At 45.9% G+C, this 57671-nt stretch carries 53 protein-coding genes, 1 tRNA gene and 1 pseudogene (1 of these 55 running past the window's edge); 9 read left to right on the plus strand and 46 right to left on the minus strand.

What is annotated here, in order from left to right:
- Positions 1 to 48: 48 nt before the first annotated feature.
- Positions 49 to 582: a YceI family protein gene (locus tag HP548_RS01710; protein WP_175380697.1), complete on the minus strand. Its 534-nt coding sequence runs from the start codon at positions 580 to 582 to the stop codon at positions 49 to 51.
- Positions 583 to 806: 224 nt separating this feature from the next.
- On the opposite strand from HP548_RS01710, the gene HP548_RS01715 reads away from it, so the two are divergent.
- The gene (locus HP548_RS01715) at positions 807 to 1529 is read left to right on the plus strand and encodes a YheC/YheD family protein (RefSeq protein WP_175380698.1); all 723 of its coding nucleotides are present in this window, start codon (positions 807 to 809) and stop codon (positions 1527 to 1529) included.
- Between the two features lie 85 nt (positions 1530 to 1614).
- Here HP548_RS01715 and HP548_RS01720 read toward each other — a convergent pair whose 3' ends face one another.
- The 4 genes from HP548_RS01720 to HP548_RS01735 all read right to left on the minus strand — a co-directional run bounded on the left by HP548_RS01720 (position 1615) and on the right by HP548_RS01735 (position 6420).
- Positions 1615 to 1953: a hypothetical protein gene (locus HP548_RS01720; RefSeq protein WP_076287210.1), complete on the minus strand. Its 339-nt coding sequence runs from the start codon at positions 1951 to 1953 to the stop codon at positions 1615 to 1617.
- 203 nt (positions 1954 to 2156) lie between these two features.
- The gene (locus HP548_RS01725) at positions 2157 to 4280 is read right to left on the minus strand and encodes a 5'-nucleotidase C-terminal domain-containing protein (RefSeq protein WP_175380699.1); all 2124 of its coding nucleotides are present in this window, start codon (positions 4278 to 4280) and stop codon (positions 2157 to 2159) included.
- A gap of 184 nt (positions 4281 to 4464) precedes the next feature.
- Positions 4465 to 5391, minus strand: coding sequence for a polysaccharide deacetylase family protein (locus HP548_RS01730; RefSeq protein ID WP_217504580.1), 927 nt, complete (start codon positions 5389 to 5391; stop codon positions 4465 to 4467).
- Between the two features lie 369 nt (positions 5392 to 5760).
- Positions 5761 to 6420, minus strand: coding sequence for a hypothetical protein (locus HP548_RS01735; protein WP_246317866.1), 660 nt, complete (start codon positions 6418 to 6420; stop codon positions 5761 to 5763).
- Positions 6421 to 6816: 396 nt separating this feature from the next.
- Between HP548_RS01735 and HP548_RS01740 the strand changes: the two genes are divergently transcribed.
- Together HP548_RS01740 and HP548_RS01745 are read left to right on the plus strand one after the other, a co-directional pair.
- The gene (locus tag HP548_RS01740; RefSeq protein WP_175380702.1) at positions 6817 to 7794 is read left to right on the plus strand and encodes a YndJ family transporter; all 978 of its coding nucleotides are present in this window, start codon (positions 6817 to 6819) and stop codon (positions 7792 to 7794) included.
- A gap of 172 nt (positions 7795 to 7966) precedes the next feature.
- Positions 7967 to 8416: a HEAT repeat domain-containing protein gene (locus HP548_RS01745; protein ID WP_076287205.1), complete on the plus strand. Its 450-nt coding sequence runs from the start codon at positions 7967 to 7969 to the stop codon at positions 8414 to 8416.
- A 740-nt stretch (positions 8417 to 9156) separates the two neighbouring features.
- On the opposite strand, the pseudogene HP548_RS01750 reads toward HP548_RS01745, so the two are convergent.
- Positions 9157 to 9285 (minus strand): annotated as a pseudogene (locus HP548_RS01750) (ATP-binding cassette domain-containing protein); the annotation flags it as partial.
- Between the two features lie 252 nt (positions 9286 to 9537).
- Between HP548_RS01750 and HP548_RS01755 the strand changes: the two are divergent.
- Entirely contained in the window at positions 9538 to 10566 is a 1029-nt protein-coding gene (locus HP548_RS01755; protein ID WP_175380703.1) for an NAD-dependent epimerase/dehydratase family protein, read from the plus strand.
- 126 nt (positions 10567 to 10692) lie between these two features.
- On the opposite strand, the gene HP548_RS01760 is transcribed toward HP548_RS01755, so the two are convergent.
- The gene (locus tag HP548_RS01760) at positions 10693 to 11223 is read right to left on the minus strand and encodes a DedA family protein (RefSeq protein WP_076287203.1); all 531 of its coding nucleotides are present in this window, start codon (positions 11221 to 11223) and stop codon (positions 10693 to 10695) included.
- A gap of 254 nt (positions 11224 to 11477) precedes the next feature.
- On the opposite strand from HP548_RS01760, the gene HP548_RS01765 reads away from it, so the two are divergent.
- Entirely contained in the window at positions 11478 to 13547 is a 2070-nt protein-coding gene (locus tag HP548_RS01765; RefSeq protein WP_409347642.1) for a serine hydrolase, read from the plus strand.
- 126 nt (positions 13548 to 13673) lie between these two features.
- On the opposite strand, the gene HP548_RS01770 is transcribed toward HP548_RS01765, so the two are convergent.
- Together HP548_RS01770 and HP548_RS01775 are read right to left on the minus strand one after the other, a co-directional pair.
- Positions 13674 to 15476, minus strand: a complete 1803-nt coding sequence (locus HP548_RS01770; protein WP_175380704.1) for a helix-turn-helix transcriptional regulator — start codon at positions 15474 to 15476, stop codon at positions 13674 to 13676.
- Positions 15477 to 15588: 112 nt separating this feature from the next.
- Entirely contained in the window at positions 15589 to 16179 is a 591-nt protein-coding gene (locus tag HP548_RS01775; protein WP_076287202.1) for a sensor domain-containing protein, read from the minus strand.
- 173 nt (positions 16180 to 16352) lie between these two features.
- Between HP548_RS01775 and HP548_RS01780 the strand changes: the two genes are divergently transcribed.
- Complete coding sequence (locus tag HP548_RS01780; protein WP_175380705.1) at positions 16353 to 16739, plus strand: aldo/keto reductase; 387 nt, start codon at positions 16353 to 16355, stop codon at positions 16737 to 16739.
- A gap of 328 nt (positions 16740 to 17067) precedes the next feature.
- Here the strand turns inward: HP548_RS01780 and rlmH are convergent, their stop codons facing one another.
- From rlmH to HP548_RS01800, 4 genes are all read right to left on the minus strand, one after another.
- Positions 17068 to 17547 (minus strand): 23S rRNA (pseudouridine(1915)-N(3))-methyltransferase RlmH, encoded by a 480-nt coding sequence (rlmH, locus tag HP548_RS01785; RefSeq protein WP_062327777.1) that lies wholly within the window; start codon positions 17545 to 17547, stop codon positions 17068 to 17070.
- A 300-nt stretch (positions 17548 to 17847) separates the two neighbouring features.
- Entirely contained in the window at positions 17848 to 18015 is a 168-nt protein-coding gene (locus HP548_RS01790) for a CxxH/CxxC protein (protein WP_063870633.1), read from the minus strand.
- A gap of 324 nt (positions 18016 to 18339) precedes the next feature.
- Entirely contained in the window at positions 18340 to 18861 is a 522-nt protein-coding gene (locus HP548_RS33220) for a hypothetical protein (RefSeq protein WP_246317868.1), read from the minus strand.
- A 298-nt stretch (positions 18862 to 19159) separates the two neighbouring features.
- Positions 19160 to 20437, minus strand: a complete 1278-nt coding sequence (locus tag HP548_RS01800) for a S1C family serine protease (RefSeq protein ID WP_063567361.1) — start codon at positions 20435 to 20437, stop codon at positions 19160 to 19162.
- Between the two features lie 731 nt (positions 20438 to 21168).
- Between HP548_RS01800 and HP548_RS01805 the strand changes: the two genes are divergently transcribed.
- Positions 21169 to 21381 carry a hypothetical protein gene (locus tag HP548_RS01805; protein WP_053781978.1) on the plus strand — a complete coding sequence of 71 codons (213 nt, stop codon included), beginning with the start codon at positions 21169 to 21171 and terminating at the stop codon, positions 21379 to 21381.
- Here HP548_RS01805 and HP548_RS01810 read toward each other — a convergent pair.
- From HP548_RS01810 to rpsF, 27 genes are all read right to left on the minus strand, one after another.
- Positions 21350 to 22156 carry an MBL fold metallo-hydrolase gene (locus HP548_RS01810; RefSeq protein WP_062327768.1) on the minus strand — a complete coding sequence of 269 codons (807 nt, stop codon included), beginning with the start codon at positions 22154 to 22156 and terminating at the stop codon, positions 21350 to 21352. The two genes, HP548_RS01805 and HP548_RS01810, sit on opposite strands and share 32 nt — an antisense overlap.
- 6 nt (positions 22157 to 22162) lie before the next feature.
- Positions 22163 to 22906: a two-component system regulatory protein YycI gene (gene yycI / locus HP548_RS01815; protein WP_091001357.1), complete on the minus strand. Its 744-nt coding sequence runs from the start codon at positions 22904 to 22906 to the stop codon at positions 22163 to 22165.
- A gap of 232 nt (positions 22907 to 23138) precedes the next feature.
- Positions 23139 to 24419, minus strand: coding sequence for a YycH family regulatory protein (locus tag HP548_RS01820; RefSeq protein ID WP_175380706.1), 1281 nt, complete (start codon positions 24417 to 24419; stop codon positions 23139 to 23141).
- The gene (gene walK, locus HP548_RS01825; protein WP_076287197.1) at positions 24403 to 26253 is read right to left on the minus strand and encodes a cell wall metabolism sensor histidine kinase WalK; all 1851 of its coding nucleotides are present in this window, start codon (positions 26251 to 26253) and stop codon (positions 24403 to 24405) included. The genes HP548_RS01820 and walK overlap by 17 nt, the downstream gene beginning before the upstream one ends.
- Positions 26253 to 26975: a response regulator YycF gene (gene yycF / locus HP548_RS01830; RefSeq protein ID WP_062327757.1), complete on the minus strand. Its 723-nt coding sequence runs from the start codon at positions 26973 to 26975 to the stop codon at positions 26253 to 26255. The genes walK and yycF overlap by 1 nt, the downstream gene beginning before the upstream one ends.
- 263 nt (positions 26976 to 27238) lie before the next feature.
- Positions 27239 to 28771 (minus strand): peptidoglycan DD-metalloendopeptidase family protein, encoded by a 1533-nt coding sequence (locus HP548_RS01835; protein WP_175380707.1) that lies wholly within the window; start codon positions 28769 to 28771, stop codon positions 27239 to 27241.
- Positions 28772 to 29382: 611 nt separating this feature from the next.
- Positions 29383 to 30168 (minus strand): hypothetical protein, encoded by a 786-nt coding sequence (locus HP548_RS01840; protein ID WP_175380708.1) that lies wholly within the window; start codon positions 30166 to 30168, stop codon positions 29383 to 29385.
- Between the two features lie 226 nt (positions 30169 to 30394).
- The gene (locus tag HP548_RS01845) at positions 30395 to 31681 is read right to left on the minus strand and encodes an adenylosuccinate synthase (RefSeq protein ID WP_076287194.1); all 1287 of its coding nucleotides are present in this window, start codon (positions 31679 to 31681) and stop codon (positions 30395 to 30397) included.
- 444 nt (positions 31682 to 32125) lie between these two features.
- On the minus strand, positions 32126 to 33487 hold the full coding sequence (dnaB, locus tag HP548_RS01850; protein WP_062327745.1) for a replicative DNA helicase: 1362 nt from the start codon (positions 33485 to 33487) through the stop codon (positions 32126 to 32128).
- A 1-nt stretch (position 33488) separates the two neighbouring features.
- Positions 33489 to 33932: a 50S ribosomal protein L9 gene (gene rplI / locus HP548_RS01855; RefSeq protein ID WP_024629550.1), complete on the minus strand. Its 444-nt coding sequence runs from the start codon at positions 33930 to 33932 to the stop codon at positions 33489 to 33491.
- Positions 33929 to 35917 (minus strand): DHH family phosphoesterase, encoded by a 1989-nt coding sequence (locus HP548_RS01860; RefSeq protein ID WP_076287193.1) that lies wholly within the window; start codon positions 35915 to 35917, stop codon positions 33929 to 33931. The genes rplI and HP548_RS01860 overlap by 4 nt, the downstream gene beginning before the upstream one ends.
- Positions 35918 to 35928: 11 nt before the next feature.
- Positions 35929 to 36840: a DUF2232 domain-containing protein gene (locus HP548_RS01865; RefSeq protein ID WP_076287681.1), complete on the minus strand. Its 912-nt coding sequence runs from the start codon at positions 36838 to 36840 to the stop codon at positions 35929 to 35931.
- 5 nt (positions 36841 to 36845) lie between these two features.
- Positions 36846 to 37148, minus strand: coding sequence for a MazG-like family protein (locus HP548_RS01870; protein WP_024629547.1), 303 nt, complete (start codon positions 37146 to 37148; stop codon positions 36846 to 36848).
- 260 nt (positions 37149 to 37408) lie between these two features.
- On the minus strand, positions 37409 to 37834 hold the full coding sequence (locus HP548_RS01875; RefSeq protein WP_063567369.1) for a CBS domain-containing protein: 426 nt from the start codon (positions 37832 to 37834) through the stop codon (positions 37409 to 37411).
- A gap of 185 nt (positions 37835 to 38019) precedes the next feature.
- On the minus strand, positions 38020 to 39054 hold the full coding sequence (locus HP548_RS01880; protein ID WP_063567370.1) for an LCP family protein: 1035 nt from the start codon (positions 39052 to 39054) through the stop codon (positions 38020 to 38022).
- Positions 39055 to 39374: 320 nt separating this feature from the next.
- The gene (locus HP548_RS01885; protein ID WP_175380709.1) at positions 39375 to 40967 is read right to left on the minus strand and encodes an MFS transporter; all 1593 of its coding nucleotides are present in this window, start codon (positions 40965 to 40967) and stop codon (positions 39375 to 39377) included.
- A gap of 232 nt (positions 40968 to 41199) precedes the next feature.
- Positions 41200 to 43620 carry a S9 family peptidase gene (locus HP548_RS01890; protein WP_246317870.1) on the minus strand — a complete coding sequence of 807 codons (2421 nt, stop codon included), beginning with the start codon at positions 43618 to 43620 and terminating at the stop codon, positions 41200 to 41202.
- A gap of 121 nt (positions 43621 to 43741) precedes the next feature.
- A complete protein-coding gene (locus HP548_RS01895) occupies positions 43742 to 44632 on the minus strand; it encodes a D-alanyl-D-alanine carboxypeptidase family protein (protein ID WP_076287189.1) in 891 nt (296 codons plus the stop codon).
- Between the two features lie 251 nt (positions 44633 to 44883).
- Complete coding sequence (locus HP548_RS01900; RefSeq protein ID WP_076287188.1) at positions 44884 to 46710, minus strand: oligopeptide ABC transporter substrate-binding protein; 1827 nt, start codon at positions 46708 to 46710, stop codon at positions 44884 to 44886.
- Positions 46711 to 46729: 19 nt separating this feature from the next.
- Positions 46730 to 47635 carry an ABC transporter permease gene (locus HP548_RS01905; RefSeq protein WP_076287187.1) on the minus strand — a complete coding sequence of 302 codons (906 nt, stop codon included), beginning with the start codon at positions 47633 to 47635 and terminating at the stop codon, positions 46730 to 46732.
- Positions 47636 to 47664: 29 nt separating this feature from the next.
- Entirely contained in the window at positions 47665 to 48627 is a 963-nt protein-coding gene (gene opp4B / locus HP548_RS01910; RefSeq protein ID WP_076287186.1) for an oligopeptide ABC transporter permease, read from the minus strand.
- A 7-nt stretch (positions 48628 to 48634) separates the two neighbouring features.
- Positions 48635 to 49567, minus strand: a complete 933-nt coding sequence (locus tag HP548_RS01915; protein ID WP_076287185.1) for an ABC transporter ATP-binding protein — start codon at positions 49565 to 49567, stop codon at positions 48635 to 48637.
- A gap of 4 nt (positions 49568 to 49571) precedes the next feature.
- Positions 49572 to 50612, minus strand: coding sequence for an ABC transporter ATP-binding protein (locus HP548_RS01920; protein ID WP_217504581.1), 1041 nt, complete (start codon positions 50610 to 50612; stop codon positions 49572 to 49574).
- A gap of 690 nt (positions 50613 to 51302) precedes the next feature.
- Positions 51303 to 51896: a M15 family metallopeptidase gene (locus tag HP548_RS01925; RefSeq protein WP_076287184.1), complete on the minus strand. Its 594-nt coding sequence runs from the start codon at positions 51894 to 51896 to the stop codon at positions 51303 to 51305.
- Between the two features lie 216 nt (positions 51897 to 52112).
- The gene (gene rpsR / locus HP548_RS01930) at positions 52113 to 52385 is read right to left on the minus strand and encodes a 30S ribosomal protein S18 (RefSeq protein ID WP_062327715.1); all 273 of its coding nucleotides are present in this window, start codon (positions 52383 to 52385) and stop codon (positions 52113 to 52115) included.
- 55 nt (positions 52386 to 52440) lie between these two features.
- Positions 52441 to 52926 carry a single-stranded DNA-binding protein gene (ssb, locus tag HP548_RS01935; protein WP_024629535.1) on the minus strand — a complete coding sequence of 162 codons (486 nt, stop codon included), beginning with the start codon at positions 52924 to 52926 and terminating at the stop codon, positions 52441 to 52443.
- Between the two features lie 48 nt (positions 52927 to 52974).
- Positions 52975 to 53268, minus strand: coding sequence for a 30S ribosomal protein S6 (rpsF, locus tag HP548_RS01940; RefSeq protein WP_024629534.1), 294 nt, complete (start codon positions 53266 to 53268; stop codon positions 52975 to 52977).
- A 201-nt stretch (positions 53269 to 53469) separates the two neighbouring features.
- On the opposite strand from rpsF, the gene HP548_RS01945 reads away from it, so the two are divergent.
- The gene (locus HP548_RS01945) at positions 53470 to 53664 is read left to right on the plus strand and encodes a YjzC family protein (protein ID WP_053781958.1); all 195 of its coding nucleotides are present in this window, start codon (positions 53470 to 53472) and stop codon (positions 53662 to 53664) included.
- 398 nt (positions 53665 to 54062) lie between these two features.
- On the opposite strand, the gene HP548_RS01950 is transcribed toward HP548_RS01945, so the two are convergent.
- The 4 genes from HP548_RS01950 to HP548_RS01965 form a co-directional block, all read right to left on the minus strand.
- Positions 54063 to 54153: transfer RNA gene (locus tag HP548_RS01950), tRNA-Ser, on the minus strand.
- 112 nt (positions 54154 to 54265) lie between these two features.
- Positions 54266 to 54475, minus strand: coding sequence for a DUF951 domain-containing protein (locus HP548_RS01955; protein WP_063567381.1), 210 nt, complete (start codon positions 54473 to 54475; stop codon positions 54266 to 54268).
- On the minus strand, positions 54465 to 55400 hold the full coding sequence (locus tag HP548_RS01960) for a mechanosensitive ion channel family protein (protein WP_175380712.1): 936 nt from the start codon (positions 55398 to 55400) through the stop codon (positions 54465 to 54467). Before HP548_RS01960 ends, HP548_RS01955 begins: the two co-directional genes overlap by 11 nt.
- Positions 55401 to 55414: 14 nt before the next feature.
- Positions 55415 to 55678, minus strand: coding sequence for a DUF3343 domain-containing protein (locus tag HP548_RS01965; RefSeq protein WP_175380713.1), 264 nt, complete (start codon positions 55676 to 55678; stop codon positions 55415 to 55417).
- A gap of 116 nt (positions 55679 to 55794) precedes the next feature.
- On the opposite strand from HP548_RS01965, the gene yyaC reads away from it, so the two are divergent.
- Positions 55795 to 56400, plus strand: a complete 606-nt coding sequence (gene yyaC, locus HP548_RS01970) for a spore protease YyaC (RefSeq protein ID WP_099857731.1) — start codon at positions 55795 to 55797, stop codon at positions 56398 to 56400.
- Here yyaC and HP548_RS01975 read toward each other — a convergent pair.
- Positions 56375 to 56875 carry a DUF4446 family protein gene (locus HP548_RS01975; protein WP_099857729.1) on the minus strand — a complete coding sequence of 167 codons (501 nt, stop codon included), beginning with the start codon at positions 56873 to 56875 and terminating at the stop codon, positions 56375 to 56377. The genes yyaC and HP548_RS01975 overlap by 26 nt on opposite strands.
- Positions 56876 to 57094: 219 nt before the next feature.
- On the minus strand, positions 57095 to 57671 hold the 3' portion of the coding sequence (locus tag HP548_RS01980) for an aminotransferase class V-fold PLP-dependent enzyme (RefSeq protein ID WP_175380714.1). 605 nt of this gene lie beyond the right edge of the window; the window shows 577 of its 1182 coding nt (coding positions 606-1182); its start codon lies off the right edge, out of view — the gene reads right to left on this strand; the stop codon is at positions 57095 to 57097.

Raw genomic sequence — 57671 nt, forward strand, 5'->3', positions numbered from 1 at the left:
ACTCGCCATAATTATGGCGAGTGCATGTTCAGATATCATGTAACAATGCTATTCTATTCGAATTGCTTCGATATAAAGCTCGATGTTCACTTCATTTCCAACGACAATTCCACCCGTTTCCAGAGGCGAATTAAAGCTCAAGCCAAATTCATTACGATCGATACTGGCAGTCGAATGAAACCCCACACGTTCCCTGCCTCGAGGGTCTTTATTAAACCCTTCAAAAACGGTATGAAAAGTGATAGGTTTTGATACTCCATGCAGCGTTAGATTGCCTGCAAGTTCATATTGCCGCTCGCCAGCAAGAACGCAGTTGGTGCTTTGAAACGTAATCGCTGGATACTTGGCAGTATGAAAGAATTCTTCGCTCTTAAGATGTTCATCGCGTTGCCGCTGGCGAGTTGTGATACTATTTGTGTCGATGGAAGCCTGAATACCCATAGTTGCTACATCATTGGGGTCAAAACTTATAACCGCTTCGAACTGCTCGAATACACCTTTGATTTTATTAATCATTAAATGCGTCACCGAAAACTCAACAGAGCTGTGGTCCGGATCCACTTCCCATTTGACATTGCTCATAAATAAATTCCACCTCTATAATCATATGATGAGAAAGGTCGCCCCTTCTCCAAAGCACTGCGCTATTCGCATGTTCTTAATATACAAAAGGGCTACTGACAACGTAATGTCAGTAGCTTTTTGCGTTCTAGCTTTTCTCATAAATATAGACGAATGGCCGCTTATGCTGATCCCTAATTTGAATTAGAATTACCGTAGAAGTCTGGAAAAAGGCTGTGATTCCAATGTTAATCAAAAGAGATAAATGGCTGCAGTATCGCATTCTCCGCAATGCGTCCTCTCTCGCCGGACGGTTACCTGAAACACAGCTACTTAAAAAGGACACTTTAACGAAAGTGCTGCTTCAATATCAAAGCATCGTACTGAAACCTCGTAACGGAAGTTATGGAAGAGATATTATTTTTATCAAACGGAACGGTGTAAGAACCTATCGTATTCAAAATGAAAATAATGTGGTCATCATGAGAGACACCAACAAGGTACTTCAATGGCTCCACAAAAGAAATAAAAGTCATGGATACATTGTCCAAAAACGTCTGTATCTTGCCCAAATTGGGCACAAACCGTTCGACATTCGAATCATTGTTCAGCGCAAAAAAGGCTCTTCAGCCACTTGGAACGTTACCGGCTCCTACGCTAAAGTTGCGGCGCAGGGATATCTGGTCACGAATGTGACTAGCCGCACCATTCCAGTGCTGGAGGCTCTCAAATTAGCTCGAATCGAAGATCGCAGCTTGCTTGTCAAAGCGGAACACATTGCACTATCAGCTGCCAAACGACTGGGAGAGCGTTACCCTAAGCTTAGACAAGTCGGGTTCGATATAGGTATCGACAGGAAACGTCGAATTTGGATTATTGAAGGTAATTATAAACCGGACCTACGGCCTTTCCGGCTTTTGAAAGATTCCTCAATGCATCGCAAAATATTATGGTACAAGAAACATTAAAGCAAAAAAAGAGACGACCGGCCTTTTTCTACGGCCAGTCGTCTCTTTAGGTTAAGTTTGATGCTTATGATGATCGCTTCAGTTATTACTTGCGGCGTCTCGTGGCACTAGTAACACGTGTCACTTGGAACTTATTTACCCCTACCTGTATAATGGCAAACTGGCTGTAAGAAGTACCGGAAGAAGTATACGGCTCGGCTTCAATATTCCCACTTGGCGTTCTAACCGTTGCGGTGATTCTAGTCAACAAACAAGCCCCACGACTGGAAGCTCTCCAAGTCTCGTCACGCAGAACACTATAGTTGTCGTCACTACAAAAGATGGATGCATATTCAACTTTTCCAGACGCATTAAACGAAGTAGAGTTATAGATCTGAACAGGGTCATAACCACCTCTTGGTCCTCCAGGTCTTCTATTTCCCATTATCAAAACCTCCTTATTATTGATAGTTTTATTAAATGCACTTCAAATGTTTTGGTAAGGTATAAATGTGGACAAGGAATAAAAAGTGTGTTTGTCCGATGGTTGCGAGGACAGGGCATCTCATCGTGATGTATCTCAAAACAAAAAAAAGAACCACCCGCGTTGTTACACAGGTGGTTCGAGAATGATAGATTCTTTTTAAATTATGAAGCTTTTGCTGCAACAGCTTTTTGAATTAAAGCTTTTGCATCGTTAGTAGAAAGACCTTGTTTAGGTTGAAGCAGGTTTTTCTCTGCTGCACTAAGAATACCTTTGTCAATCAGTTTTGCCATCGATTTCACCGCATAGGTAGAAACGGTTTTGCCATCTTCAAAACCTGCAATGATCGTAGCCGCATTTTTATCAGATGCTTGATCTTTCAGCAATTTAGCAAGAATGGTAGCTGCTTCTTCACGAGTGATATCACGATCAGGGTTGAAGTTACCACCGTAACCTTGAATGAATCCAGCATGAGTCGCTTCAGCGATTGCATCTGCATATGAAGCGTTAGCAGCAACATCCTTGAATGCAGGTGCTGTAGCTACTTCGTTCAGTTTCAACAGGTCTACAAGAGCACTTACAAATTCAGCACGGGAAATGAATTCTGTTGTTGCAGGTGTTTCGGTTTCCTCTGTAGATGCAGCTAGATTCGTGATACGTCCTTCGATTTTAGCCACAATGTCAGCGCCTTTATACGTATCTACAATGTACTGGTAGAATACATCCAGATCGATAGGGCCAGCCAAGGATGATTTAGCATCTACTAGCACTTTATAGTTATCTCCACCAGCAGCCATAAAGTTGTTAACTACAGCTGTATATGTTTTTGCAGGATCAATAGGTGTGCCATCTTCCAGACTAAGGCTAGTAACACGTTCTGCAACTGGCTTGTTGAAGTCTGCAGTATATTTCAAACCAGAGATCTGTAGAGTTTTTGTGTTTGGTGTACCGTCAGCGTTGGTACCCCATTGTTGCTGCAACAACGTTTTAATTTGTTCGCCAGTCAACTCCAGTTTCACTAGAGTATTGCCAAAAGGTTGGATTTTAGCAAGATCAGCAAAGGTCACATCGCCTTTTGGCAGATCCGCACGAATACCACCCGGATTCATAAATGCAAAGTCAGCAGCACTTGCCTTATCCCCAAAGTCTGCTTCACGCATTGAATCTGCAATGAGGTTGCCCAGAGCGGCTTCGTTATTATAAGCATCTGTGCGGGTAACAGAACCATCCGTTGTACCAACTGGCTTAGTCAACTCAGGATGCTTGTCTAATGATTTTTTAATAATAGCCAACGTTTCAGGGTCTTCTTTTACACCCTCTTGGAAAGTCGTTGTAACGGTAGCTGATTTCTCCGTTACATCCCCAGTAGCAGGGTCAATCATCAATTTAATATCTTCAAATGCCGTACCATAAGAGAACGCTTGAACGATCAATTTTCCATTTACTTCACCGTTAGCCAAGGCATGATTGTCACCTGCGACGATAACGTCAACAGGGGAATCTGCTGGCAAAGCTTTTGCTAAATCAGCCGCTTCTCCAGTGGTTACGCCTTCTTTGGTTGTTGCTGGATCATGTGCCAAAACGATGATCGTTTCTACACCTTGATCTTGCAATTCTTTTGCATATTTATTAACGGCTTCAACTTCTTCTTCTGCGCTTAAGAAACGCACACCAGCTGTCCCAGATGGGGATACTTTGGCAGGTGTGGATTTCGTCACTAATCCGATAAATCCGATTTTGACTCCGCCTACTTCTTTAATAACATACGGCTTAATCAATGTTTTGCCAGTGGCAGTTTCAATGACGTTTGCATTGACGTAATCAAATTTCGCACCAGCATGAGTTACTTTGCCTTCTTTTGGATCAAGGCCACCAAAGATTTGTGCCTTCAAGGCAGCGATACCTTGGTCGAATTCATGATTGCCTAGAGAACCTACATCAAAGCCCATCATATTCATCCATTCCATGGTAGGCTCGTCACGATCGAGAGATGAGACTGGAGCAGATGCACCCACAGAGTCTCCATTATGGAAGAGTAGGGAATGTTCATATTTTGCTTGAGCTTCTTTTAAGTAGGTTGCTAGAATTGGAGCCGTTCCTGCCTTTTTATCACTAACGATCGATGTGGTATCTAGCTGACCATGGAAGTCATTGATACCAATCAAGTGTACTTCTACATCTTTGCCTGCGGCAGAGACAGAACCCGCTGCGCCCAATAGTTGGGTGAGTAGTAGTGCAGCAGTTGCCACACGAATTGTGCTTTGGCCCAGAACTTTTTTCCAATACATGAATTAACAAAACCCCTCTCCAATTATAGATCCTGAAATATTTTACCATAGTTCAATTCATAAAAGTCGTAGAATATATTAAATGGACGTAAAAAATTTAAAGATTGATAGAGAAAGGACATACCTGTATCTGGATTTTAACCAAAGTTAGTTCTTGGGGTTTCAATCTGCTCTGAGGTCTATTTTATTTGAAGATGACGAATTTTAAATTTTTTTCTTTTAAGTGTTTAAGAATAGCCGGAAGTGCTTCTAATGTGTTTTTGTTCTCATGCAGCACATATACTCCGCCAGCGGCTTCGACCTGATGAAAGTATCGAATAATATCCTCTGGCTTCTTCGCATTCCAGTCCTCTGGATCTCGATTCCACAGAAGGGTCTTCATATTCAACTTCTTAACCTCGGAGACAAGTTTGTTGTTAACCGCACCGTATGGTGGACGGAACAAAGTAACCGTTTTGTGCGTCAATGATTCCAGAACGCTGTTTGTCTTCGACAAGCTCTCGCTCTGATCCTGTGGGGTGTCCTTCGGAAGCAAACTGTGATCCCAGGAATGATTCCCAATCGCCATTCCATGTTCACTCGCATAGATAACAGCATCTCGATTGGGTCCCACCTTCTGCCCCACGAACAGGAATGTCCCCGCTACCTTCTGTTCTGTCAGAATGTCCACAAACTGCTTCGTAAGCGTGGAGGGTCCGTCATCAAAGGTTAAAGCCACATATTCCTTCGGCAAATCAAAGAAAGACTCATCTTTATCAATATCGATGACTTCAAAGGATTCGTGATTACTGTCAGGCTGATCGGATACGTATGATAGGACGATAGGATTTGTTCTGGCAGCCGTAACTGAAGTTTCCGTTTTGTATGGTTCACTTATAGCTGTAAGCACCATCGGCGCTTCAAAATCATCGTCTTTTTCCCCAGCCATCGCCACCCCGACTGATCCGCTAAACGTATTTGCAGAATCGTCATTCCCCTTCGAAGTGATAGATAGAACAATCAGAAAGCCGATAGTTACCAGGGACAGAATCAAAATTTTGGGCATGTGTGCAGACAATTGCCGCAGGAGTTGTGTCCGTTGCTGAGCGGGTTCCGCTACTCTGTCTTCCACTGGAACGGGCGGAAGGTTCCTGATCCGCTTAATTTCATTTATGTATGCTTCGCTGCATGCAAAATACTGCACATCCCGGGAAACTTCTGTAGTTCTAATTATGGAACTATAAAAGGTATTTCGGTATGGATCCCACTTGGAATAGGGAGAGAGTCTGATCCTGTCTCCATTTAGTGGCTTCAACATTTCAAGCCCAATATATGTAAACTCGTCAATATTAATTTCGTATATAGCTTGCCTATCCTCTTGGGACACTGCGACCGTGATTTGATTTACACCATCCGAGGTCTTCCCAAGCGATAACAGCTCCATTACCTGCGTAATGTATGTCTCCATACCATTCGTCCTCTCTTCCGATCAGCAATGACTTTAATCGATTGGAGATTCCTCGGTTGTTCCTGCGTTCGATGCAAACGGAGATGTCAATCTGTTAGTAAAGTCATTTACAACATTAAGCAAATGCGTTTTCTCCTGGCGAAGAGCATCGAATTTCTGTTTCATTTGAGTGAGCTCGGATTCATATCTTACATTCTTCTCCTCAAGCTCGCTGATTCTCTTATTCTTATCGGTAATCATCTCATTGTGCTTCTGAAGCAGGCCGGCATAATTCTGGCGTTCAAGCTCAATTACACCTTTAAGCTCCTCATTTTGACCAGACATAGTGGATTGAAGCTCCCGAAAGTCTTCCATTATTTGATCGACCTTCAGATTCTTATCGGCCAGCTTTCGCTCCAGCTCCAAAATGCTCTTCTCGCGTTCCTCAATGACCTTGCCCAAGTTCTTTAGGTCTCTGTTTAAACGATCATTTTGTCCGTTCGAATGGTTTAATCGATCCTGCAAATCATTATGACTCATTTCGACATGCTGCTTGTCCTTAATCATCTGCTCTACGGCGAATACCAGATCAAGCGAGCTCTTATCCATAAGACCCTTATTGATTAAAACAGAACTTGAAGGCTCTTCCTTCACCTCGGAAGGAGTCAAATTTAGCGACACTTCCTCTTGTGGCTCGTCCAAGTCCCTCCTCATGTCAAGGTCCTCTCTCGATTGCTGCTGCTCAGGTCTACTCTTCTTCTTATGGAACGGTGAAAACATATATTAAATCACCTTTTCTAGGAAAATGTTGATAAATGTCGATTTATGGCATATAACCGCATATTTATTATCGGAAATTTACCTTTATTTTTTAATATATTCGATAAATAAACATCAGAACGCAGAAAAAAGAGACGCGGACATCACTCCAGCGTCTCTTAGGGCTATTTTCCATGACTCCACCAACCGCAGTAAGATAAGCTTATTTTCATATATTGACAAATTAATGTGTTAGACTACTAAAAGAAGAATTGCCGATCTATACTAAAGAACGCTGCACAACTGGATGCAGGCAGTTATTACGATAAACGTAGTTAGAAAGGAAACCCCATGAATCGTTCCTTGAAGCAACTAATGAAATCATTATTAGCACCAGCGTTCCCCGGTGGAATCATAACCATTCTGATATTTTATCTTGATTACTTTCAATTCGAACTTGTTGAAAAGTTTCTACTGTTTGCGGCTTTCGTCATTGTACCTCTTGTGATTTTACTTATGAACCATGACGAAAAGAATAAACATCAACGAATGGTTTATGCTGCTATGAAATGGCTCCAGTTTCCCGCTGCGCTTCTTACCCTAGCCTCGGTAATGAGTAGTAAGATGTGGGGGTTAGAAAGTACGACAATCCCAGGGATTCTGTCCCTTGGGTGGCTACTGTTCACACTGCTGCTTGGCATCTATGGCTTGACCACTATTATGATCTCTAAAGGAAAAGCAGCGGAATTAGCGATTGGTGCGGGGCTCGTTTATTTTTTTATCGGGGGCATTTGGTTTACCTTATATCAATATCAAGTGAACCTCTTCCAAGCTAATCCTGCAACGCACGCATTAAGCTCGCTCCACTTTCATTTCTCATCTGCTATCGTTCCAATTTTTATTGGTGCACTTGGACGCATCATGACGAAGAAAAGCTGGTATCCCTGGGTCGTTGCCATCGATATCATCGGACCCATCTTGATTGCTATTGGTATGATTTTCTCCAAGCCAATTGAATACATGGGTGTCACTTTGTTCGCCTGTAATATTGTGATTTACACCGCTTATCTCCTTGCTTACTTGAGGAAAAACGCTTTGGATAATAAGGCGACCTTCTTTTTAGGCCTATCTTGTCTAGCCTTTTACACGGTTGCTGTGCTTTCCATTTTATATCCGCTACTAAAAAAGATATTTTTCTTAACCATACTTGATTTCATTCCCGTTTACGGATCTCTGCATGCATTTGGTTTTGTTTTATGTGGACTGATTGGTTGGGTGTACACGGTAGACTTCATTAAGAGAAAAAAGATGGTCAAGGAGAATAGATAGGTTGATACATCTATATGAGTGATTGCATACAAAAACATGAATTCGTGAATGTGATGTATAGGCTGTCAATCGGCTTCATAGGAGTAGTTTAGTCAGGTTCGTGCTATAATAGTGTTCACATAAATAACATTCATCATTCTGCCGAGATGGCGATGATTAAGGAGATTGAATTTTGACGAACAACCATGATATTGGAGCAGTTAACGAACTACCGGAAAACTTTGAAGAGCTCAAACGAGCGGCTAATCGGACGAGCTGGAGAGACAGACTAAATGCGGTGAACGAATTGGGGAACTGGGATACAGCCCCTACCATTAAGTTACTGCAGCATGTTTTGACAAATGATCAGGTGTTCCAGGTGCGTGAAGCTGCATATTTCAAGCTGAAGCAGTTGGATGAAGATGTTCAAATGCCTGCCAAAAACAAAGGTGAGCTGTTTAAAGGTCTTAACAAAATTTTGCTACGGATTAAAAAAAGCCTTCCTGAAGGTCACACATTTGAGCAATTTAAGGAAAAACTGCAAAAGACACGCCTGGATATTTATGATACTTACGAGGGCGACAAAGATACTGAGTTCGATTCCTGGCTCCATGGAATATGGGAGACACTAGGTAGAAAATAGCCGCCGTTCAAGCTACAATGTAGTCTTTGCACAGTCTCCATACGGCTGATTTAACACTCGACCCTTTGCCGTTTACCATATAATAGCTGAGTACAAAGCCACTCCAGAAAAATGGAGTGGCTTCTTTATTTCTTATTAATTAGATTGTCACCAGATTTTATCTCACTCTTTAGCACTTTGAAATATGAATGCATTTAATCGTTCCGACACGAATATCTAGTGCTGCAAAATCATCGATCGTTGCCAACGTTTTTTCCTCCTCCATTGCGTTTTACTGCTCTAGGCGGAACGGCTGCAGGAGTCGAATCCCTTCCTCAATGGATCCCTCCATCAGTTCTAAGAGCTGGGGCACCAGTTCCTGCATCCGGGGGGCGCTCAGGTTCCGATCGAGGGCATCCCGGTTTTCCCAGCGCTCGTAGATGATGAATGTGCCTAGCAAGAGAGGCCTTGGAGGATCATCCGTAACATAAATCTGAAACTAAAGGTCTCATAGGATCCCATCAAGGCTATTTTTCGCCGTCACTTATGGTACGGTTCAGTTTAACGGGCCTATCGGCGAAAAGGGCTAGAAAAACAACCATCGACGATATTGAAAGTCGGCGACTATCACACCTGCGCTAAATCATGAGAATTGCCAAAAACCTGCTACTAGATCTTGTATCTCATCCGTCCCTAATTTGGCGAAAATATAGAGAGACCCAAAACCAAAAGGATAACTGTAATCATCTTGAAGCATGGTTTTCCATCAGTATATCAATCAGTGTACTTTTACCACTGCCACTTGTTCCTATAAAAGCGCAATGTTGTGCCTCTTCAAACGTGAATGAAATGTTTTTATATAGCTTATTATTAGATGTATTGATGAACATAGGTTTTGAGTTTACCGTTGTTAGAGTAACATTGTTTACAAACAACTTCAATCGATGTGTATCCCTTACCCTCACTTGGAAATATTAATATTTCCTTTAATTCTTTTGCTTATATCCTAAGCTCACTTTATATAAAAAATACAATTTGACTTAAAGTCCACTTTAACACTTATCATTATATTGAAGAAATACAGCCTCAATGCTCAGGAGATATTATTATCATTCAATGTTGTTGAGAGGGGATACGTAAAAATGGAGCTAAACGATAAGATTGTTATTATTGGGGTAACAGGTTATATTGGCGCATGGGTTGCCAAAAAGTTAACAGATATAGGTTATACGCAGATTGTCGGAACGTACCGAAATGAAGCAAAAGCGGGGCAGCTTCAAACGATGCTACCAAACGTAAAATTTTACAAAGCAAACCTAGGTGAAACAGAAAATTGGCATGAAGTATTAAGTGAAGCAAAGTGGATTTTTAATCAGGGGAGTGCCTCCAGTCCCGACGACAAAACATTTAAAGATAGGGGCCGCACGAAAGAAAAAGGAATCCGCATGCTCTTGCAAATGGCTGCCCAATCAGGCACTGTTAAAAAGATCGTGCACACCACTGCAGAGTCAACTATTGCTTATGGCAACGATGATCCGTCAAAAACGACGTTTACAGAGGATGACTGGACCAATGAAGACAGGGAAGGCTTATTCGACCACAATATGGTATCGAAGACGATGGAAGAAAGAGCAGCCTGGTCATTTATCCGCTCCGATGAAAATACAACAAATATAATCATGACAACGATCCATCCTACGCATGTCATGGGACCAAGCTTTGTGCCTTGGCACAATGATATGATCTATGCCATGCTTCGCGGCGATAGAGCTATGGCAGATTCGCAATTGTATGGGGTTGATGTGCGCGATGCCGCGGCAATGAATATTGCTTTGATGAAATCGACTGAAGCGAATGGAAAGCGTCATTTCGCCTCTGCTTTTAAATCAACATACTCTACCCTCTTAAATTTGATTAAAGAACAATTTACAGATGAACAGATTAAAGCCGTGTTAGGTCATACTGCTCGAATTATCCCTGGAGATGAAGCGGCGGATATATTGAGCCATTGTCATTCAACGTCATACTATCAAGATATGGTACCTCGTATGTTAAACCGCATAGAGTACAAGACTAACTATCCTGACGTGTACGCGTATCAGTATACAGAACCCAATACTACAGTCATAGAAGCCATGGAAAAAATGTTGAAGGATAAAAACAAAGGATAACATATTAACGCAAATAAAAGTGTAGCCTCCCTATTGCGGGAGGCTACACTTTTATTGTTCATCTTTCTGGAAAATACTCACATACATCACTCAATATAGCGCTGTACTTCCTTTTGCCCTCTATTCTCAAGAGGAAAACAATCCAAAAATAGAAGCATAATAATCCGAAAAATCAATATATCTCCCTAGAAAATAACCAATTGTAATAAAAATCGAACACCAGCACAAGGCTCCGAGGCCCGAGTAGAGTATATATTTCCGTGGGCTCATAGCACTCATCCCTGCAAGATAACAAGTCAGATGACGGAACCCTGGTATATAGTAACCAATGCATATCGCCCAGGGGCCGTAACGCTGAAACCAATTCTCTGTTTTCTCTAACCTTTTGGTCGTGAGCCTGACCCATTTTCCATACTTCCACAGCAACGGCTTGCCGAACTTCCGCCCAAGGGAGTAACTGCACAGCATACCAGTCATAGCCCCGATTACGCTGATCACAAGGGATATCGGAAAATAAAGCAGCCCAATTGAAGAAAGATAGCCAACAATCGTCATGAGAACCTCATCAGGCACAGGCAAACCAATAATGCCAAGCGCAAGGCATAAGAAGATGCCAATATAACCGTACTGGATAACAATATCTTGTAAGAAAGCCATGATGTTCACACTCCAGTTCTAATGGCTTTGGGCAAGGAAGACTGTCCTCGTCTCCTGAATGTTTCATCGCCCTTCCTGGTATCCTACTGCCTCCCTTGTAAATAAACCTAGTGCCGAATTGTCACATGACGCTTTCTAAATAGCTGGAATGTCATAGATGACGAAATGCAACTTGTTGGTGTGACAACTCCTTTGCGATACTGGGCTCAGCCGATGGTTAAAAGGCAAATCCAATGGTTAAGGAGATATCATTTATGAAGAATACGAAGAATATGAGGAACACGAAGAAATGGATTCGCAAGAATCGCGCAGTTCTACTATTAACTGTTCTGGTGTTAACGGGTACAGTCATTAACGCTTGTACGCAAGTAGGGAACGCATCCAATGCCCCGCAGACTCACCCGCCAGTTACATCTGAGGTTACCAGCCTGAAGGCGCCGCAGGATGCCAAACAACTAGAGGGACCGCGGGATACCAAGGAACTGGAGACCTTTGCAGATGGCATTTTTGCGGATGCGATGAAAAAGTATAATACGGTTGGTTCTAATTTCGCGGTCGTTTCGAATGGTAAAGTGCTATTAAGCAAGGGGTACGGTTATGCCGACAGGGAAAATAAAATTCCGGTAGACAGCAGCACCGTTTTCCAAATTGGTTCTGTAACGAAGCAGTTCACGGCATTGGCAGCGATGCAGCTGGTCGATAAGGGAAAAATTGATTTGCATCACGATATCCAGGAATACCTGGGAGGGATGAAGGTACCGAATAAGACAGGCAAAAAACTAACGATGTACGATCTGCTTACGTATACCAGCGGCTTTGACAAACCGGATATTCTCTCGGGATCGAAGCCGGAATATGTGAAGCAATTCTACCCGATGAAGGAGGCTCTTGAAGCGAATATGCCGACGATTGTCAGACCTCCGGGGGAAGCGTATACCTACGATAATTTTGGGTTCACACTGGCGGGGTATGCGGTAGGGCAAGTAGCCGGCACGTCATACGCCCAGTATATGGAGGACAATATTTTCAAGCCGCTGGGCATGAACTCGACGAATGTGCGGTTTAAACCCGAACTGCTCAGCAAAATGGCTGCCCATTATGATCCTAAAGGCAAGCTAATCCCCTTGGAGGGATTCATACCAACCGATCGGCCTAGCGGCGGCATGGTATCAAACGCAGATGACATGGTGAAGTACCTTATGATGCATCTGAACAAAGGAACGTATAAAGGCAAACAAATCTTAAGTGCCAAGAGCATTGACCAAATGCACACCTATCAGGTGTTCCCTGACAAAGACTACCCTGTCACAACCATCGGATTTGAAGGCTACTTCAAAGAGAAGATGAATGGTCAACATGTGGTTATCAAAGGGGGAAATGTGACCGGTCATTCGTCCTTAATTGTTCTTCTTCCAGAGAAAAATACAGCGTTCTACATGTCCTACAATAACGACTCCATGATGAGTCTCGACGTGTATGAGGAATTTATGAATCATTACTATCCGAGAAAAGAAGCGGCTCCAAAGCCATCCTATTCGGCAATCAGTGAGCAGCAGGCCAAGGACTACGTGGGATTGTACCAAAACACGCGTCTTGGATCCATGCGGACCCTCGTTTCCTATTCAAACGGAAAATTGGTTACGGAGACAGGAGATCTGGGCAAGAGTACGCTGAAAATGATCCATCCTTTACTCTTTGAGGATGAATCAGGCAATAAAGTAGCCTTTCAAAAAAATGGGGCAGGCAAAATCACCTATTTCTATTACATGGCACTTCCTCACTACGTGGGTTATGCACAAAAATTAAATATGAATGCGAAATTCACTGATGTACCGGCCGGCAGCAAGTATGCGTCTTATATTCAAAATCTCCATGCTTTAAAGATCATGGACGGAAAAACAACTACCCGCTTCAATCCGAATGGAACGTTAACTCAGGGTGAGTTCTCGGCATTGCTGATACACGCCCATGGCTGGGAAAGCATGCCTGATACGATTGAACCCAACAAGAAGCAGATGTTGTCCGGAGTGCCTAATTATAATTCTAATTCTCCTATCACCAGAGAGATGGCGGCAGTGATGATCCAAAACCTGAGGCAAGCTGAGCCTGGATCCAAGAAGGTTACATTGCGTGGCGAAAGTGATGCCTGGGCAGTTAAAGCCATCACAACCCTTGTATCCCAAGGCATCATGGACCCGGATACTAAGATCAATCCGGACGGCTCGATCAACTTCCGTTCCAAGCAACTACTGAAGCGGCAGGAAGCGAGTGCCTTATTGGATCTGGCATTTGATTACTACACATTGCCAATTGCCAAACGGTAATGAACGTAAACCCTAATTCTGAATAAGTAAAAAACGGCCTTTAAAAAGCTAAATGGCGGATGCCGACATACGAAGCACAATCACTCCGTATGCCGGCATCCGCCACCATAATACATAACTCGGGGGTTATTCCAGAAGCCCGGCCTCCCTGGCTTTTTCCACCGCTTCCTCCCGGTTGCGGACCCCCAGCTTCATATAAGCTGATGATGCATAGTTTCGAACCGTACCATCGGATAAATATAATTTGGAAGCAATGCTTTTATATCGCAGCCCTTTGGACACGAACTGTAAAATTTCAAGCTCCCGCGGCGTTAACTCATAGGCCGATGACGCTTCTTTGACTAACGAAGGATCATCCCCGTTATTGTCCGCTTCCAGTTGGGCAAACAATTTGTGCGACATCCCCTGATCGATCAGCGTGCCCCTGCGGTAGACCGTGCGTATCGTTTCAGCCAGATCTAACGGCTGCATGGACTTCAACAAGTACCCGTCCACCCCGCTTCGCATCGCCTCTAGAGCCTGTTGGGTATCCTCGAACGTGGTGAGAATCAGAATGCGGATGTCTGGCCACAATTCTTTTATCTTACGGGATGCGGAGATTCCATCCATATTCGGCATTTCCAGATCCATAAGCACCAGCTGCGGCTGAACCTGCCTGCACAGCTCGATCGCTTGCTCGCCATCCTCTGCCGTCCCAACAACCTGCAAATCCTGCTGCTCCTCCAGCAGAGTTCGCAGGCTTTCACGAATAAAGGGCTGATCATCGACAACCAACAGACGGATGACTTCATCCTTAGGCTCCGTTTGTCTAGGCAGCGTACAGGTTACCAGAGTGCCTTCTCCCGGCTCCGTATAGACGGCCACATGGCCTTGCAAGTTCATCGCCCGCTCCTTCATGGCACTGAGGCCGAAGCCCTCTCTCACATGCTCTATCCCGCGGCCGTTATCTTGGATTTCCAGTCTCGTCTGCTGGGGCTCGAATTGCACGGACACCTTAATCTCTGTCGAGTTCCCATGACGTACAGCATTCGTCAACGACTCTTGCAGGCAGCGATAGAGTGCTGTCTTCGCTTGCTTCGTTACAGGGTATTCCTCCCCGTAGGCATGGAAACGAACCGTCACGTTGGCATGCTCCTGAAACTCCTCCGCCAGCTTCCTCAAAGACTGAAGCAGCGGGAGCGCCTCATGCGGCGATTCGATTTGATGCACGTAGCTTCTGACCTCCTCCATATTTTTGCGGCCCAGGTTCAATAGGGAGTTAAGCCTTTCTGTTCCTGTATCCGTTGTCAGCTCAGGACGCAACGTTTCCAATCCCATAATCAGCGAAGTGTAGGCATGGCCGACGGTATCGTGAAGCTCTTTGGACAGCCGGTTCCGCTCTTCGGCAAGCGTAATGCGCTCAATTTGGGACAGATACTGCTCCAGCACTCCATTTTGGTCGCGGATAATTTCGCCTTGGCGAGAATTGAGCGCAAGTAAATGGAAGGAAAATCCAAAAATATACGCCAGCCCAATGTGAACGGCCATGACCCAGTATTCACTCTGCTCTGCAAGCAACTTGATTATGGCAGGCAGAAGCAATATGGATATAGGCCCTGACCAGAGATAACTCCTTTGCGAACTGTGGGCAGCAATTAAAAAGGCATACAGCAGGAATGAGAAGTAGGCTTGTGGAAAAAATGAAGCCAGATATAAGCACAACCCGCCCGAGATCACGATTTCAGTAAACAGGTAGTATTTAAAATCGAGCTGCAAGCAAAGCCATGGAACAGAAAAAGCAATCAACTGCCACAGCACAAGAACCACAATCGGCAGCGTGAAATATTGCTCTAGCCCTATGGTCGTAAACATGAGAGAAATGCTGCATATCAGACGAATTATGAACATGAGCCAGTCGTACCAGTACCATTGCTTGACCATATCAAACAAAATCATCAACCCCTAAAGACTCTCAGTATGACATTACGTAACTAGTATTGAGTAAACTGCTATAGCCTAAACTACCATCCGACGACCTATGCAGCGAAGCCCGGCATGACGTCTACCGGTTCACATGCTTGATCATCAGGACCGTGTAGCCGCCTATCAGGCGCGTCAAGCGGTCCGTAAGCCTGTAGCTCACCATCATCAATACGACCCCTGTAGCCGACACCATCATGGCTTTGGCAACCGTATCTACTGCCGGCATACCCATAAAGGAAAGGTCGATGAACCGATAGAGGAACGGAACCGCAATCAATATAAGCGGCGCCGCGTAGAGCAAGATCGCACTGATCAGACTAAATATCCCTATCGGAAATTTCAGCAGCAGCCAGCAAATTGCGATCCAGTTGCGTAGATTCAGCAGCTCCTTTTTCACTTGGAGCCAGTTGGACACATCGACATTCACGGTTTTAACGCAAGGCTCGGTGGTAATGTCCGTATAAATTTTGGTCTGTACTCGTTCAAATTGCAGGAAGGCGGTTGTCGTCCGCATAACGTGAGTCAGGAGAGGAACGCCCGCGACGGTAAACGAAAGGCTCACGCCCAATGTAAGAGCGACCAGATAAAAACTGAAGTAAAACAATCCTGTGACAAAAGTAAGCAGCAGGAAATAGCCATTTTGAACAAAGCTGACGACGGTTCTGGCCATCAAATAGTCCACATCCTTTCCAAGTAGTAGATGTATTCTATGGATCTTGATGTCATATCCGCCAGTGTCATAATGTCATGTGACATGAAATGAACGGAGCTGTTCAAATACCAAATTAGCTGCGACCAATTCAGTCACATCTTCATCCGGGTGTTTTTTTGCAATATGGTCTAATGCTCGAGGCCGAAAGTAGTTCATCTGGGGAGCTGTCCTGCTCGTTGCTGCATATAGAAGAAGAAATACTCCCCCTCTGCCGTGAACTTAATATTGCAGTTGTACACTATAGCCCCTTAGGGCGTGGGTTCTTAACTGGAAAGATCAAATCTGTTGATACACTCGTAGAAGATGATTACAGAGGGAATACACCACGATTCCAGGGAGACAATTTCACTTACAATCTTGCATTGGTTCAACGTTTAGAAGAATTAGCTAATGAGCTGCATATTAGTCCTCCTCAGCTTGCTTTAGCATGGTTACTGTCTAACGGCGAAGACTTGGTTCCTATACCTGGGACAAAAAAGAGTTCTTACGTGGCAGAAAATATAGGAGCTAGACATTGAGCTACCTAAAGATGTTAAGGATTTTATAGATAAAACGATTCCAGTAGGCACGGCTGTTAGTGACCGCTATCCTGCAAATTCCATGACGTTACTAAATCAGTAAGCATGGTGGAGGTAGGGCGATTTCACTTACCCACCATAACTTGCTTGAGAAAGTAGTAATTGACCAAAATCAAAAATGGCGTTTAAAGAATAAGCTCCTAGACCGCTATTTTCTTCAGTATTAACATGATTTTTTGTTAAAATGAGCTATCATTTACGTTTACTGATATGCATTTGAGATAGCACCATACAATTATTCAAGTTTACTCTTTCGTTTGCATTCGTTCTATTTGTGATATGGTTCACCTCGATTAATCTTCACTGCGCGATAAATTTGCTCCACCAGCACCAGCCGCATGAGCTGATGCGGCAGGGTCATGCGCCCGAAGCTCAAACGCTGCTTCGCGCGGCGCAGCACCTCATCGGAGAGCCCATGGCTTCCTCCGATGACAAACACGACATGGCTCGTCCCATAAGTTCCGAGCTTGTCGATCTCCATAGCCAGCTCCTCAGAACTCCAGAGCTGGCCATCCAATGCGAGCGCAACGACATGCGCCTCGCTCTTTACATGCGCGAGGATGCGTTCACCCTCGCGCTCCTTCACCGCCCGCACCTCGGCTTCGCTCAGGGTGTCGGGCGCCTTTTCGTCTGCGACCTCGATCATCTGAAACTTGATGTACGGGGCGAGCCGCTTGGCATATTCCTGAATGCCCAGCGTCAAATATTTTTCCTTCAGTTTGCCTACGCCAATAATCTGAATCAACATGAAGATTCATTCCTCCTAATCGTCCTGCGAGATAATCTATAAGTAAGATGCTATCTACAACGCATCGTTTGTTCCAATATTAAAAGCTAACGAACACCACACACCCTAGCTAGCCCCATTTCGGCTCCTTTAAAATCTAAAGAATCCGAGACACGCTATTACAGGCAAAACACGCCAAAAACACAAAAAGAGCGCTCCGACACGCTCTCTTTGCTCCTTACCTGTGATGTTCATACCGGATGGCAGGCGAGCGAGTGCATCCATGACAGACGCACCAACTGCGGATGCCTACACAGTACGCTAAACGACCAGATACTCGGCCTTTTGTTCGCACTCGGCGCACTTCGCAGGCGGGTCCCAATCGGCAAATTCCGTCTCCTTCAGATCAACGATATCCGGAGCGTCCTCATACTCATCAACAAACATGTCAATGGCGATGTCCACGTGTTCTTTGCATACAACGTACATCCGTTCAAGCATCCTTTCTGTATCCAGCTATGCTCCCGATTCACAACCGCTTATCCATACAGGATAGCCACTTCTCTGTTCTATCACACCTGCCGCGGAAAAGAAACCCCTAGCCCCCATTTATCGTGTCCAACTTCCGTCAATCCTCTCATTTCAGCACAAAAAAAACCAAAAAAGCGTCACTTCTCGACACCCCGTTGGCATCCCAAAGTAACACTTCTCCAAATTCCGAATCTATCCCACTCATTCGTTACTATTCAGATTACCACACATATGAAATCCATCGTCCGATTGTATTCAATCCACCCTCAATAGATATCGGTCTTACTCCAGCCCCGACTGCGCCTTCGTCAACAGCTTGCCGCCCTGGAATGCGATTACTGCATTGGCTCCCGAACCCCCGGTGCCCTTATAGTTGTAGACCACCATATTTTCCGCTTCGCTCAATGCCTCGCCTTCGCCGCCAAGGATATCGATAACTTCCTCCAGCGCCATGCCGACCTCAAGCTTTTCATACTGGGCAAACGTAATCAGCACCCCATCGCCCTTTCCAGCCGATCCGTTGTTTCCCGAGCCAACAGGTGCTTTACCGCCAGGCTCATTCACCGCAATCACGGTGGTGCTCAGCTCCTCCAGCTTTTTCTCCAGATCCGCGATCTTTTTGTTCTGCTCACTATTCTTCTCACTCTGGTCCGCAAGCTTCTTCTCTAAACCTGTAATCTTCTCCTGTAAACCACTAACATCAGCAGTCCCTGACGGGGACACCTCAGAAGTACATGCGGACAAAACAAACAGCGCAGACACCAGGCCTGTTCCCCCCAACATGGTTTTCGTCAAACGTTTCATTGAATTAACCCCTTCCAATCCAGATTGAGAATACAGATCGACAAACAGATGTTACTCGCACAGCCGCCCATCACCAACACATTCCCAACAGTTTACCATAAATGAAACCCTCTATAACAGAGACTTTGGCTCTGGTCCTAACCTATCATTGGGAAACGACAAAATCCCCCCTGTAACCTTATGAATTTGGTTTATATGTAAATCAAGATTAGTGCAATAAAAAAGAGCGGATCAACGAGTTGATCGACTCTCTTTTATTACCCTGTTTCTGTGTGCCATGCACATGAGAGCAATTCTCTTACTCCGGTTTATCCGTGAGCTTCACCGACACCTTCTCAGCGTTGCCATCCCGGTAAAAGGTGATTTCAATCGTATCGCCGATCTTCTTCTTATCGTACAGATATTTCCGCAAATCAAGCGTAGAGGTAATTTTTTGCCCATCAAATTCCGTAATGACATCATTCAGCTTCATGCCCGCTTCGGATGCTGGACCGGACGCTTCCAGTACAACCACACCGCTGTCCACGTGGGATGGCAGCTTCAGGTCTTTACGCTGCTCGTCATCCAGTGGGGCGTACGGATTGCTCAGATCGACAGTATACACACCCAGATATGGACGAGATACTTTGCCATTCAGCAGCAGGGAATCGACTGTTTTCATCACTTCATTCATCGGAATCGCAAAGCCGAGGCCTTCAACGCCTGTATCCGAGATCTTCATCGTGTTGATGCCGACCAATTTGCCGTTCAGATCGGCCAACGCCCCGCCACTGTTGCCTTCGTTAATCGCCGCATCCGTCTGAATCACGTTTTGTTCCCAGTCGTACACACCATCCTGATTAATGGATACCGGCAAGATCCGATCTGTGTAACTCACAATACCGGATGTCAGTGTGCCACCAAGGCCGAGCGGATTACCGATCGCCAGCACCGTTTGACCGCGCTGAAGTTTGCTGGAATCACCAAGTTCTGCGGCTGGACCGATGCCCTTATCATCTTGCACAGACAATACCGCAATGTCACTCACCCGGTCTTTGCCCACCAGCTTCGCCTTATGCGTTTCCCCATCCACCGTTACAATCTCCAGATCACTCGCGCCTTCCACGACGTGATGGTTGGTCATGATGTAGGCTTTGCCATCTTCCTTCTTGAAAATGACGCCTGATCCCAGCGCGGAATCCTCCATCGACAGGCTGCTGCCCGTCTTATGGTTCACGATGCTCACCACGGAAGGGCGAACCTTCGCCGCTGCCTGGATAATCCGGTCATACGGATCAGCCGCCTGCGCTGTCTGTGTACCGCCTCCGCCGTTCCCTGCAGCGTTCGCCAGAGGTAATGATGCAGGCTGCATGATAAAGCTGAACAGCGTAACGGTCACGATGGAGCTGATTACCGAACTGATCACGGCTACCTTGACCGTGGAGCTAAAGCCCGATCGTGACTTGCGTGGATTCTGCCAGCGGTCCCGTCCTCTGCCTCTGCCTCCAGGGCGAATGATCTGAAGTTTACCTTTCTGTTCAGGTTCGGCGCGTCTTGATACTTTGGTTGAATAAAAATCGTCTCCAAACAATCCCATCGTGATCCTCTCCCCTTCGTTGTCACGCATCAAGACCCTGACTGCCGCCCGATCGTTTTGGCATGGCCAACGATGGTGTTCTCACATAGCCCACTCCGCCGGCAGACGAACCTTCCGATCGCTGTTACTCACAAATTTTATTGATTACCCTATAATAAGGTAAAAATTTGTTCATAAAGGCGAGCACTCCGTTTCTTCAGGTTCCTTCTGCCGTCTCCGTTACGTGAAGACCCCAACGGTTTTCCATGCTTTCTTGCATGTTTTAAAAATCGTTTTGCATATCGCTGCCATTCCCATTAACTCGGAATGAAGCGTCTATGTACAACAGAACGGACATCCCATTCTGCTTGTGACTCTATCAGAAATGCTCTCGCATTCTACGACATGCCTTTTTGCGCGCAAAACAGCCTCTACTATAAAAGCTCCTTATATACTAAACACGCCAAATCTTAAAAAGTTGCATAATTACGAAGATTAACGGAAATTTCCGCTATAACGCGCTTAACAATAAAGGTCCATAGTATCTATCACCACAAAATCCAGTTCGCTAAGCGCAATTTTGCCTATTACCGTGAACTTTTTCATCTTCTTAAGCAAAATGCGGCCCCTGGTTCAGCATACACGTCCCTTACGTGTAATTATAGCGGCAAAAAGAGGAATGTTTTCCATCAAGCCTGACTACAATAATAGTAAAAGACAATTCGAAGCTTCATAGAAGGAGGATTCACATTATGGATCGCACGCGTACACTCACAGCCATGGATGAAGTTCATATGGCGGCCAAGCTGGCCGATCTCAAGGAAGAACATTACCGCAATACCCTTGCCCTAAGCACGATTATTGAACTGCTCGTCGACAAAGGCATTCTGACCCGCGAGGAAGTGGAGCGCAAAGCTACCGAACTCGACAGCTTTATGGCTCACCCACCCTATCCCATGGCGTAGGCCGATCATAATACGTATCACAGAGCTTGAACTCATGATCCCGATAAAAGCAACCACGGCTCTCCATCGCATCACGTACGGTCATTTTCGCCAAGTCCATCATATTATGATCCCGGCTCAAATGTGCCAGATACGTGCGCTTGATGCGTCCGTTCATTAGTTCACTAAGCGCAGCTCCCGCCGCTTCGTTCGACAAATGCCCAATGTCGCTAAGAATGCGGCGCTTGGTGTTCCATGGATACCGCCCCATGCGCAGCAATTCGACATCATGATTCGCCTCCAGCACAAGTACATCCGAATCCGAGATCGCATCGCGAACCTTGTCGCTCATATATCCGAGATCTGTCGCGACGGACAACTTCTCACTGCCATCATCGAATGTGTACCCTACCGGTTCTGCCGCATCATGGGAGATGCCGAAAGATTCCACGCGCAGGGAGCCAAAATCATGCTTTTCCCCCGTCTCAAAAACCCTCCGGTTTTCCTCTGGAATCGCCCCCACGGACTTCTCCAGTGCCGCCCACGTATTCGTATTTGCATAGATTGGTAAATTATATTTCCGAGACATCGCGCCTAGTCCTTTAATGTGATCGGAATGTTCATGTGTAACCAGAATCCCGTCCAGCTCTGTTCCCGAAATCTCCCGTTCCAGAAACAATGCCTCCAGCCGCTTCGCACTAAGACCTGCATCAATCATAAGGGACGTGCCCCCATGCTGTATAACCGTGGCATTCCCTGTCGAACCGCTGGATAACACGGTAAAATAAATCCCCATAACGCATTACTCCCCTGGTTTGTCTGTCTTGGGACTGAATACATCCCCACTGATGCCCTGCACGTACAACACTTCGCCACTTTCCAGCACGAACCGCCATGCCGGCATCGCCACCTGCATATCTGAATTGAACAACTGGCCGTAATAGCCCAACTGAATATCTTTCACAATCGCATCATTTGGCAAAAAGTTCTCGATCAGCGTACCCAGCGCCTTCGACGCCGGAAGCACCTGCTGATCGCTTTCCTCCGCTGTCGTAATCCGCACCGGAGTCTGACGATAACCCGTAATTTTCTGATCGCTGTAGAATAGCTCCAGACTCACATTGAAGAGCGGCCATTTGCCATCCACCAACGGATGCAGCACAAATGCCCCATCCTCCGCCATCAGCTGATCCCATCGATACGTACCGATCTGGGGAATCTCGTCCTGTAGTGCATCCTCCAGCTCGCTTTGCGAGAAGATCAGCTTGCTGTCCACGGTATTTTCCAATTCAACATCAATGCCTGTCTTGTTATCTTCAATGAACTCATATGACAGCTTCGGCAGCTTCGGCGTCTCATTTGGTATAGGAGCCAGCACCTGAATGCCCTTCTCCTCCATCGCCTGCTGTGTATTATCCGCCAGTGAGGTGAAGTCCAGATTGGCTCCGGCCGTCTCCCGCGCATCCATCCAGATCTGGTATCCCAGCACCAGATTGAGCAGCAGGAAGGCATAGATCAACACATTTTTCGCCCGTCCCCAATCCAAAACATCCACCTCCATCATTTGATAAATACGACTACTATCACACTTACCACTCCGTGGTCAGAACAACCTTCCGATCGCTGTTATCCCCAGATTTCTTGATTCCCTTTTCCCAAGGGAGAAATCCGGAGATAAAGGCGAGCGCTTCGCTTCTTCAGGTTATTTCTGCCCCCTCCGTTAACGTGTGATTCTAAACCTCGCCCGGATATCAAATGACTTCATATCCTATAACCCATCAAGAAACGGTGGTCTCCTCCCCGTTTCCGAAGCGGATTACCCACACCGGGATGAGCTTCAGCCCATCCTCGATGCTGGATGGACGGTACGCCGGATACACGTCTACGACCTTACGGTTGGTACCCGCCACCTTCTGGATGAGCGCCTTCAGCTTGTCCCCTCCGGGCAGGGTGACTGATTTCTTCGTCTCCGCACCTTCGTTCAGATATTCGAGCGAACGCTCATAGCTGGATACCGTCTCCTGCTGCATCTCCATGCTGATTGTGCCGAACCTGAACTGCATCGAATCCATAATCGGGAAGCTGCTGTAATATTGCTGGAACTGAAGTTTCGTCTTCGTATCGGTTGTATCCAGCATCATGCGTGAACGACCTTTCCAGCCGCCGTGCTGATTCACAAAATCAACCGCGGACAGCGCATCCTTCGCTGCATCAATCTGTCCCGCAGGTGGTGCCGCCGGATCGGTGTAGCTAATCCAGCGCTGTTCTTGCTTCACTTGCAGACTGCGCTTACTGTCTGTATAGATCTCCGATCCATCCTTTTCCCGAATGTTTCGGGTCATGCTTGGATCAAAGAATAGGCTGCGCTGCATTTGTTCGACAGTGAACTGGCCTGTAGGCACGTCAGCCTCAATCGTCTCCAGTGCTTCTGCCGGGATATAATATCCGCCGTCCATCAGCGTATAAGGTGTCCAGCTGCTGCCGAAGTCGACATGCTGCTGCACGTCCTGTACTGTCAGATCCGCCTGCGTTGCCTCATAGACCACATCGCCTTTGGCGCTGAAGAACAGTGCGTGAGCCTTTGTTTCATTTTTGGCGGTATAGATCGAGATCCGATTAATCGTTTCTCCCTGGAAGAGAGAGTCTGTCCCCAGCCGCATCACACGCTGTAACAACGCTACAGGGATGCCTTCCTTGAACGACAGCTCAAAGCCAGGATTCTCCTTACGAATCTGATCCCAATGGATTGATTGCACGCTCCGACGCTGGAAATCATCAAACGTACGTCCCTGCAACCTTGAATAGATCAACTGATAAAACGTATTGCCCGGATAAAACACCGTATGTTTGTCTTCTCCCAGATGAATAACCATCTGATCCGGGAAAATTAAATCTTCAATGTTGCGCTCCTGGCCCATATTCTCGGTTTTCACATAGTTCGTCTCTGACGTCACAATCGAATCGCCTCCACCGGGCAAACGATAGATTAAGAAGTAACTTTGTACCAAACTGGCAACGACGAGGGAAGCAAGCACCAAAGATTTAATCCGCTCTTTCAAGGTGCTCACCTCCTTCCTCACGCATAGGCAGTGTGAACGTTACCGTCGTCCCCACGTCCACCTCGGACTCCAGTGAGATATTACCGTCATGGGCCTTCACAATTTCCCGGGCAATGGATAACCCAAGCCCTGTGCCACCCATACTGCGGGAACGAGCCTTATCTACCCGATAAAACCGCTCAAAAATGCGGTCCAGATCCCGCTGTGGAATCCCCATCCCCGTATCGGTCACTGATATGGCGAGAGTATGATCATCATTGCGTCTGGCTGCAATTGTAATTGTGCCGCCTTCAAGCGTGTATTTCAGCGCATTGGACACAACATTATCAAGCACCTGATCAATTTGGTCGCGATCCAGCGGAACTGCTGGAATTCCGTTCTCCACAGAAAGCACAGGTTGAATATCCTTCTGATGCATCTGGAACGAAAAACGATCTGACACTTCTTCCAACATCTCCATGATGTCAGTTGGCTGTTTGCGCAGCATCGCTTCCTTGGAATCGAGCCTGGACAGATGCAGCAAATCCGTAACCAAGCGAATCATACGCTCGGTCTCATTCTGGATTACCCCAACGAATCGTCCAGCGAGCTGCGGATCTTCCAGAGCTCCATCATCCAGCGCTTCTGCATAGCTCTTAATGGTAGTCAGCGGTGTACGCAGCTCATGAGAGACATTCGCCACGAATTCACGTCGTGATGCTTCCAGTTCTTCCTGCTCCGTAACGTCCTGAAGCACAGCGATCGTGCCGGTAATGCCTAGCTCACGACGATGAACCGGTGTAAACGTCATACGAATGACAACCGGATCTTCTTGTCCCGCAGGCGCAATCTGGAGCAGCGTCGAACCTGTAAAACCACTGGCTAACGCTTCAGCATCTTCCGGATCAATGCCGAGCAATACGGCAAAGTGTCGTCCCTCAATGTCTGCCGGACGCATGCCCAGAATGCTGCTGGCACGGCGGTTCACCAGAATGACTTTGCCATATTCATCCGTTGCGACCACGCCATCGCTCATATTGGTCAAAATGGACGTGAGCTTCTCTTTCTCCTCTTCGTTCTGGGAGAGTGCATCTCGCAATCTGCTGGTCATATAGTTGAACGCCCGACTGAGCTGCCCAATCTCATCCGTTCCGAATACAGGGGTCTGCTGATCAAAGTTGCCTTCCGCGACTGCCGTCGCCCTTCGGGTGACTTCCTTGATCGGCTGCGTAATCGTATGTGACAGAATGACACCGAGCACTGCAGTTAATACCAATGCTATCAAAATGCCGGAGATAAAAATCTTGTTAATGCCCTCCATTGTGGCATATAACTCATTCATCGAGGCGGCGATGTAGACCGCGCCGATAATCTTGCCGCCGGACAGCACCGGCTTGGCAACGACCTTTTTGCGAACATTATCCTCGTCCACGATATATTCCTCATTGTCCCGAATGCCTTGCAGCGCACGGCTGACAACGGTTTGGGTGTTTTTGCGCCCAACATAGTCTGAGTGGGAACTGAGCGAGGTGGTCAGCACTTTCCCGCTGGCATCCAGCACCTGAATCTCGGCGCCGTTAATGTTGAACAGGTTGTTAACCAACACACGCAGGTTTTCCGTTTTGTCCTCACCAGCCTCAGCTTCCCCACCAGCCATCGTCTCCCCTACTAGCACAGAGAGCATCTCAGCCCTTGCCTGCAAATCCTCAGTGAAGTTGCTGGTCAGCGAGTTCTTCATCGCACTCACAAAATAAACGCCGATCAATTGCATCGCAATCAGAATCAGCAGTACATAGATAATAATCAGTTTCGCCTGAATCGTTCGAAAGAACGAAAATCGCGAGAAACGCCCCATTATATCCCCACGCTTTTGGGACTGCGCACGAGATAACCCAGCCCGCGGCGAGTCAGAATCGTTTCCGGTTTGCTCGGGTTCTCCTCAATCTTCTCACGCAGACGACGAATCGTAACATCAACGGTACGCACATCCCCGAAATATTCATATCCCCATACCGCCTGCAGCAGATGTTCACGTGTCATGACCTTGCCGGAATGCTTCGCCATATAATAGAGAAGTTCGTACTCACGGTGGGTCAGATCCAGCGGTTCGCCACCTTTGTAAGCTGTATACATGTCCATATCAAACGCCAGATCAAATAAACGCATGACCTGTTTCTCTTCGTCTTCCGGCGCTTCTGCCGTAATGGCAGGCTTCTGCCGTCTGCGCATCTGTGCTTTCACCCGGGCGAGCAGCTCGCGCGTACTGAAAGGCTTTGTCACGTAATCATCCGCACCTAGTTCCAGACCGAGCACCTTGTCGATCTCGCCATCCTTTGCGGTCAGCATAATGATCGGCATCTCCAGATGGGCACGCACCTCGCGGCACACATCCATACCATCCTTACCTGGCAGCATCAGGTCCAGCAGCATCAGATCCGGCTTCTCGGATAACGCCAATTCAACCGCACGAATGCCATCAAAAGCGCAGATGACCTCGTACCCCTCTTTTTCCAAATTAAACTTCAGAATGTCCGCAATGGGCTGTTCATCGTCCACCACCAAAATCTTCCCCTGCATCGACTGTCTTCACCCCTATATCCTGCTTGATCCGCCTTAGCGGTCTATCTCTCTTATTCAACTTATATAAATTGTGTTTCCTACGATTTCATTGAATATAGTCTATATCATATGGCTTGTTGCCTATAGTTTATAGTTTAACATACCTGAAGCACCGTCACATCCCGATCAGGGCCAATGTGCAGCACAAACTGAAAAATTTTTACAGCAGCAAAAAACAAGGCCAGCATCTACTGCCAACCTTGCCCTGGATTGCGATATATCTAGTTCAAGTATGTCAACGGATTTTCCACCGTTCCGTTCTTGATAATCTCGAAATGCAGATGAGTTCCGGTCGAACGGCCCGTATTGCCCATCACGCCGATGCTCTCACCTTTTTCGACGACTTGTCCAACCTTAACACCAATGCTGTTCAAGTGCCCATAAAGTGTTTCGTATCCATTACGATGGTTAATAATAATAACATTGCCATAACCACTCTTCTGTCCTGCAAAAGTAATCACGCCCTCATCAGACGCTTTTACGTCCCGGTTACCGACAAGATCGACACCTTTGTGCTGGCGACCCCAGCGTTGTCCAAAGCTGCTGCTCATCGTAGCGTTCGATACCGGCCAAGCAAATTCACCTGTACCTTCACCGACCACTTTGGTTCCACTAAGGACCACTTCAGTAACTGCAGCCTTGATGACTTCCTGACCAAGCCATTCCTCCTGAACGACTTCACCATTTTCCTTCGTTATCCGATATTGCATGCTTTTCAAACCGCTTTGACCTGGACGCACCACTTTGGTTGTACCTGCTTTGAGCTCAGCACTTTTGCGTACTTCCACTTGTGGCTTGATCTCAATCTGTTCTACCACCTGCTCTACCGATTTAACAGTAACGGCTGGTTTTGGCACCGTCAGTGTAAGCTCATCTCCAATTTGCAGCGACGTTTCTTTGATGCCCGGGTTATGTTTGCGAATCTCGCTTTGCGTAATTTCGTATTTGGCAGCAATGGAAGAGATCGTATCTCCTTCACGCACGACATAAGTTACAGGCGCGTCTTTACCAACGGTTAAAGCTTCAACCGCCTCGGACACATCCCATATTTTGTTTGGGTCAGCCTTCACTACATCTGTCGCTACATCTTCCTTGATGCCCACCGACTTCAGCGTAGTACTCGGCCCCTCGGCTTTCTTCGTTGAGTTTGCCGATACCGACTTCGTCTTGAGCGAACTGCGCACAGCCGATGCCGATATGTACTTGTTCTGCACTTGTTCCAGAATCTCATCTGCTGTAGCCTGGTCCTTCACAATGCCGATTACTTCACCGTCTACCTTGAGCTCTACACCCTTGGCATAGGCGGTAAGCATGTCCCCGAGCTTGTCCAGCGTCTCATCGCTGTTCACTACGGGCTTGTATGCTTTAATGGTTTCGGTCGTGATGCCATCTGTGTTCAGCACCATTTCTGCTTCTGGATATTTATTTTGGAATTCCTCGGTTTTGTCTGCAAATAATTTCTGTAATTGCGTCTCATCCGTGATGGTGCCAATCTCATTTCCTTTAACCATCACTTTATAATATGGGACGGTGTTTGCAGCAACGTATTGTTTGCCTGCGAATCCGATCGATGCAGCGATGAATAAACCGCATGCTGCTGTTATGATCCATTTGCGCGAGGCCAGAACGCGCTTTTTGTTACTACTGAAGTTGGACATGCTCATGTTGTTTTTGTCTTCGGCCGTCCGGTGTTCCCCGGATTGTTCGTGTTCCCGGTTCTTGCCCGGTTGGCGTATGCCTCTGAAACCTTTCATGATTCTCTCCTTTTCAGCACTTCTCAGTTCGCATTTCTGTCAAGACATCACCCAATGTGTCTGTCCCATGCTTGTCGATATTTGTATTCGGGTGTCCGCAAATCAGGACTTTAGCTGCGCTCGTAAAAGTGTCAAAATTTTAACCTTTTATCACACCCGTATACTTTAACACAGGTTTTACACTCATTTCAACTGTACACGTCATAGCGAAAAGCCGCGCCACGCTTGGTTTTCCTGTATTATCCATAAGATGGCAGAACAGAACTCTTTCCCATAACCCCTCTACTTCAGGTATACTATGTACTTTTGATCATTTTTTAAGACTAGGTTCTAAGACCCACTGAAATGTGTTTTCTTTTTCATAAAAATACAAACTGAAATCCCTCGCCAGATCAACTCTGGTGAGGGATTTCGTTGAACTCTTGCTATAGATTGCCTCATATGGGCTAGATTATATGCTAACCAAATTCTGCTTTTATTTCATTTTCCAAATGGCTTGAATAAATAAATCGATTCTAAATTTAACTTTCAGAATTCGATCTCTCGATCCCCTTTTTGAATATTCATCAAAGGGTAGCAGACCTACGGATCTCACCCTATATGAACTTGGTCTATTCCGCCTGAAGGACTTCCATCAGATTATCATATTCTTCGCTCGTCAGATACTTGGAAATCACCTGCTCAATATCACGCAACTCCTGTTCCGTTAAGCCGCCTTCCATGGCGCCTGAGATTTGCTGCATCTCTTTCTGAGGCAGCTTGTTCATCAGCAGGCTGAAAATCTTTTCTTTTTCCTCCAACGGTAGCTTGTCTTTCTTACCTGTGATGTCATCCGGAGAAACTACAATCTCATCATTCCCTGAAGAAGCCGTACCAGTGGAGTTCGTACCTGTTCCGTTGCCGGATGCTGTATTGTTGCCAGTTGTTGTCCCAGAATCGGTACCGGCATTTGTACCAGCATCTGCGTCTGTTCCCGCGGCCGAGCTGCCCCCTGGATTTGATCCCGTATCGGAGGAGTCCGTTCCTGAGCCTGCTCCTTGACCCTCGTCTGATCCCGTACCCTGTCCTGAGCTGTTGCCTGTATTCGCGCCTGTTTCTCCGCTTTCTGTTCCATTGCCCATGACAGATATCGCATCTTCTGGAACGTGTTCCTCCTCCGCACCTGCTGGCTGATCTGTCGTGCCCGTTCCCGGCTTCTTCTCATCACCGGACTTACCACCTAATGCACCCTGAAACATGGCCGTTAACCCCATAGGCTGGCCTTCCCACTGAATATTGAAACTCGCCAGCAGCGATTTTACATATGACTGAACGATTAATCCGGTTGTCAGCAGGGTCAATGAACTGACCAGCATCACGGTAAGCAATATTTTAATGAACCATTGAAGCAACTTCATTCCCGTTCTCTCCCTCCGTTTTCCGACCCCATATCACATTCAATGTTTCAGGATCTATGAGTCTACTGTTAACCAGTATTGACGGAAATCCGGGGATTATATCAGGAAGGCGTGCGAAAAACCCCAGCTATCGCTATTTAAGCGATAACTGGGGCTCTATGATGCCTATATAGGCATATCATTTGGATGAACGTTTAGCTTCGAATTGCCGAGTTAACCTAGCTACTTATTCGTAGATAGGAAGAACTTGATTCGTTTGCTCACGGTTACGACCTACAGAGAAGATAGCGATTGGAATGCCTGTCAGTTCGGACACACGCTTCACATAGTTCTGTGTGTTCACAGGCAGGTCTTCCAGCTTCTTCGCTGCTGTGATATCTTCGCTCCAGCCTGGAAGCTCTTCGTATACCGCTTCACATTCTGCCAGCATTTTCAGGCTTGCCGGATAGTGAGTGATAACCTCGCCGCGGAATTTGTATCCTGTGCAGATTTTCACCGTTTCCAGACCTGTCATTACATCCAGGGAGTTCAGGGACAGACCCGTAATTCCGCTGACACGACGAGCGTGGCGAACAACAACACTGTCGAACCAACCGACACGACGCGGACGTCCAGTTACAGTACCGTACTCATGTCCAGTCTCACGAATTTGGTCACCAACTGCATCATGCAGCTCTGTCGGGAAAGGACCATCTCCTACACGTGTTGTATAGGCTTTAGCCACACCGATAACCTGTTGAATACGAGCTGGGCCTACGCCAGAACCGATACATACGCCGCCTGCAGACGGATTGGATGAAGTAACGAATGGATAAGTACCTTGGTCAAGATCCAACATAACGCCTTGTGCACCTTCGAACAATACTTTTTTGTCCTCATCGATGTATTCGTTGAGCACCACTGATGTATCACGCACATAAGGACGCAGAATTTCTGCATATCCCAGGTAATCTTTCAGAATTTCTTCTACATCTACAGGCTCGCCGCCATAGACTTGCTCGATTACACGATTTTTTTCTTTTACCAAATGACGCAGTTTCAGTTCGAACTCTTCCGCATCCAGCAGATCAACCATACGAATACCGATACGGGCTGATTTGTCCATGTAACATGGGCCAATTCCCTTGCCAGTTGTACCGATTTTGTTCGGGCCTTTGCTCTCTTCTTCCAATGCATCCAATACCATGTGATATGGCAGGATGATGTGTGCGCGTTCGCTGATGGACAGGTTTTTGGTCGTAAAGTCATTGTCATGAATATAGTTAATTTCTTCGATGAGTGCCTTCGGGTTGATAACCATACCGTTACCAATTACACATGCTTTATCTGTGTAGAAGATACCCGATGGGATCATCGTCAATTTATATTTTTTGTTATCGATCAGAATCGTGTGTCCTGCATTGTTACCGCCTTGGTAACGAGCAACCACATCTGCGGATTCCGCCAAATAATCCGTAATCTTGCCTTTACCTTCGTCTCCCCATTGCGTTCCCACTACAACTACCGTTGACATAGTACATACCTCCGTGGGTGCCTTGCGCACCTTTGTATTGGTCTGTCCGTCCTCTATCTCGGCAGGAATTTGAAGTGAAATTACCAGCGGAGAAGCGTGCTAACGGACAGTGAAAATCCCCCTCGGTTTACATCCAAGGGAAGGTTTTCGCTGCTTTAACGCAGCAGTACTAGTGTACCAGTCCCTTTTTTCAAAGTCAAATCAAATGGCGAACAATTAGATATAGTCAAACTCTAATGTTCGGAATTGACTCTATATTGCGACGCAAAAAACCGGCGAAGCCAGTCAAATCTTGCTTGACGGCTAACCCCGGTTATACGCTACGCGTTTAAATCCAACGCTATATGTCGTATTCACAACGTATTTACAAGTTCATATGATCTAATGGTTGATGTCGGGGACAGACGATTTCACTTCCCAATTGAAGCAGTCTGTGCCTGTCCCCTACATGGCAAAGGCATCATTATGTGCCCGCTCGTAGTTAACGAATTTATTAAAGTTTTTCAGGAAGACCAGTTCCACCGTGCCTACCGGACCATTACGCTGTTTGGCGATAATAATCTCGATAATGTTTTTCTTCTCGGTCTCCTGGTTATAGTAGTCATCCCGGTACAGGAACGCAACGATGTCGGCATCTTGCTCGATCGAACCCGATTCCCGCAAGTCACTCATCATCGGACGTTTATCCTGACGCTGCTCTACACCCCGGCTCAGCTGAGACAAGGCAATAACCGGAACTTCTAATTCCCGACCAATCTGTTTCAGTGTACGCGAAATCTCGGATACCTCTTGTTGACGGTTCTCGCCGGCTTTACCACGTCCACTAATCAGTTGAAGGTAGTCGATCAGAATCATACCAAGGCCTTTCTCTTTCTTGAGACGACGGCATTTCGCACGAATGTCAGCTACGGTGATCCCTGGCGTATCGTCAATGTAGATGTTTGCTTCATTCAAGGCTGCAATGCCCATCGTCAGCTTCTGCCAATCTTCATCACCTTTGAAGTCACCCATACGCATGACACCCGCATCCAGATTGGCCTCTGCACAGATCATACGCTGTACGAGCTGTGCCGCTGACATCTCCAGACTGAATATCGCAACCGTCTCCTGCGCTCGAATGGCTACATTCTGAGCGATATTCAGGGCAAAGGCGGTCTTACCTACAGATGGACGTGCAGCTACAATAATCAAGTCACTACGCTGGAATCCGGCGGTCATCTTGTCCAGATCGATGAAACCTGACGGAATACCCGTCGTCGTTCCCCGGTTCTGATGCAGCGTCTCCACGCGGTCGAATACTTCCATCAGTACATCCTGAATGGCTATAAAACCGCTACTGGAACGTCGGTTGGAAATCTCCAGAATGCGCCGCTCTGCTTCTCCAAGCATAGCCGCGACATCCTCACCACCCGTGTATCCTTCACTCACAATTTGCGTAGCTGTACGAATCAGGCGACGTAGCATGGATTTCTCTTCGATAATCTGAGCGTAATAATCCACATTCGCGGCAGTCGGAACACCATGAGCCAGCTTCGCCAGATAACTGACGCCGCCGATGTCCTCGAGCTCGCCTTTATCCTTCAGCAGCGAAGTCAGTGTCACGAGGTCAATCGGTTGGTTTCCCTCGCCAAGCTGGATCATCGCTTCAAAAATTAATTGATGGGGTTTATCATAGAAATCCTCGGTTTGCACCCGTTCCATCGCTGTAATCAGGGCTTCGCCCTGCAACAGGATTGCACCCAGCACGGCCTGTTCGGCTTCCAGGTTCTGTGGGGGAATCCGGTCGAATAACATTTCGCCGCCCATCTTACTCTTCCGTTACCTGTACCTTCAAGGTAGCCTTCACTTCAGGGTGAACCTTGACGGTGACTTGTGTTACGCCGAGTGTGCGAATAGGCTCGTCCAGCTCAATTTTGCGTTTGTCGACTTTCAGACCTTTCGCTGCCAGAGCTTCTGCGATTTGTTTGCTCGTGATTGCCCCGAACAGACGGCCGCCTTCGCCAGATTTTGCTTTCAGCTCAGTTACTTCAGCTTCCAGCTTTTTAGCCAGAGCTTCCGCTTCTGCTTTCTCTTCCTGCTTACGTCTGTCTTCCGCTGCCTTCTGGTTGTCCAATGTTTTCATGTTACCATCTGTTGCTGGACGTGCGATTCCCCGTGGAAGAAGGAAGTTCTGTGCGTATCCCTCGGACACTTCCTTCACTTGTCCTTTTTTGCCTTGACCCTTCATATCTTTTATAAAAATGACTTTCATTCGAACAAACCCTCTTCCTTTTCGATTTCAGCCAGTACGTTCGTCAGCCGTTTTTCCGCCTCTCCAAGCGTTCCTTCAAGCTGCACGGCAGCATTCGTCAAATGTCCGCCACCGCCCAGTCGTTCCATGACCACCTGAACATTCATGCGCCCCAGCGATCTCGCGCTGATGCCAATCAGTCCATCCGGACGTTCACTAATGACAAATGAAGCGACCACGTCAGTCATATTGAGCAATGTGTCCGCCACTTGGGCGATCATCATCTGTGGAATCTTGTTGCCAGGGTCTGTGACCGCCAGCGCAATGTTCCCGTATACCATTTTAGCATGCTTTATGATTTCTGCCTTAGCAATATATTCTGACAAATCTTCTTTCATCAGCCGCTGGATCATAATGGTGTCTGCACCACTACGACGCAGGAAGCCTGCCGCTTCAAACGTTCTCGATCCTGTATGGAGTGCAAAATGCTTTGTATCCACCGTAATCCCGGCCAATAACGCCGTCGCTTCCAGCGGAGTGAATTGCACCTTGTCATGAATATATTGGAGAAGCTCAGTCACCAGTTCTGCTGCCGATGATGCATAGGGCTCCAGATAGATCAGCACTGCATCGTTAATGAATTCTTCACCCCGACGGTGGTGATCCACAACCACGACACGCGTAGCGGATTGAACCAGCTTTGGCTCCATTGTCATGGATGCCTTGTGCGTATCGACAACAACGAGCAGCGTATGCTCCGTCATCATCTGGGTTGCCTGTTCCGGCGACACAAAGGCTTTGGACAGCTTTTCATCCTTATTCACCTGTTCCATCATGCGTTCAATGGAAGGGTTGGGCCCATCCAGTACAATTCGTGCTTCCACATTGTACAGACTCGCCGCTTTCCATACCCCAATAGACGCGCCAATCGCATCCATATCAGGCATTTTGTGACCCATGATAATCACGCGGTCGCTCTCCTGCATCAAATCACGCAATGCATGCGCGATAACCCGGGCTCTTACCCGTGTACGTTTCTCCACCGCGTTGGACTTCCCACCGTAAAAGGACAACCGCTGTCCAGATTTTACGGCAGCCTGATCGCCGCCACGGCCAAGTGCCATATCCAGACTGGACTGAGCCAGTTCCCCCATCTCACTGATGGTATCCGAACCAAATGCCAGTCCAACACTTAGTGTCATCGGCACCTTAAGATCAGCCGTCATCTCCCGGACTTCATCCAGAATGACAAACCGGCTCTGCTCCAGTTCCTGCAAAGACTTATAGTTCAGCATCATGAGATAACGATCAGAGGAGAGGCGGCGCAGGTACACCTCATACCGCTTCGCCCAGGACGTGATCTCACTTGTTACGCGGGCAATCAGTGCAGTTCGCTGCTGGTCATCCATACCCTGGGCTGCTTCATCCAAGTTATCGAGGACCAGAATGCCCAGTGCAAGGCGTTCATTCTCATATTTATCACGAAGAATGGCTAGCTCCGTAATTTCGTAAACATATACATACCGCTCCTGCGGGTTATGGATAACTCCATAAAATCGATCATCCAGTTGGAATTCGTCATGAAGTTCCTTGGACGGCTCCTTGGTCCCATCCTTTTTTTCCTTCGGTTGAGGAAGCTTAGGAAATAAATTTTGCAGCGGATTGCCTACCATCGTCTTCTCTTGGAACATGTCCGCGACGAAGCGATTATGCCACTCTACGGTACGATCTTCGCTGTACAGCACAATACCGAATGGGAGCATGCTGACCGCTTCTCCCTCCATTCGCTTAATCCGAATGGACAGGCCATTAATGTAGTCGTTAAGCTCACGACGGAACGCGAGCTCCGCCTTAATCATGACGATTCCCAGCGCCGAAGCCAGTATCAGACTAATCAAACCAAGCGTCCAGTTGTAGATGGTCACGAACATAACAAGCAGAAGCAGCAGTATGAACGCCCATACGGTATAGTAGCCGTGCCAGCGTTTCTTCAGAAATTTAGGCATGACTCATCACCCTATCGTTTTGGTTTCGATATTGCCTCGCGAAGCGGGAACGCCAGATCGATAATCCCGATAATCCGCAACGGTCCAATGAAGAAGACTGCCGCCGCCAGCAAATACGGTACAACCGGATTCCATTTCTTTGCATGTGAGAGAAAGAAGAAGAATCCGATAGCTTGAATCATGAAGCCCAAATTGATTAGAGGCGACAAGTTCATGGCAATCATGGTCCAGTACGATCCGTCACTCTGTCTGGATATCACTTCGAACAACAATGCCAGGAAGTAATACCAGATCAGGGCACGCGGCATACGCCATTCACGCGCAGGTGGAAATTTCGGTACAACCACACCCATAACGTTCAGAATCGGACGTGCAATGAGATGTGTGATTAGAGCCATGACCAGAGACGTGACCACCAAGGCGAATGGAATCATCAGCTGCGTCTGTCTTGCAACATCCTGTGTCATTTCAGGTGTCCATACAAACCCATTTACCATCTGACTGGATGAATTCGTCAGCGGTTCAATTGTCAATCTGACCACATCATCAATATAACTCGACAAATCAAACTGGAAGATTACACTTCCAATCAACAGGACCAACAGATATTCGGCCAGCATGGCTCCACTTCCTACCATTAGGGCGAACAGGGCTGACTTCTTTTTCTTGTACGCATTGCCCATAACAATGGCGGGCAGGGTGAACAAAAGCAGTAATAACAAATAAATCGGACTAAATATGACCAAAATAATCGCCACTGGGACGAGATGCCATATGAATGATTTTACTGGTAATGAAGCAAACAAAATAACTCCAGGTATCATCATGAAAAATATGGCCAGAACCGATAAAGGAGTTAACAGCGAAAGTAGCAAGAGCAGATAAACTACGCTCCAGACAGCTGATTTAAAGCTAAATTTCAACAAATTCACCTCTTACGCATGTGATCTTCTAGCGCGGAAATATCCTGGTACCAATCTTCCAACTGGTGACCTTCCTGTTTATGCTTTTTCAATTTCTCAACAAGCAGTGCATCCAGATCCTTGAAAGGAATACCGAGCCTGCGGCCCAATATGTAACTACTCATCATCAAACTGGCGAGACTGTCCCCGATTCGGGTTGTACTGCCTTCCCATAACGCTTTGAATAATCGGGATACCTGATCAAGCACTTCGGTTTTAAGCCATTCAATCACTTTAGCGCGTTTGGCTACATCCAGTTCTTTAGGCATATTGGCGAAAGTCACTCTCCCCCGAAAAAGCTTTATTCTCCATTATAGCATAAAAAGGGGGGCCGCAAAATTACCCCAAAAAGCGGAGAAGTCCTCCGAAACTTATCTCAGGTACTTTGCGGGGACCCCGTAGAACGAATTCGTATTTTATCTTGTCGAAAATTCATTTAAGTTCGCGTTCAGCTCTTCTTAAGTTTAACATGATACCGGACGGCTGTGATTATCCACGCTGCTGCAACAATATCGAAATTTGTTTCGACTTACTTCACTTTCATGGATTCCTTGGCTACAATACCCTCGCAATACTCAATAATTTGACTCCGTCTTACGATCCCAATGAAGCGCTCCATATCATCAACAACCGGCACAAAGTTCTGCACTTTGGCCAAATTAATCAAATCCTCCATGTTGGCTTCAATGGATACCGGTTTGATATCCAGCCGAAGTGGAACGTCCTTGAGCAGAAATTTTGAAGCGTTTTCAAATGTGATCTTTCCCTCGGCGTTCTTCATATACCACAACAGGTCACCTTCGGTAACTGTACCGATATACTTGCCTTCCTTATTCAAAATGGGCACCGCCGTGAACCGATGATATTCCATCCGTTCCAACGTTTGCCGCAGAGTAGAATCCGACGTCACGCACGTAACTTCTTGTTTGGGTAGCAAAAAAAATGCGATGTTCATACCCTTAAGTATCCTCCTTGTGAAATTTCATCAGTCAGCTTATTACATTCAACTTACATAGTACGCATTAGAACGCAAGATGTTCCAAAAGGACATAATTCCTTCTACAAAGTAAAAAAAACAGCAGCCCGCCAATAAACGCACTGCTGATCGTTGTCAAAAACATAACGGCTGTATGGAATTGGTTACTCGATCTTCTGCCGGTCAGGAATCATCACTTCACCGGCTGGGGTCGACTCATCCATCCAGTTGTTAATCAGCTCTTTGGCATATTGGACGTCTTTCTCATCTGCCTTGCCATAATAAATTCCGTTTTTCCGCATCCCTTCGCCCAAAATAGTGAAGCTTGAGATTTGCGGTTTTTCCTGAGTCAGTACCTGTTTGGCCAGATCAATAATGAAGGAAGGCTGCATATCCGTTTGGAAGCTGTCTCCCATAATCTGAATCAATTCTGGAATTTTGCTGATGGCGTTCAGATTAAGCATCTCATTCGCCATGGCATTCAGGAAAATCTGCTGCCGCTTGGTGCGATTAAAATCGCTATCCTCACGGTATCTTACATAGTAAAGAGCTTCCTGCCCGTCATAGATCGGCTTACCGCCTTCAATTGTGAACTGCACATGTTCCGGGTTCTTGTTCACAATGTCCTCATCAATCGGCAGCTTCACGCCACCAAGCGCATCAACGACTTTTTTGATCCCGTCAAAGTTAATCGTTGCATAGTAACCTACATCCGCATCGAGAAACTTCTCCACCGTATTGATAGACATATTCTCCCCACCGAAGGCGTAGGCATGCGCGAGCTTGTCATAATCATCCTCGCCATCCTTGTTGGCATCACGTCCAACAATCTGCACATAGGTGTCACGTGGAATGGACACCAGGAGTACTCGAGATTCTTTCGGACGAACAACGGCATAGATAACCGTGTCTGAGCGCCCACGTGTTTTCTCATAGGCACGTTTGTCTGAGCCTAGCAGCAACACCGAGAACGGTTCTTTGCGATATACTGTTGGGTCGGGCGTATTGTTGCCCTCCTGCGGCACGTAGGAACGGGACAATTGATCTTCAACTGAACCAGCGAGAAACAGATCGAAGGCCGCTACAGCAAGCTGCTGACGAAACAAATAGCCCCCGATTAACAAAACTACGAGCGATACGAGCGTTATATATAGACCTTTTCTTCTTTTCTTCTTCTTATCTTTAGTTCTGCTTGTCATCCATCGATTCCTTCTTCACTGTCAAAATGAAATTCGATACTACTGCTATATAAGTTGAATTTAACTTATCCTGACCCCGCAACGGTACAGTGTTAATGATCCGTTCAACTTATATACTTACCATTAAACGTGCGCAATGGCTGGTGACACGGTGTTCTCTGAAGTTTTCTCTATCTGAAAAGAAAACGCCGCTCACGCTCGTTCTATTGTAATCATTGCTGGATGATGAAAAGTTACAATACGGTTAAATTGAAAAGAACAGCGCCCTTTTTTTACTGGCAAAAGGTGCACTGTTCTCTTGATGTGGAATGGCCATCCATTCAGTTTCTGGAGGCTGTCTCCACCCGATTCCTCTTCTCTTTATGACGCAGACGTCCTGTAATAACCGCAGCGACCAGCGTGAGTACACTGAAAATAACAGCAGACCAGAACAGCCCATTATAACCCTCGCCGGTCGTCTGATGTAGAGCCTGCAGCAGCACATCTCTAATGCCCGGATCAGGAATTTGGGACAGTCCTTCTGTTAAGCTGGAAATATCGCTCCCTGAGGCCGAACCGCCGCCAGACGCATATTGTTGGAGCGCTTCGGGCGGCACCTGAATGCCCTGATCTGCAAGACCCTGCTGAATATTGGATCCCAGGTTGGAGAAGGAACGAGCCAGGAAACCGGCAAAAATGGTTGGGGCGATCGCCATTGCCATCTGACGGAATAAGGAACTGGTCGCTACCGCAATGCCCTTGTTGTTCTCACCCGCTTGCTCAGTAACGAGTACGTTCACTGGAGCTCCCAGCATCATACCGAAGCCAATCCCCACAAGTACACTCGCAATCACGAATTGCCAGATATGCTCTACCCATAGTGGGAAGAGCAGGAAGCCGATTGCCGACAGCAATCCGGCTACAGATAACGTCCAGATTGGTCCTTTGCGGTCAACCAGATAACCACCACCACCCGCACCAATGCCTGAAGCAAGAGCAAGCGGTGTAAACCAGTAGCCGGATGCTGTGTTGGATACCCCGAGGTATTGCTCAACAAAGCCTGGAATAAAGATCACAGATGCCAGAATGGCTCCTGAGAAAAAGGCAATCAGTAGCGTCCAACGAAAGGACGCAATGCCCAGAAGCTGTGTAGATACAACAGGTTCACGTTGTGATCCTTCCAGCCTTTTTTCAAGAAAGTAGAAGAGCACCAGAATGACCACACCTGCCAGGAAGAAACCATAGAACGTGGGTGAGCCAAGACTTTGCAGCATATTTACGCCATCCAGGTTGCTGAAGCTGTACATCAAACTAAGCACACCCAGCGTCAGGACTGCGATACCACTCCAGTCCACCGCCTTACGGCTCAGCTCCTGTTCTTCATGAATATAACGGATGCCTGCAATAAACAGCAAAATGGCGATCGGTACATTGATTAAGAACAGCCAATGCCAATTCCCCGTAATGTCGAGAATAAAAGCACCGATATTCGGTCCAAGAATCGCCGCAACCCCGTTCATCCCTCCCAGAAGACCCAAGGCTGTGCCCTGACGCTCCGCTGGGAACTTGCTTAATACGTAAGAGCTCGCAATGATAAAAATCCCGCCACCACCCAACGCCTGGATGACACGAGCAATCAGGAAGAAGGTAAACGATGTGCTTAGTGCAACGAGTAAAGATCCGATTCCGAACAAAGCCACTTCAATCAGAAACAGCTTCTTGCGTCCATAACGGTCGGAGAGCTTACCTGCAATCGGCACACTCACCGCAAGTCCGAGCGTATAGAGCGTAATTGTCCACGCTCCCCACGTCGGCGACACGCCAAACGACGCATTTAAAGTCGTCAGGGACGACGTAATAATTCCGTTATCCAGCGCAGCCATAAACACCCCGATAGCAAATAGGATAAGCGGCCATTTCATTTGTTTTTGCATCCCATGTTTCCTCCCCAATCAGATTGCAATCCAGTAGCGTAAGGCTGTAATGATACATATATATTAAACCAAATCGAACATTAATGACTCACTGGTCATTTTAAAACAGAATGGTTTCATATGTCAATTTGTTAATATGCTTGTATACCTCATTCAATTCCCTGCTCCAAAATAAAACCGTCCCTCAGGTTGAATGGAACCCGTGGGACGGCCTTCTTGTTGAACTAAGCTACTATTGCTGCATTAGGTGGCGATTCAGGAATTTTTCAATGGCACGATATAAATCCAGTTGATTTTCAACATTGCCGAAGCCATGTCCTTCATTGGCTTTTAACATATAAGGCACATCTACTCCACGCTTGCGCAGAGCCTCCACGATCTGATCAGACTCGGCCTGTTTGACACGCGGATCATTTGCACCCTGAACCACGAACAATGGGGCTTTCATCTGATCGATATGGAACAGTGGTGAGACAGCTGTCAGCAGCTCCTTGTCTTTCTCCGGATCACCCATACGTTCATAGAACATGTTGCGCTCCGACTCCCAGTAAGGTGGGAGTGAATCCAGCAGCGTGAACAGATTAGATGGCCCGACATAGCTAATTCCTGCGGCATACACTTCTGGTGTGAATGCCAGTCCTGCCAGAGCAGCATATCCGCCATAAGATCCACCGTAGATAGCTACACGCTTCGCATCAACCGTTCCCTCTTCAACCAGCCAATTTACACCATCTGTGAGATCGTCCTGCATAGCTTTACCCCACTCTTTGTTGCCAGCATCCAGGAATTCTTTCCCGTATCCAGTAGAGCCACGAAAATTAACCTGTAGTACGGCATAGCCACGGCTTGCGAGAAATTGAATTTCCGGATTGAACCCCCACGAATCCCGCGCCCAAGGTCCACCATGAGGAACAACAACCAGTGGCAATTGGGAAGTCTCGTCTCCTTGTGGAAGCGTCAGATAACCATGAAGCGTTAAGCCATCACGTGACTTGTACGTAATGGGTTTTACATCCGACATTTTACTCTCATCGATCCAAGGTGCCGCGTCAGCTAACTTATCCAGCTTACCTGTCTTGGAATCGTAGAAGTAATAGGTGCCCATAGATTTATCGCTATACGCAATGAACAGAACCTGACCTTCTTCACTTATGTTTGAAATGCTTACTTCTTTACCCGGAACTTTTGCCTGAATATCCTGCATCAATTTTTTGAAATCATTATCGAAGTATTCATAGTTAACCTTGTCAGTCTCATAGACAGCTGCAAGGATTGTGCCTTTTTCTTTAGAAGGAACGAAACTGGATACATCCACATCCTTATTTTCATAGATGGTTTTCGTTACTTTTTTACTGCTTGGGCTATATTCGACAATCGCAGTTTTATCCCGCTCCAGATTGGATACTGCATAGATGTTTTTGTTATCATACGTGAACATCACCGGCGCAAATGTTTCTCCCAGCTTGGTGGTCATCAAATTCTCAAATGGTTTATCTTCCGATTCACGATACATCAACGAAGAGACATTACCATCACTGGATATGGCCACACGGATTTTACCCTCATGGTCCGTAAGCCAGCCCGTAATATTGCCCGGGTTCTCTGCAGCAAGCACAGCCTCACCTGTCTTGATGTTAATCCGGTACACGTCAAAGATTCGGGGATCACGTTTGTTCATACCTACTAGAATTTCATCTGGAATATTCTCCAGAGAGTCTACCAGGATCGCTCTTGTATTCGGATATGGTGTCAGATCCTTGCTGTTCTTCCCATCGATATCCGTTACATAAATATGATAGTTCTCGTCCCCTGCTTCATCCTTTACATATAACAGCTTATCCTTTGTCGCCCATACAAATCCCGCTATACTGCGTTCAGTCTCACTTGTGATACGTACCGACTTGTCTTGACCATTTTCTTTCACCACAATATTCATTCGGTTGTTCCACGGCTCCATGTAAGCCAGATGTTTACCATCCGGAGACATTTGGAATCCTGCTTGAGCCGGCTGTTTGAAGAAGTCTTCCAGAGGTGTAAGACCTTCTGACTGTACATCAAGCCCAAGAGCGAGGTACAACGCATCAGCAAACTCACCATGGGTCACTGAATTTTTGGCATTAAACGCACTGCCTTCAATAATAAAATGCTGCTTCAGACGAATCGCATCCTCCGTATGTACCTTCGGAATCTGCGCCATATCACTGTATACAACCTGAATGCCATTATCCTTCAGTTCAAATGCCCGAGTAAACAACGATGCCATCTGTGCTCTTGTGAGAGGTGCATCTGGTGCATACCCTTTGGCTTGTCCTTGAATAAGACCACTTTGCTTCAGCGCGTAAATGGCAGGAGCAGCTTCATCCTTAGCCAATACATCTGCGAAACCTGTAAGAGACGCTGGAGCATCCAGTTTAAGTACACGCTGCAGGATGATTGCCGCCTGAGCACGAGTGATTGGCGTTTGTGATTCTCTCATTCCATCTGTTGTGCCATCTATGTATCCCAGTTGCTGTAGTGTCTGTGTTGCTTTCGAAGCAATCGATTCAGCGACTGCCGCCGTAGGCTTCACCGCTTCTGCTGCCTGGACCACAGGTTGAATTAGAGCGATTGACATCGCCATGCTAAGCGTGAGAGCATATACCTTTTTACTCATTGCGTTCAAGCTAGTTCCCCCTTTAAAGTGAATTACATCATAATTTGGAATTATACGTAAATCATTTTACCATGATCCACCGTTGGTTAACAGCGTAGAGCCCCCACGTTCCATTACCCCCTTACTTTGAACCGGAAAATCCATAATTGAATAGCTTTCGTGTCTCGATGAAACGTCCCTCACGACTATCCGAACCCAGTACAACGGAGATCAGTCGCTTGCCATTTCGCTCAGCCGTTCCAACGAAATGATAGCCGGAATCCTCATCATATCCGGTCTTCAATCCATCGTTGCCATCGTAAGCATAGGGTCCGCCAATAGAGGACAGCATCCAGTTGGTGTTGCTCATGTACATTCCTTTTTGGTGCATTGATACCTGCATTTGGCTGGAAACTCTCAATATTTCGGGGTAGTTATTTAGCAGATAACGAGCAAGCTTGCACGCATCTATAGCGGTCATTACAGTCTGGCCTTGTATTTCCTTGGGACGATTCGGACCGAGTCGTTTTTCGCTTAAACCTGTTGCATTGGTAAACACCGTCTTGTCAGACAGTCCGATCTCGGTAGCCTTCTGATTCATCTTTTGTGCAAAAGTCTGCTCTGTCCCACTAATATGTTCAGCTAGAGCAATAGCAGCGTCATTCGCGGAATAGACGGCTACAATCTGGAATAGCTCCTGCACAGTAAATTGCTCTCCTTGTTTCAAACCCAGGTGGGTTCCACCTACTGAACTTGCATACAGGCTGATATTCACTGGGTCGTCCCAACGCAATTGTCCGTTGATCACGGCTTCCATTATCAGCAGTTCTGTCATTAATTTGCTGATTCCTGCAGGTGCAATCTCTTCAGAACCGTTAAAGTTGATTAGTATCTGCTCAGAGTTCATATCCATTAATACAGCCGATTCAGCCTTAATCCCCGGTTTGCCCACCAGCATGTCCGGTTTTACACCCAAATATATAATGACCAGTAGAGCCAGCAGCATTCCTGCCCGTATCCACCATCTTTTCATCGGAAAATCACCTCTTACAGATATAGACGAAGTGAAGAGGCATTTTGTCTGCACTTTTTTGAAAAAAAGTTAAATTTTTTTTATTTTTTTGTCACCAAAAAAACATGGACCCCATACCCCCATGCCAGAGTGTACGGAATCCATGTTTTTCAAGACTTTTTGTATTCATACCTAGAAGATTCTTTTCAATTAGATCTAGCAACCGAATTCTTAAAAGGACCCCAATCCTTATTGTTGCTAATGCTTTTTTATTACTCTGCTACAACCGCTTTATCTGCATTAACTTGAATGTCATTCAGATATAAACCTGTTCCGTCACCAATCGCGTAGTTCATTACACGTTTGTTCACTGGTGCTACAACAGCACGGTACAATGTCGGGAATACAGGAACTTCATCAACCATGTACTGTTGCCATTGGTTGTAGATCTCTTTACGTTTGTCTACGTCAAATGCTTCAGCAGATACACCTTGTGCCAGCAACTTGTCATTTTCTTCGCTAGAGAATCTCGAGAAGTTGTACAGTGCATCACGGCCATACAGACCTGCTGGATCTACGTCAATACCAACGCCCCAAGCAGCTTGATACACGTCCACATTTGGATCATCTTTACCTGTGTTACCTACACGATCATAGAAGTTGTTAAACTCGATCATTTCCAGGTTTACTTTCAGACCAATTGCAGCCCAGGATTGAACGTAGTAACGGGCGAGCGGCTCTGCAGTGTCGCCACCTGTCATGGAAATAAAGTTGATTTCCAGTGGGGAACCGTCCGGATTTGTACGGAATTCACCATCCAGTTTGTAGCCTGCTTCGTCCAGCAATTTCTTCGCTGCTTCAGGGTCATAGGCTACACCTGGATTGTTGGAATCATGGAACTCTGGGTGGGACGGCGGGATCAGCGTTGTTGCATTCCAGCGCAAACCGTTGTAGAAACGTTTACCTACTTGATCGTTATCCACTGCCATCCACATGGCTTTACGCAGGTTTTTGTCAGCCATTTTTGCATCTGGGTTTGTAACAACTTTGCCGTTGTCAGCATCCCATGTGCCCAGTTTGAAACCGATGTAGGTGTAAGCACGATCGATTGCACCCAGGAATTCAACGTTGGACATATTGGCATTGTCTTTATATTGATCTGTCGGGAATGAATCCACGAGGTCTACCCCGCCAGATTTCAATTCTTGAACAACCGTTGTTGGGTTGATTACTTTCAAAGTCACTTTGTCCAGTTTTGGAGCACCACGCCAGTAGTCATCGTTTTTAACGAAAGTCACAGACTCACCTGGAGTGATCGTTTCCACTTTAAATGCACCAAAACCGATTGGTTTTTCACGCACTTCTTTGGAAGAAGACATTTTCGCTACATCCATACCACCAAAGATATGTTTAGCCAGCGGATATGTCCATACGCCACCTGTCAGCAGGGATGGTGTAGATTCTTTGTACGTAATGCTGATTTGTTTTTCGCTAAGAACTTTGATCCCAGAGATCGTTTTTGCTTTTCCAGCGTGATATTCATCCATACCTACTACACTTGTAAAGTTGGAATCGTAACGTGGACCATCATAAGCTTTGTTACCGATAACTTCATAAGCAAACTGCAAATCTTCAGCCGTTACCGGCTTGCCGTCATGCCAGTTTACATTATCACGAATGGTCAGTGTGAACGTTTTTCCATCTTCCGATGTTTCATACGTTGCTGCACCATCGTTGGTATATACATAGTCTTTGTCCCAAGTCAGCAAACCTTCATCAAACCATTGCAGAACCATTGCATCTGGATTACCGGAGTAGAAGTTAAAATTCAATGTTCCTTCAAAAGCAGTATCGGATACAAGTCCGTATGTTATGGATCCACCCTCAATTGCAGTGCCTTCATTCGTTTTAACGTTGTTGAAATCTTCAATCGAGTAAACGCCTTCTTCTTTAGCAGGTTTTTCCTCCGTCTTTGTTTCCCCTGTGTTCGTAGAAGGCGTTGGTGTTGCCGCCTCTTTCTCCGAGCACGCCGCAAGCGCAAGTACGAAGACCAACATCATTGTGAAAAATAGTCCCCGTGAAAATAATCCCTTTTTCATGAACCTTTCCTCCCTTTTTTTAACCTCTTCTTTGTCTTGCATCAGTCGCACGCTTCAGGGCTTGTCCGACATTATTTATACTCAACATCAATACCAGAATAAGTACCGATGCGGGTAGCCATATCCACCATCTGGATTCCAGTGTTTGCGGATTACGAGCATAGCTTACGAGTGTTCCAAGACTGGGTGTGCTTTCTGGAAAACCAAATCCCAGGAAAGACAGCCCTGATTCGAGGCCAATGTTGGCAGCGAGGTTTAACGTCATCGTAACGATGATAATGGAGCTAAGATTAGGAAGAACCTGTGAGACCATGATCTTCAGATGGGAAGAACCTAATGTTTTTGAAGCTTTGACATATTCCAGTTCACCCTCTTGTAACGCTTTGGAGCGAATCAGCCTCGCAATCCCCATCCATAAGAAGGCAGTCATGATCAGTGAAAATGAAATAATATTATACTTTGGCACGGCTGTTACAAACGCAATAACCATCATCAGGACCGGAAGAATCATAAAAAAGTCCACAATACGCATGAACAGATTATCAATCATTCCACCGAAGTAACCGGATAGAACACCAACAAAGATACCAATGATACCCGTCATAAAGGTAACCAGAATTCCAATGCTTAACGAGTTGCGTGTTCCGATAACAAGTTGGCCAAATACATCTCGACCACCATAATCCGTACCAAGCCAGTATTGCGCGGAAGGTGGTTCGTACAAGGCGAACAAATCTACCTTAACGATTTCGTCCTGATCCAGGATCATGGAAGCTCCATATACAAGGAAGATGACGAGCCCCAAAAATATGAGTGAAACTAGGGCTACCTTATCTCTAACCAGCTCTCGCCACAATATATTCAAGCTAGAGGGGCTTTTATCAACCTTCTGTGAAGTTACTACAACATCATTGGTATTGCTCATCTTGTTTTCACCCCGAAATCTTCAAGTTCTTACTTAATGCGAATACGCGGATCGACTAATCCTAGAACAATATCAGAGAGCAATGATCCCAACACGGTAGCTATCCCGTATAACAGAACGAGTGCAGTGACCACACTGAAATCTCTCAATGAGATCGAGTTCAGGAACAACTGCCCCATACCCGGATAACTGAATATGCTTTCAATGAAGATGGTACCACCGATAAGTCCAGCAATTTCATAACCAAAAAATGAAGCGACTGGCAATAAGGAGTTTCGTAGAATGTGTCTGTTGTAAACCCGGGATTCCGAAGCACCCTTTGCTCTCGCGGTAAGGACAAATTCTTTATGCTTTGTATCAATAATTTCGCTTCTTAAATACTGCACCGTCGAAACGGTAGAAATCAAAGCCATTGACATTGCTGGAAGTAGCAAGTGGTGGATCTTACTTACAACGTAATCAAATGTTCCTGGTGTTAGTCCAGGTGCTACACTTCCCCCAGTTGGGAACCAGCCAAAATTGAATCCAAAAATCCATACCATCACCAATGCGAAAATAAACAATGGAGCTGCAAAGCCCAAGTAGGTGTAACCTGTGATTAATCGATCGGACCAAGTATCGTTGTAACGTCCGCTGATAATGCCAAGTGGAATGGCGATCAGATAAGTGAACACCAGCGTCGCCAGTGCAAGCCAGAACGTATTGCCAACCCGCTGACCAATCAGATCTGATACTGGCATTTTGAATCGGAATGATTGTCCGAAATCGCCTTGTGCAGCATTTTTGATCCAATCCCAATACTGCACATACCATGGATTGTTTAATCCCAGTCGTTCCCGCTGTTCCTCCAGCGCTTTTGGATCAATACTCGGATCGAGCAATCCGGTAAGTGCATCCCCCGGCATCGCTTTGGCCATCAGAAAGACCAGAAGACTGAGCAAAAAAACCTGAGGGATCATAATGATAATTCTGCGTACTATCGTTTTCCACATATGGCCTTCAACCTTTCTGAGGTAGAGCTACTCGGTGAGTATCGGAAATGGATTGGAGCGAGTATGCCAGCCCTTCCTCATCAAAGAAGTTTCGGTATGAATTTTCATACTCGGATTTGATCTGTTGACGGAAGGCTACCATTTCTTCACGTTTGGTTGGATCCATATCCGGAATGGCTGCTATTAAACGCTTAGTATAGATATGTTGTGGGTTCTCAAATATATCATCCGTTGTGCCCTGCTCCACATATCGACCTTTATACATAATTCCGATTTGATCACACATATGGCGAATAATGCCGAGATCGTGACTGATGAACAAGTAGGTCAGATTCAACTCTTTTTGAATTTCCTGCATGAAGTTAAGCACCTGTGCTTGTACAGATACATCGAGTGCAGATACTGGCTCATCTGCGATGATCAGCTTTGGCTTCAATGCAATCGCACGAGCGATCCCAATCCGTTGCCGCTGACCCCCGGAGAATTCATGCGGATACTTATAGATCGCTTCGGGACTCAATCCGACCTTCTCCAGAAGATCACGGACCTGACGTTTCTCTTCCGTAGCCGTCAGTCGTTCATAATTGCGGAGTGGCTCAGCAATGATGTCGATAACACGCTTCTTGGGATTTAACGAAGAGTACGGATCCTGAAAGATCATCTGCACATCACGCTGCAGTTGTCTATCTTTCCGCCTCTCTTTAGCCAGATCTCTTCCATTGAAAAGAATTTTCCCTGCTGTCACATGGTTTAAGCCAATAACGGCTCTACCCGTAGTCGTTTTGCCTGAGCCGGACTCACCTACAAGACCGTATGTTTGACCCTGCTCAATGGAGAAGCTCACATCATCAACGGCTTTGATGTTACCAATCTCACGCTTGATCAACCCTCCGCGAATCGGAAAGTGAATTTTTAGTCCTTCTACTTCGAGTAATGCCATTATGTTATTCCTCCTCAGCTTGATCAGGGAAATGAAAGTGCTGATAACAGGTACAGCGTACAAAATGACCTGGCGCAATTTCATGCATCTGTGGGTTTTCTTCATGAGCCGAATCACTTATCCATGGAATTCGAGCCTTGAATCGGCACCCTTGGCGAGGAAGATTTTTCAGTGATGGAACCATGCCTTGAATGACATGAAGCTTCGATTTTTCTTCAGAAATAGTAGGAATAGAGTTTAGTAGAGACCGTGTATATGGATGCTTGGCATCCGTCATAAGAGTATAAATATCTGCAATCTCCACAATTTCTCCTGCATACATAACTGCTACGCGATCAGCCATCTCGGCAACGACTCCCAGATCATGCGTGATCAGGATAATTCCTGCGTTAATCTCGTTCTTCAATTCGCGGATAAGCTCCAGAATTTGTAGTTGGATTGTAACGTCAAGTGCTGTCGTTGGTTCATCGGCAATCAGCAATTCAGGCTTATTGGCAATCGCAATCGCGATAACAACTCTCTGTCTCATACCACCCGATAGTTCGTGAGGATACTGCTTGTATAATTGTTCGGGACGCGGAATCCCTACTTGATTGAGTAAATCAATTACTTTGTCTTTCTTTTCTTTCGAAGATAGCTTGGGTTGATGCAGTGTAAGAATCTCTTCGATCTGTTCACCGATCACCATCAGAGGATTTAATGCGGAAAGTGGGTCCTGAAAGATCATTCCCATCTCTTTACCGCGGAGTTTGTTTAATTTGTTTGGAGATATACCAGCAATATTCTGCCCTTTGTATAGAATCTCCCCTTCAATTTTGGCTTTGTTATGCAAACCCATTATGGAAAAAGCAAAAGCACTCTTGCCCGATCCTGATTCTCCCACAATAGCCAGTACTTCATTCTTTTTAACCGTAAGGTTAACGTGATCAACTGCTGCATAATAGTCATCTTCAATTCTGAATGATGTAGTTAGATTTCTGACTTCCAATAGCTCTGTATTCAAATCAATCACCCTAACCCCATAATTTCCGCAGACTGTATTCATGTGTAGAAGAATGCATCCACTGTATATTTCCATGTTCTTGAAGATAATGAACGAAAGTGTATACAAAATACCAAATCATTAGGAGAATCCATTTTTGACTACTGCTATTTAGACCGATGGTCAATTAATGCTGACAATTCCTAGCGGGATTATAATGCAAAATAATTAATGTAATCATACGTGTAAATTTAGATGACGTCAATGCTTAATTTGAGATTTATGGTATAAATGTTTTTTATAGCACAGTTTTGGGTATTAGTTATACTTTAAAGGGAATATATCAAGGAATTTCAGAGCCAGGCGGATACTTTCAATGGTAAGGTTTAAATCTTAAAAATACCGATTATCTAAATATATGACATTATCATTACACGTGTTGTGTAGTTAAATGTTAGAAATGTAGATATAACAAATTATTATGTTAGGTATGAGGGAATTGTGGAGGTCTTATTTTATTTGGAAGTGAAATTGGTTTCTATCCAAATTCTGTACTTTTAGAGGTGTAATTTAGATATTACTAAAGGATTGAAGTTAAATTTCTAGTTATTATAGTATAGTTTCATTTAATCGCTTATGTAAAGAACAAATTGTCATCTTTTATCATTTATTTTACAAAAGAAAGAAAAAAGCCCTGCAAAATGCAAGGCTTTTCTAATATTTATACATATAGATGTATATATAATATCCTATTTAGTGTGTGTCCGGAGGTCTTTTCCCACGCTTCAAATCGTTGATACTTAATCCAAAGTCCATCTGCAAGTGAGGATAATCCGGGAAGTTAGCCCAATCTCCTCCCCATGTAAACCCTAGTTCTTTGGCAAGCTCCACAACTTCCAACCAATCTGGCTTTCCATTGCCGTTATCATCACGTTCCATATCCCACACTACATCTCCTTCAGGAGTCCGTAACGCAAAATCAATGGCCAAACCATAGTTGTGATAGGACTCTCCCCCTTTGGCGTTGGTAACGATATTTCCGGAAAGGGAGCGTCCTTGATTATAGAGGGCATCTTGTTCGTCTATGCTGCGGAAATCATGTGTAATCACGACTTCAATTCCTCGTCTAGCTGCCTTTCGAACCAACAACTTCTCACTTTCCGCGACTACCGGGTGGAGTCCTGTGATCGGCACGGCTTCTTGTACGTTGGTTCGTGGCCATATATCATAGGTATCTCCTTTTTGCTGTAACCACACATATATAATGGAAAGCAAAAACGTAGCTACGATCCAAAATCGCAGACTACTCTTGCGTCTCTGTTTTACTTTACGTTTGGATGTATTCATGCTCTCTCCTGATGGTGGAATCTATATTCGTTCAACTCAAGCTACCTGCTATCAGCAATATAATAGACTCTATTATAAATCATTTACGCCTTAATTGCTTCTATCGTCGCAACTCTTACGAAATCCAATTACCAGGAGATAATCACCTTGATTATTTTCAGATGCAAAAAAGCAGCCGGCTATAAGCCGACTGCTTTGTATCCATGCTGAGTAAGACTACTCAGTTGTGTATGGCAGCAATGCGATTTGACGGGAGCGTTTGATGGCAATCGTCAGCATGCGTTGATATTTAGCGCTAGTACCTGTTACACGGCGTGGCAAAATTTTTCCGCGCTCGCTGATAAATTTACGAAGCAAGTCCGTATCTTTATAATCGATGTGAGTAATTTTGTTAGCTGTGAAGAAGCACACTTTACGACGTTTGTTACGGCCGCCACGGCGAGCCGGTCTTTTATCGTTGTCTCCGCCTTCTCTTTGCTTGAAGCTCATGCTTTTCAGTCCTTTCCTATCGTTTAGCCAATCACTCTAAGAGTGTCGGTTCACGTTAAAATGGCAAATCATCATCCGATATATCAATCGGTTTTCCGTCATCGGAAAAAGGATCCTGATTGTTGCTACGCGAATTATTGTTATTGTTCGCGCGCCCGCCGCCTCCGTAAGAAGGCTCTTCACGCATTGGTTGCCCACCGCCGCCACCGTTATTATCACGGTTAGCTGACTCCAAGAAACGGACGTTATCGGCAATGACTTCGGTCACGTATACACGTTTTCCTTCGTTATTCTCGTAATTCCGTACTTGAATGCGTCCTTCGACTGCAGCTAGGCGTCCTTTGCGCAAATAGTTTGCACAAGTCTCAGCAAGCTGTCTCCAGGTTACGACCGGAATGAAATCCGCTTCCCGTTCTCCCCCTTGGCTTGTAAACGGTCTGTCCACTGCCAAAGTAAATTGCGTAACTGCTACTCCAGCTGGAGTATAACGCAACTCAGGATCCCGGGTTAACCGGCCGATCAGAATGACACGGTTCAACAATGTAATCCCCTCCTTCAGAGCGTATTGGTGCGTTGATCACGAGTTGTCTTAAGCAGACTTAACGTCGTTTGTAATGAGATAACGAATTACTTCGTCAGAAATCTTCATGAGACGCTCAAGTTCAGTAACTACTGCTGGTTCAGCAGTGAAGTGTACCAAAACATAAACACCATCACGGAATTTCTTGATCTCATACGCAAGACGGCGTTTACCCATAACGTCGTGAGCTGTAACTTCACCACCGCCGTTGGAGATGATGCCTTGGAATTTATCGACTGTAGCTTGAACAACTTCTTGCTCAACATCAGGACGAATAATGTACATCACTTCATATTTGCGCATAATTTTCACCTCCTTATGGACTCTGGCCCTCAATCTAAGTTGAGAGCAAGGAACGAGCACAAACTCGAACTATATTAATATAACAAAAATGACGCCCCAATGCAAGCAAACGTTCCCTCTTCTCATTACACATGATCATAACTCCAATGGAGCACACTACAGAAGTAACATTGAAATCCATTTTGCCGAGGAGGTTTTATCATGGGTGAAAGAACCGAGTTTGAACCAGGAGACAAAGCTCCAAACGATGGTGAGTACACCGAGGTTGGTGAGAAGAGCTTTCATACGGAGATTAATAATCCGAAACGGGTAACCCTCCAAAAGGGCGAAGCTTTCCCTGAAACAAGCAATCAGAATCGCAAGTGGAAAAAGCTTACCAAAGCCCGCGTCCACTAGGCGTAAAGATTTTTTTCAGACTGCTGTATATAAAACGTACTAATGCACATAATACAATCAGGCGATGCACGAGAGAGGTGTGGTTCCGTTGGACAACGAAGCCGAACATTCACTGTTGGAGATTCATCACGTAATTTAAGAAGCAAGATGATTGTGTGTAAGGCCTTTGTCTGAAGCACGAGCAAGTTTCTGATCGTTACGACCGATTGTTTCCTAACAAACCGAATGCATCGCCGAATGAAGAGCCCTTAGGGGCTCTTTGTTTTTTTTCAATTACAAATGATAATCAATCAACAAAATTAAAAATAAAAGACCTTCCAGATGGAAGGCCTTTTTTGCATGTATAAAGCTCAACACACGTTGAGTAAGTTGTTCAATTAAAAAGCAAGATCTATTAGTGGCGGAAAGGGTGGGATTCGAACCCACGCACGCTGTGACACGCCTAACTGATTTCGAGTCAGCCCCCTTGGGCCTCTTGGGTACCTTTCCGCAGCAATAATGATTATAGCATGATCATTTACAGAACGCAATACCTAAGCTGTGCCTGCATGTAAACGTTATTATGGAGTGCGAAAAGAGTAAACATTACCGCATTTTTTCATTAGGATTCAGACGAATCCTCTGTTGAACGAAGTACCTTTTTCATGTTTTTCTCGAATTTCGCTCTGGGAATTAATACACTGTGTTTACATCCTACACATTTGATACGAATATCCATGCCCATCCGGATAATCTCCATCTCATTGCTGCCACATGGATGCTGCTTCTTCATCTGCACAATGTCCCCAAGCTGGAAACTTTTACGCTCCACCAATGCCATCCCCCTCATCCTTCTCCTGAGCTGCTGCTTGCTCTAATGCTGCTTGATTGCTCATCTCATGATACTCCAGTGTTTTCTTCACATCACTCTGGATTTGGCGCTCTACAGATGCCCTGGAGTTAGGCAAGCATTCAGCAACAATGCGAACCACATATTCCGAGGTAGACATCGACTGGATACCAAGCACGTCAGGTACTTTAACGATGTTCAGATCTCGATCCTCAATCCCAGTCAACGCTCGTTTCACCAAGTGTACTGACTCGTCCAGGGTCTGTTCGCCCTTCATCGGAATGTCCACAACTGCAAGGGAATTAGACATCGAGTAATTAGTTACACTTGCAATCGTACCATTTGGAATAATGTGTACCTCACCCTGCCAGCTAACCAGCTTGGTTGTTCTCAGTCCAATGACCTCAACCGTTCCTTTATAGGTGCCTGTTTGAATAACATCGCCTACTGCGAATTGATCCTCCAATATAATGAAGAAACCCGTAATAACATCCTTCACCAATCCTTGGGCACCAAAACCGATAGCCAGTCCAAGTACTCCCGCACTCGCTAACAATGGTCCAACTTTCACGTTGATCTCAGATAACAGTAACAGAATCATAATGAAATTACATGTTATGGAGGTCGCATTTTTCATCAACTCTCCCACCGTTATAAATCTCCGTGGGTTGACTCGAATCTTGCCTTCCTGCTTACGTGCCATCGTGCGATCTATAATACGTGATACAATCTTGATCACAATACGCGTAATAATGAAAATAATAATGATACGGATCGAACTGAACAGAATATTAAACCACATATCTGCATCAGCGATTTTATTCCATAATTCGTCTGTCCAGCGAATGGCTCCCTTTATAGTCTTCTGTGGATCAGGCGAGGTCGTAGCAAACTTAAATGGCAACATAGATCAAACCTCCTCTACATGGGTATGTTATCATAGCTGTCAGCGGTTTTGAAATAGAGGCCTCGGATCTCCACAAATTCGTTACGAATGATTTGTATCACTCTCTCCAGATCTTCTTTTGGAAACTGAATACATAGAGCACAGCCCGCTGTGATCTCTTTCGGGGTAGGAAATAAGTCGATCTCAATCTCGGCAAACTCCAGCAGCATTTCTGCCCGCAGCGCCTGCTGGGTGGAATCAAAAGCAATCAGCATCCAATCATCAATCCACTCGTCCATGTCCGTCTCCTTTCGCGATACATCCATCCCTTTGAAAAAGCTTGTCCCCACGAAGTATAAAACGTTCTATCCTTCCATATACTGTTACTACTATTCCAAGGGAAAGGATAGATCCTATGAATCCCATTTCGCATTCCTTCTCATCTCAAGACATGGCCAGCCTGAAAATCCCACATACAGATCCAGGCATTCACTCAGCCATCATTCATCGTTTAATGTTCCATCTCTATAAAGCTCATTCTTTGCAAAATGTAGTTGTCGTCTGTATCGGTACAGATCGCTCTACCGGTGACTGCCTTGGCCCGCTCGTCGGCTCATCGCTTGCCAAGTGGGACAGCCCTCTATTCCATCTCTATGGCACATTGGATGAACCCGTACATGCAATGAACCTACAGGACACCCTTCACAAAATACACAACACACATCACAACCCTTATGTGATCGGCATTGATGCCTGTCTGGGACAGTCTTCGAGTGTAGGATGTATCCAGGTCGTGAATGGACCGCTCAAACCAGGAGCGGGTGTAAATAAAGAATTACCGCCGGTCGGCGATATCCATCTTACAGGTATCGTTAACGTCGGCGGCTTTATGGAATACTTTGTTTTACAGAACACACGTCTCAGTCTCGTCATGCGCATGTCCGAGATTATATCCAGCAGTCTCTACTCCGCTATTCGCGAATGGCATACCCGTTCTACTCTGCTTGCTGTGCCAGAGTAATGGCTTCCTTTTCCTCAGGGGAAAGAGTATACGTGGACTCTCCCCCTTTAAGAGGTTTAGCATATACATAGGAACCGTCTCGATTATAGATACCAGTGAGTACCATACCGTCCTGGCTATCGTTAACCATTGCCATGGAGAAACTAAGATCACTGCCAAGCTCCCCATATGCGTTATACCGTTTCACGCCCACTTTACCCTGGATACGGGTCAGCTTCTGCATGACAGCCTGTAACTGATCCGTTTGCAGTGTATGCTCATCCTCAATGCTGTCCATCTGAATTTTCAGATTGATTAACAGCGACTCCAGATCTTCCACTCCACTGCCAGCCATCATGGCCTCATATTTCCGTTTAAACTTCCGTAGCTTTGCGCCTTGAGCAATACTTATGATAAGCAAAATCACCAAAAGTAAAGCCATGCCGCCAATAATCCATATCAGCTGTTCCAGAATCAGCTCATTTAATTCAGCCATGTAGTGCAACTACCCCTCTGTTGGTTTGTTCAGGTTAACGTTTGTACCTTCAAACGTACTCCACATCATACATCATCGATCCATTCAGCCAAGAAAAGCATCCAACGCTCTAATGTAACCGTCAAGCTTACCCTTATTATTCACCAGATAACCCATACAGCTAATCACTCGTTTTAGCCTCTTACCTCTTTTGCTTTTTGCTTATTCAAGCGTTGAAATTCATGTTTTATTAGGACTGATTCCTACCGATTTTGATGCTGTTAATTCGATAACTGCTTCGATCAACGCATCGACATCTTCTCTTGATGTACTATACCCCACGCTCGCTCTGACAGCCCCACTTGCCGTTGTACCAGCTGACTCATGGGCAAGAGGTGTGCAATGAAAACCTGAGCGCACAGCGATGCCATAACTTCGGTCTAATTGAAAAGCGAGCTGAGCCGAATCATACCCTTCAACAGTAAAGGATAACAATCCCGTACGCGGCTGTCCAATTTCAGGGCCAAGCATTCGAATCCCCTGTACTGATGATAACCCATCCATCATATGCTGAGTCAAATCCCACTCCTGTTTATATATGAATTCAGGTGTCAGTTCAAGCACATGCTGCACTCCGGCTGCCAGACCTGCTATACCCACGGTATTGGGCGTACCCGCCTCATAGCGATCAGGACGAACAAGTGGCTGCTCAATTGCCTCAGATTGGCTTCCTGTCCCGCCGTGAAGCAATGGTTGCACATCCAGCTCAGGAGCAATGTACAGTCCACCTGTTCCCTGCGGTCCCAACATTCCTTTA

This window comes from Paenibacillus taichungensis, from assembly GCF_013359905.1.
Classification (GTDB): domain Bacteria; phylum Bacillota; class Bacilli; order Paenibacillales; family Paenibacillaceae; genus Paenibacillus; species Paenibacillus taichungensis.

Coding starts and splice junctions, on each gene's coding strand:
- HP548_RS01710 (WP_175380697.1), bottom strand. CDS start 582: ATGAGCAATGTCAAATGGGAAGTGGATCCGGACCACAGCTCTGTTGAG.
- HP548_RS01715 (WP_175380698.1), top strand. CDS start 807: ATGTTAATCAAAAGAGATAAATGGCTGCAGTATCGCATTCTCCGCAAT.
- HP548_RS01720 (WP_076287210.1), bottom strand. CDS start 1,953: ATGGGAAATAGAAGACCTGGAGGACCAAGAGGTGGTTATGACCCTGTT.
- HP548_RS01725 (WP_175380699.1), bottom strand. CDS start 4,280: ATGTATTGGAAAAAAGTTCTGGGCCAAAGCACAATTCGTGTGGCAACT.
- HP548_RS01735 (WP_246317866.1), bottom strand. CDS start 6,420: ATGAGGAGGGACTTGGACGAGCCACAAGAGGAAGTGTCGCTAAATTTG.
- HP548_RS01740 (WP_175380702.1), top strand. CDS start 6,817: ATGAATCGTTCCTTGAAGCAACTAATGAAATCATTATTAGCACCAGCG.
- HP548_RS01755 (WP_175380703.1), top strand. CDS start 9,538: ATGGAGCTAAACGATAAGATTGTTATTATTGGGGTAACAGGTTATATT.
- HP548_RS01760 (WP_076287203.1), bottom strand. CDS start 11,223: ATGGCTTTCTTACAAGATATTGTTATCCAGTACGGTTATATTGGCATC.
- HP548_RS01765 (WP_409347642.1), top strand. CDS start 11,478: ATGAAGAATACGAAGAATATGAGGAACACGAAGAAATGGATTCGCAAG.
- HP548_RS01775 (WP_076287202.1), bottom strand. CDS start 16,179: ATGGCCAGAACCGTCGTCAGCTTTGTTCAAAATGGCTATTTCCTGCTG.
- HP548_RS01780 (WP_175380705.1), top strand. CDS start 16,353: ATGCTCGAGGCCGAAAGTAGTTCATCTGGGGAGCTGTCCTGCTCGTTG.
- rlmH (WP_062327777.1), bottom strand. CDS start 17,547: ATGTTGATTCAGATTATTGGCGTAGGCAAACTGAAGGAAAAATATTTG.
- HP548_RS01790 (WP_063870633.1), bottom strand. CDS start 18,015: ATGTACGTTGTATGCAAAGAACACGTGGACATCGCCATTGACATGTTT.
- HP548_RS33220 (WP_246317868.1), bottom strand. CDS start 18,861: ATGAAACGTTTGACGAAAACCATGTTGGGGGGAACAGGCCTGGTGTCT.
- HP548_RS01800 (WP_063567361.1), bottom strand. CDS start 20,437: ATGGGATTGTTTGGAGACGATTTTTATTCAACCAAAGTATCAAGACGC.
- HP548_RS01805 (WP_053781978.1), top strand. CDS start 21,169: ATGGATCGCACGCGTACACTCACAGCCATGGATGAAGTTCATATGGCG.
- HP548_RS01810 (WP_062327768.1), bottom strand. CDS start 22,156: ATGGGGATTTATTTTACCGTGTTATCCAGCGGTTCGACAGGGAATGCC.
- walK (WP_076287197.1), bottom strand. CDS start 26,253: ATGGGGCGTTTCTCGCGATTTTCGTTCTTTCGAACGATTCAGGCGAAA.
- yycF (WP_062327757.1), bottom strand. CDS start 26,975: ATGCAGGGGAAGATTTTGGTGGTGGACGATGAACAGCCCATTGCGGAC.
- HP548_RS01835 (WP_175380707.1), bottom strand. CDS start 28,771: ATGAAAGGTTTCAGAGGCATACGCCAACCGGGCAAGAACCGGGAACAC.
- HP548_RS01840 (WP_175380708.1), bottom strand. CDS start 30,168: ATGAAGTTGCTTCAATGGTTCATTAAAATATTGCTTACCGTGATGCTG.
- HP548_RS01845 (WP_076287194.1), bottom strand. CDS start 31,681: ATGTCAACGGTAGTTGTAGTGGGAACGCAATGGGGAGACGAAGGTAAA.
- dnaB (WP_062327745.1), bottom strand. CDS start 33,487: ATGGGCGGCGAAATGTTATTCGACCGGATTCCCCCACAGAACCTGGAA.
- rplI (WP_024629550.1), bottom strand. CDS start 33,932: ATGAAAGTCATTTTTATAAAAGATATGAAGGGTCAAGGCAAAAAAGGA.
- HP548_RS01860 (WP_076287193.1), bottom strand. CDS start 35,917: ATGCCTAAATTTCTGAAGAAACGCTGGCACGGCTACTATACCGTATGG.
- HP548_RS01870 (WP_024629547.1), bottom strand. CDS start 37,148: ATGCCTAAAGAACTGGATGTAGCCAAACGCGCTAAAGTGATTGAATGG.
- HP548_RS01875 (WP_063567369.1), bottom strand. CDS start 37,834: ATGAACATCGCATTTTTTTTGCTACCCAAACAAGAAGTTACGTGCGTG.
- HP548_RS01880 (WP_063567370.1), bottom strand. CDS start 39,054: ATGACAAGCAGAACTAAAGATAAGAAGAAGAAAAGAAGAAAAGGTCTA.
- HP548_RS01885 (WP_175380709.1), bottom strand. CDS start 40,967: ATGCAAAAACAAATGAAATGGCCGCTTATCCTATTTGCTATCGGGGTG.
- HP548_RS01890 (WP_246317870.1), bottom strand. CDS start 43,620: ATGAGTAAAAAGGTATATGCTCTCACGCTTAGCATGGCGATGTCAATC.
- HP548_RS01895 (WP_076287189.1), bottom strand. CDS start 44,632: ATGAAAAGATGGTGGATACGGGCAGGAATGCTGCTGGCTCTACTGGTC.
- HP548_RS01900 (WP_076287188.1), bottom strand. CDS start 46,710: ATGAAAAAGGGATTATTTTCACGGGGACTATTTTTCACAATGATGTTG.
- HP548_RS01905 (WP_076287187.1), bottom strand. CDS start 47,635: ATGAGCAATACCAATGATGTTGTAGTAACTTCACAGAAGGTTGATAAA.
- opp4B (WP_076287186.1), bottom strand. CDS start 48,627: ATGTGGAAAACGATAGTACGCAGAATTATCATTATGATCCCTCAGGTT.
- HP548_RS01915 (WP_076287185.1), bottom strand. CDS start 49,567: ATGGCATTACTCGAAGTAGAAGGACTAAAAATTCACTTTCCGATTCGC.
- HP548_RS01920 (WP_217504581.1), bottom strand. CDS start 50,612: ATGAATACAGTCTGCGGAAATTATGGGGTTAGGGTGATTGATTTGAAT.
- HP548_RS01925 (WP_076287184.1), bottom strand. CDS start 51,896: ATGAATACATCCAAACGTAAAGTAAAACAGAGACGCAAGAGTAGTCTG.
- rpsR (WP_062327715.1), bottom strand. CDS start 52,385: ATGAGCTTCAAGCAAAGAGAAGGCGGAGACAACGATAAAAGACCGGCT.
- rpsF (WP_024629534.1), bottom strand. CDS start 53,268: ATGCGCAAATATGAAGTGATGTACATTATTCGTCCTGATGTTGAGCAA.
- HP548_RS01945 (WP_053781958.1), top strand. CDS start 53,470: ATGGGTGAAAGAACCGAGTTTGAACCAGGAGACAAAGCTCCAAACGAT.
- HP548_RS01960 (WP_175380712.1), bottom strand. CDS start 55,400: ATGTTGCCATTTAAGTTTGCTACGACCTCGCCTGATCCACAGAAGACT.
- HP548_RS01965 (WP_175380713.1), bottom strand. CDS start 55,678: ATGGACGAGTGGATTGATGATTGGATGCTGATTGCTTTTGATTCCACC.
- yyaC (WP_099857731.1), top strand. CDS start 55,795: ATGAATCCCATTTCGCATTCCTTCTCATCTCAAGACATGGCCAGCCTG.
- HP548_RS01975 (WP_099857729.1), bottom strand. CDS start 56,875: ATGGCTGAATTAAATGAGCTGATTCTGGAACAGCTGATATGGATTATT.